This window comes from Streptomyces sp. NPDC060232, from assembly GCF_042726555.1.
Taxonomy (GTDB): domain Bacteria; phylum Actinomycetota; class Actinomycetes; order Streptomycetales; family Streptomycetaceae; genus Streptomyces.
On record NZ_JBHXAG010000011.1, the window covers coordinates 1 to 54,634 of the forward strand.

A 54,634-nucleotide genomic window follows, 5' to 3' on the forward strand; every position below is an offset into this window, starting at 1 on the left:
GAAGTCCCCCACGCCACCAACCGGCCCGGGGCACCCACGGGCAGGATGAAAGCAACCTCCATACCGTCCTGGCACAGTATGCCCTCCAGCATGAGGCTACTCCCGACCGGCAGAACGAGAGGGACGTACCGGCCCATCGCCGACCCGGGCCGCACCCCGAGACCCACCCCCACCCCACTTTCGGTGACATGCACCAGGGTTCCCTGCCACCACCCCCGCGCAGGAACGGGAAGGCAGCCGCAGACGGCCTGTGACCCCGCCCACCCCCCCTTGACCAGACAAAGAAGGGCTACCTAACTTCGAAGGCATGCCCCCCCACACCCCCACCCCCGACGACAACACCAACACCAGCACCGGTGCCAGCACCGGTGCCGGTGCGTCCGCGTTGGTCGACTTCGCCGTCGACCTCACCCCGCAGGAAGTACTCCGGCGCGCCCAGGTCATGGAAGCCCTCGGCCCCGACTGGAACCCCCTGGAAGTCCTCCAAGGCGAGGAAGCCGCATACGACCTGCTCTACTCCGGACTCGACACCCAGCAGCAGCACCTCTACAACAACCTCGTCACCACCGGCGTCCTCCCCCCACGCCGAGACTGACCACCATGCTGCCCCTAGACCCCCAAGCCGACCCCGGCCGCCGCGCCTGGATCCCCTGCCCCCACTGCCCCAACACCCCCAACTGCCAACCCTGCCAACAAGGACGCACCTGCCCCACCCACTGGCACTACCTCCTCACCAACACCGGCAGCCTCCTCCACCTCCAATGCCCCACCTGCACACACATCTGGACACACGAAACCAACTTCGGCAACACCCGCTCCCTCTGGAACCGCATCACAGACACCCTGCCCGGCCACTGAACACCCCGACCCCGCAAAACACCCCGCACCCCAACCCACACACCCTGCCCAGGGCAAGGGCGGGATCCAGGCAGCCGGAACTCCCGAACCGGACTTCAGACGACGGACCCACACAGGCCAACCCCCAGCAGGCCGGGATTCAGGGAACGGGGCTGAAGGCAGTGGCACGCACGGCGGTGCCGCACACCGCGAAGGACCCGCCGTCATCAGGCGCCAGCTGCAGACGGCCGCCCGCGACACCGATCACCATCGACGGCGCGGCGAACGGCTCAACACCCGAAGCGCAGTAGCCGCCGGCCTCACCCAGGACCGGAATGAACACGATACGGGTCTGCGCCGCCGCACCAACCACCAGCTCCACCGGACGCGCCGAACCCTGCCGCACCACCGTGAGAGCCCTGGCACGCGAAGGCGCACCCTGCCCGGCCAGGGCAACCGTGGGATGGCCCCACAACACACACGGACCAGGACCCTCGTTCACCACGGTGACCCGCACCGCGTCCACCCCCAACCGCTCGACACCCCCCGGCACGAGATGGCCGCTACGGCACGCGGGCGCCGGCGCGGCGGCGGGGGCTTCGGCGGAGGCTGGGACGGCCGCGGCCAGCAGAGCCGCAGCCACGGAGACCGCACCCAGAGCCGTACCGGCACGACGGCGGGCAGCGACCCCCTTCACGATGCACGCCATGACGCTCCTCTCCCACCCCAGGCACCAGCACCCCGCAGGGCCGGTTACGGCAGCTCCACTCCCAGCGTGACACCACCCGCCCGCACCCACACTCCGGACAGGATCGGCACAGGCGCGCGGCGCCGGGCGCAGGAGACGGGCAGGTCAGCCGCGGCGGGTGAGAGCATCCGGAGCGCCGGCTGACTGGGCTCCCAGCGACTCGAGGGTCACCCGGTCGGCCTGTGTCATGGTGAGCACGTAGAGGTTGCCCCGGGGACATGCGAAGGTGGCCGTGCGGTCGGTGGGGTGGCTGGTCACCGCCGCGAAGACCGCGGAATCCTGACGGACCTGCCGCAGCTCCAGCGCCTCGGTACAACCCAGGTTCCGCCCGGTGGAGAGCTCCTTGACATCACTGACCTGCCGGCCCACCAGCTCTCCCACCGCCCCGGCGTTCAGTGGGACCGTGACGGAGAGCGCGCCTGCCAGGGCCCGGGTGATGCCGTCCGCCTCCGGTGTCCCAGGCCCGGTGCCCGACCAGGTCCCCACCCACGCGGCGGGCAGGACGGCCTGCCCCGACACCGGCCCCGAAGCGAATGGGTCGGCGTCGGAGGCGGGGGTGGCCTTGCCGCCGCTCCCCTCACTTCACATTCGCGGCCGCCGTCGATGAGGAGCCGCAGGGGGAAACACGGCCAGCACGGTCACCACGACGGCCGCGCCAGCCGCGGCGATCAGCCGGCCCCGGCCGGACGCCCGCCCGCCGACGCCAGCAGGGGAAGCCGTGGGACCCGGCGGCACGGACGGAGGGCCTGTCGGTACTGCCGGCACTGTCGGCACTGCCGGCACCCCGACGGCAGTGCAGGAACGGGCCGAGGCGGGGGCGGCGGGGCGAGGAGGTCGCTCTCGCGACGATCGATGTCGGCCGCCAGAGCCTGCGGCATCACGGCATCCCGCTCCCCCACCCCCCGTTCCCTCCCCGACAGCAGCGGCAACGTCAGTGAGACGCTGGTGGAGTTCTCGGGCGGTGGGCCGCTGAGACGGATCCTTGGCCAGTCAGTCGCCCACCAGCGGGATCAGTTCCTCCGGAACACCGACCAGGCGGGGCTGGTCGTGGACGATCCGATACAGCAGCGCCGGCAGCTGCGACTCCTCCCCAGCGGCGAGGAACGGACCGCATCCGGTGGCCGTGTACACGAGTACGGCCGCGAGAGAGAACACATCGGCAGGCAGTACACGGCGGGCCGCGGCAGCGGCCCGTGCCGGTGGATCCAGTCGGCCAGGGACGGCGCGGGAAACGTACTCGGTCGCCAGCCACTGCGACGCGGCCCCCCGGCGGGCTGAACTCAACCACCGACACGGTCCACGCCCCCCGCACACGGTCGCTGGTGCGTATCCCGCAAGAGCCGCGGACAGCCCACGGAGGCACCACCCCCAGCGGCAGTCCCGGTCGGCGAACCCCCACGGGTGGACCGCGTGGGCGGACCCCCATCGGAACCCCCGGCAGGTGTCCGCTGGCGGGTCAGCGGTTGGTGCGGTAGTCGTAGACGGCCAGCGACAGCGCCTTCATCGCGTCATGCGCGCGCCCGGCGTCCACACCCTGGTCGACCGCTTCCAGCGCGGCAGCCGCCGACACCCGCACCGACTGCGGCAGGCCCTCGTGAGCGCACACACGGTAGGCGACACCGCGGCGGGCATCCCGTTCCTCCTCGCTGACCCCGAAAGCGGTCAGCGGGAAGGCCGCCGCCTGATACGTCGCGACACTCACCAGAACCGCGTCGGCGACACCCTCGGCATACCCGCCCACCGGACCAGCAACAGCCACCGGAACCGGAACGGAAGCGGGAACCGGAGCAGGAGCAGGAGCAGGAGCAGGAGCAGGGGCGGGAACCGGAGCAGGAGCAGGGCGGAGGAAGGCGGCCACGTGCCTGCGCGAGAGGAACGAGCCGATCCCCGCCCCCAGCCCAGCCGCCACAGCGGCCAGCACACCCGTCACCCGTCCGCCCAGCAGCCACCCGAAACAACCCCCACCGGCCACACCGCACATCACCAGCACAAAAGTGATCATCAGATGGATGCGGACGGCCGGCGAGTACCTCATGTCCAGCAGTATGCAATGCACACCTACCCCAAGCCGAACCCCAGCTCGGCCGACTGTTCACCCACGCCCTCGCCGCATGACACGCGCAGCCTCCAGGGGCAACCGGACGGCAAACCGCCCGACCCGTTGGGCGATCGATACAAGTCGGGTTTGCATGACGCACTTCGCGCTCCGCGCCCGCTACGAGCGCCGAGCGATCCAGATCCAACCGGGGCATACCGGCACGGCAGCAGTACTGACGGTAGGGCACGGGCCGACACGGGCGACCCCACTCGTAGGATGAGCCTTTGATCATTGCATTCGCAGATTCTTACGGGGGCTCGGATGAGCAGTACTTCTTTCGACGCGGAATGGGCCGGCCTCAAGGAAGGGACGGCCGCCGCGACGCAGATGCGTCTCGCGAGCACCGCGCCCGACGGCGGGGGCGGGAGCGGAGGCGGGGGCAGCGAGGACCTCAAATCCGACCAGGCGGTGTGGAACAGGGCCAGCAACGACGTCGGCCAGCTGGTATCGGGGATCAAGAAGGCCCAGACCGAGTTCGAAGCCGGGCAGAGGGGCGCAGCCGTCACCGGCGTGGACAGCGCAGCCGCACAAGGCGAGCTCTACCAGTCCTGGAAAACCTACCTCGATGGACTGGTCGGCAAGTGCACCGCACTGCAAGGGCCGATGGTGCAGGCAGGCAAGGGCCAGGTCGCCAACGACGAAGCGCTGCGCGCAGACTTCGCGCGCATGAACGACCAGTACAAGGACACCCCCGCCACCGGCGGCAACACCCGGAACCCGTAGAACACAGCAACCGGGGTCAGAGGTTCAGGGCGCCGGAGCGGTACGGGATGCGCAGCGCCTCCAGCCGCCGCTCCGCCAGCCTCAGGTGAGCGGGATCGGCCAGGGGAAGTGCTCGCAGCAGACCCAGCAGCTCCGGCCCGGCCTCCAACGCCCGCGCACGGTCCTTCACCTGCGTCCAGCAGTACAAGGCCCCTGCCGCCGCGTCCCGGACTTCGGCCGCATCCGCTCCCTGCCACTCCAGCCGCGCCCGCCCCGCATCCACCCACAGCCGAGTCGCCAACGCGAAGTCACCGGCCATCCGCGCAAGGTCCGCACGGATCTCGCCACACCGCACCGCCTCCAGCGATGCCCCGCCCCACCGCTCCACCACGCCCCGCTCCCACGCTCTCGCCAGCGCATCCGCCTCGCCATGACGGCCCTCCACCGCCAACGCATGCAGACGCGCCCGCGGGTCCCCCTCGACCAGACCCCCCGCAGACGCCGAGGCAGCCGGCAGGAGTTCGGAATCGGGATCGGAATCGGTCACGTCGTCGGGTCCGGCATCCGGCACAGGCACCGCTCCCGGCCCGGGGGCAGACCCGGCGGCGCAATCAGGTCCGGGGAAGGGGCCGGGTTCCGGGCGTACGTGACCGGGCGCCGGAGCACAGCGCATCTCCAGCTCCCGCGCCGACGGCACCACCAGCGTGCCCGGCGCCAGCCCGGCCGACCCCGCTGCCAGCACATGCACCTCCACGTTGGACGGCCGCACCGGAGCACGCCGGAGCTGATCGATCCACTGACGGGTATACCCGCTGACACCTCCACCCTCCGTCGGCGCGTCGGGCCCGCGCACGACCCCGAACACCTCGACCCCCGCCACCCCCGCACAACCCGGCAGTTCCTCCGACCCGCCCACCAGCGGCCAAGCCGCCTTGTCCGCCACCAGGTCGACCACCACCGTGGCCACACCCCCCGAACGCGAACGCAACTCCCCCACCAGCCACTCCCACGGCAACGAGGTGTAGCGCACACTGCCCGCCGTCGTCCCCGCCAGCGCCACGAACAACCGCCGGCCGCGACGATCCGCCGTCAACCGCCCCGACACGTACACGAACAACGGACCCGCCGCCGCCACGGCCACCCGCAACCGCGCCAACACCGTGTTCGGATCACGCACACCCTCCAGGCACACCATGTCGGCAGGCACCTCGCATGCCAGCAACACATCCGCCGGGACCATCGCCAGCGCGGCGACATTCGCACCAGGGGACAGCAACATCCCGCCGCGCCGCGCCGCGGCATCCGCCGCCAGCAACAGCACATGCCCCCGCGACGCCTGCCCCCGACCACCGCCGCCGCACACACCACCGAAACCCATGGGGCGACGCTATCCACACCGCACCCCCAGCCGCACCAAACCCGGAGAACAGCACACCAACACACGAAACCCAGCCCAACCAACCCAGCAGGCAATTACGGGCAAAAGGTGGTCATTCGGCCGGCGGGGCGAGTACCGGTCCGCCGGGCCGAGACTCCCTGTCGCGCGACGGAGCCAACCGATGGCATGCGGGCCCGGGCTAGGGCCCGGCCCCGGGATCTGGTGCGGGCTCCGGGTTCGGGTTCCTGGTTCGGGCTCCGGCCTCGGGTTCCGGGTTCGGCTCGCGTAGAACGGCGATCACGGTCCGTGCGAAGGGACTTCGTCCGCCTCTCCATGACGGGCACGCCGCGCCCCGTCAACGTCGGCGCGATCAAGCCAGACTTCCGTCACCTGATCGGCTCAGCAGGATCTAGAGTGTGCGCGTGACCGAGCAGAATCCCGCACTCATCGCCGGCCGGTACCAGCTGGTCGAACGCATCGGCCAGGGCGGTATGGGCCGGGTCTGGCGTGGCGTCGACCAGCACCTCTTCGGGCGCGAGGTCGCCGTCAAGGAGATCCTCTTTCCGCCAGGGCTGGAGGACGGCGACCGCGCCGCGCTGCTCCGGCGGTTCATCGGCGAGGCCCGCGCGGCGGTCACCCTCAGCCACCCCGGGATCATCACCATCCATGACGTCGTGGAGCACGACGGCGCCCCCGTCATCGTCATGGAGTTGGTCCGCGGGCAGTCCCTGGCGGCCACCATCCGCAGCCAGGGCCGACTGCCCGTCCAGCGGGTGGCCGAAATCGGCGCCGCACTGCTCGACGCGCTGGCCGAGGCGCACGGAGCGCGCATCGTCCACCGTGACATCAAGCCGGACAACGTGCTCCTGACCAAGGAACGCGTCGTCCTCACCGACTTCGGCATCGCCCACCTCGCGGACGCCACGACCAAGCTGAGCCACAGCGGGACCGTCATCGGCACACCCCAGTACATGTCGCCGGAGCAGCTGGAGGGCAAGCGCCCGACCGCTGCGAACGACCTGTGGGCGCTCGGCGCCACCCTCTACCACGCCGTCGAGGGGCGACCGCCGTTCGACGCGGAGGGTCTGCACGCCCTCGCCGTGGCCGTGTTCACCCGACCGCACCGGCCGCCGGTCCACGCGGGCCCGCTGACACCCCTGCTGGACGCCCTCCTCACCAAGGATCCGGCGCAGCGCGTGGAAGCCGCGGAAGCGGCCGCGATGCTGGCATCGGTGCTGCGGTCCTCCCCCTCCCTGCCCGATGCTGCGCCCACCGGGGAGGAGCCCGAACCGGAGCCGGGTCGCACACCCCCGCCCGACCCGAGGACGCCTTCCGTACCGCAGGCACCGGAGCCGGGGGCGTCGACGACGATTCCGACCCCCACGGTCCTCGACTCCGGGTCCACCACGGGCACGCCTCCGCGTTCCGTGCCGGACCGGCCGACCGGCCCGCCCGTGCCGGAGATCCCGGCCGAGGGCCCGGTCGTACCCGGGACCAGGCCCGAGACAAGGCAGGTCAAGCAGCCCTCCGCCCGGGGGCGTACCCTCACCCGGCGCTCGGTGGTCCTGGGCGCGGCGCTGGCGACCCTCGCCACGGGCTCTGTCCTGACCTGGACCCTCACCCGTGACGACGACCCCGGCAGCGGCGGCAAAGCGGCCGGCAGCGGGGCGCCCGCTTCCTCCGTCACGGTGGTGATCGGAGTGGACGCACCGCTCAGCGGCGGAATGTCCTCGATGGGCGCCGGCATCAAGAACGCCGCCGACCTCGCGGCCAAGACCGCCAACGAATCCGGGCACGTCCCCGGCGTGAACTTCGAGATCAAGGCCCTGGACGACGGGGCCGATCCCGCCAGGGGCGCCTCCAACGCCGCCCAGTTCGTGTCCGACGAGAAGGTGCTGGGGGTCGTCGGGCCTCTCAACTCCGGCGTCGCCAAGACCCTGGTGGCACCGCTCGCGCAAGCGAACATGGCCGTCGTGTCACCCGGCAACACCGACCCCGTGCTGACACTCGGCCCCGGCTGGGCGGCTGGCAGCACGTCGCGTCCGTACTCCACCTACTTCCGCACCGTCGCCACCGACGTCGACCAGGGGCCGTTCGCCGCCAGGTATCTGCACGGTGAGGCGAAGAAGACCAAGCTGTACGTGGTCGACGACGCGAGCGCCCACGGCACCGCCCTCAGCTCCCGTTTCACGGCCGAGTTCACGAAACTCGGCGGGACCGTCGTCGGTACCGAGCAGGTCGATCCCGCGGAACGCGCCTTCGAGGGCCTCGCCGCGCGGGTGCAGTCGTCAGGAGCCGACGCCGTCTACTTCGGCGGCTACTACGACACCGCTGCGCCGATCTCCCAGCAGCTCAAGCAGGCCGGGGTGAACGTCCCCCTGATGGGCGGCGACGGCATCTTCGACCAGCAGTACCTCACGTCGAACCCGAAGGCCGAGGGCGACCTCGCGACCCACATCGGCGCGCCCGCCGAGGAGTCGGCGGCGGGACAGGACTTCCTCGCCCGGTACCAGAAGGCGGGCTATCCGGAGGTGGCGGGCTGGTACGGCCCTTACGCCTACGACGCGACGTGGTCGTTGATCGAGGCGGTGAAGGCCCTGGTGGCGGCCAACGGCGGCACCCTCCCCGGCAACGCCCGGGCGAAGCTGCCGCAGGCCGTGGCGGGGCTGGCCTTCGACGGCGTCACGGGACGGGTCGCCTTCGACGGCAGCGGTGACACGGTCAACCGCCGCCTGACGGTGTACACGGTGAACGGCGGCAGCTGGGCGGCCGTGCGGAGCGGATCAGCCGCCGCCCGCTGACGTCTCAGGCGGCCCGCGCTGCGCCGCGTCAGCGTGCCCGTCCGGATCCGGCGCTGAGCGGAGCGGCGGAGTCCAGTGGCGTGCCCGCGAAGGTCTGCCGGGTCACGGCGCCCGGCACGGCTCTAGGGTCTGTACCGAGTTGCCCCGGCCGCGACGCCGCGGGGCAACTCGGTACAGGCCCTAGCCGATCCGTTCGGCCAGAGCGACGATGATTCCCGCGGGGCCTCGGAGGTTGCAGAGGCGGTAGGTGTTCTCGTACTGCGCCACCTCGCCGAGGAGTTCGGCCCCGTGGCGGCGCAGGCGGGTGATGGTGTCGTCGATGTCGTCGACGGCGAACATGACACGGTGCAGGCCCAGTGTGTTGGGTGGCGGGTCGAGCGGTCCGGTGGTGATCGCCCCAGGTGTGTGGAACTTCGTCAGCTCCAGCCTGCTGTGGCCGTCCGGGGTGCGCATCATCGCGATGGCGCTGCGGACCCCGTCGAGGCCGACTGTCCGGTCGGCCCAGATTCCCTCGATCTGCGCCTCGCCTTCCAGCTCCATGCCGAGCTCGGTGAAGAAGGCGACGGCAGCCTCCAGGTCGTCGACGACGACGGCTACGTTGTCCATCCGCTGGATCGCCACGGTGTGCTCCTTGTGCGTCTCGCGGTCCGGTTCCGGCCATTGGTACCCCTGGGACGGCGCCGGGGCCGCGTTCTCGACAGCCTGGAGTGTCGGATTCTGGGTACGTCACCGGCGGCCTACGGCTCGCGCTCGCCCGGGTCCGGGTCAAGGTCCAGGTCGCGGAGGGCGTTGGAGACCGCCTCGGTCGGTGCGGGGTGGATCCACAGGGGAGAACGGGCGAGGTCGAAGGCCTTGATGTCGAGGCTCATGGCGATCACCAGCGGCTGGATCAGGCTCGCGGCCTGCGGGCCCAGGATGTGGGCGCCCAGCAGCAGTCCCGTGCGGCGGTCCGCCAGTACCTTGCAGAAGCCGGTGGTGTCCTCCACCGCCCAGCCGTAGGCGGTGTCGGCGAAGCGGCGTACGGAGACGGCGTAGTGGAGTCCATCCTGCCGGCACTGCTGCTCGGTCCTGCCGACCTGCGCGATCTGGGGGCGGGTGAACACCCCTGCGGGCACGGCCTCGTGGGAGGTGCGGACCGGGGCGTCGGGGTGGAGCAGGTTGTGCGCGACGACCTGGGCCTCCCGGTTCGCCACGTGCTTGAGCGGGAAGGGCGTGCACACGTCTCCGAGGGCGAACACCTCCGCCGCGCTGGTTCGCTGGAAGGCGTCCACGACGATCCGGCCGTCGTCGTGCAGGTCGATCCCGGCCCGGCCGGCGTCGATCCGGTCGCTGTTCGGGGTACGTCCCGCCGCCACGAGCAGGGTGTCCGCCTCGACGGCCGGGCCGTCGTCCAGCACCAGGCGCAGTCGTCCCGGCTCTCCCTCGACGCGGGTCAGCGCCGTGCCCGTACGCACGTCGTAGCGCTCGGAGGCGATGGCGGTGTAGGCGGCCGCGATCGACTCGTCCTGGGCGGAGAGCAGTGTGTCCTCCTGCTCGACGACCGTGATGCGGCTGCCCGCCGCGTGGAAGACGTGCGCGAGTTCGGCGGCGATGTAGCCGCCGCCCAGCACCGCGAGGTGCCGTGGCGGGCGGTCCAGGCGCATCACCGTGTCGGAGGTTTCGTACGGCAGTCCGCCGTCCCGGACCGGCGGGGGGACAGCCGGGCGGCTGCCCACGGCCACGACGATCCGCTCTCCGCGCACCGTGACGGTGTCGGCGCCCGTCCCGACGGTCAGCGTCCGGTCGCCGGTGAAGCGGGCGTGTCCTTTGAGGACGTCGACGTTCGGAGAGCTGCGCCGCCCCTGCTCCCCCTCGGCGGCTTCCCGGTCCAGTCGGCCGAAGACCCGTTCGCGGACGGCGGGCCAGTCCACGCGGCCCGGCCGCGTCTGCACGCCGAACCGGCCGGCATCGCGGATCGTGCCGGTGAGGTCCGCGACGTGCACGAGCATCTTGCTGGGGATGCACCCGCGGTTCAGGCAGGTTCCACCGAACGGCCCCTCGTCGATGACGGCCACGTCCAGCTGCGAGAAGCGCTCGTCCACGACGGCGTTGCCGGAGCCCGCCCCGACGATCACGAGATCATGAGTTCGCATGCGCCGGAACGTACCCCCGCACGGCGGGCATACCCGTACCCGGCACGCGGCGCGCCACCCGGCACGCCCAGGCCGCCCGCCACGCCCGGCCCGCCCGGCCCGCGTGCGTCACGGGGTCTTCGGCGGGGTCCAGGCCGGGTCGCGTCCGCTCAGCCCGACGGCCCGGTCCAGCAGTGGGGCGCCGTCCGGTACGGGCACGAGCGGGCCGAAGATGCCCCCGCCGCGGGTCTCGTCCTCGGCCGCCGCCAGCAGGAAGTCGTACGCGGCGCGTAGCGCGGCGTGGTCGGGTGCGTACTCCTGGCCGGTGGCCCGGGCCAGGTCCCAGCCGTGGATCACCAGTTCGTCGGCGGCCACCGCGCCCGCGATGGCGCCGGGCAGGTCGACGCTGCCGGCGCGGGTCATGCCGGTCCAGGCGGCCGGATCCCGCCAGGCCTCGGCCAGTTCGCCGAGGACCCGGGGCAGTTCCTCGCGCCACTCGGCGGGCAGCGGGGTGGCGGCCGGGTCGGGGGCGGTGTCCGTCGTGGGGCCCAGGTCCTTGCGTGCGGCGTCGCGGAAGGCGACGGCCAGCCCGGTCAGGTGGACCAGCAGGACCCTGACCGGGTACTCGGGGCAGGGCGTCGGGTCGTCCAGCCGCGCGTCCGGGACGCCCGCCGCGAGCCGGGCCACGAGCTGGGTCTGTGCTCCGAGGTCCAAAATCGTCCGGTCGGTCATCTGCCGCTCCTCCTGGGCGATGGGGGGTGGGTCCACGCCCGGCCGGCCGCCGACCCGTTCGGTTGCTCACTCCTCCTGCTGGCCTTGGTCCGTCCGGTCCTGTGCGCGCTTCATGACGACGGCTGCCGCTGCGAGGCCGCTGGCGGCGAAGGCTAGGGCGAGCATCCACCGCTGGTCGAAGGTGTGGCCGGTGGCGTGGTCCAGGGAGTAGCGGCCGGGCCCGGCGAGGCCGATGGCGGCGGCGGTGAACCCGAGGAAGGCCGGGTACTCGAACCCGCCTCCCTGGGCGAAGAAGCCGGCGGGGGCGTGGACGGCGACGGCGCCCGCCATGGCTCCGGCGGCCGCAGCGCCCGCCGCAGGCGTGGCGAGGCCCAGCGCGAGCAGTGCCCCGCCCCCGGTCTCGCCGAGTCCCGCGGCCAGGGCGCTCTGCCGGCCGGGGGTGTAGCCCATGTGCTCCATCGCGGCCGCCGTCTGGTCGAGGCCGGCGCCGCCGAACCATCCGAACAGCTTCTGGGTGCCGTGTGCCATGAGCACCGCTCCGGTTCCGGCCCGTAGCGCCAGCAGCGCGAGGTCGCGTCGGTTGATGCAGGTCATCGGAGTCTCCCTGGGAGCGGCGGTCCGGTCGTGGTGGGAAAGCCGTGCGGCGACGGATCCGTATCCCGCCAGGACCGCGGCGACCCGCACCCGCGCGCAGGTCCGCCGAACGGACGACCGCCCAGCGGAGCAGCGCGGGCCCGCCTCGCGGCATGGCGTGCCGAGTCGCACCGGGCCGCCCCACCACCCCGGGGGCCCGGCTCCTGACGCGCTCGACCGCCGGGGTCCGCTGAGCGTCCGGCCCGAGGTCAGCGTGGGCGGCGGTCTTCGAGGTAGTGGCGGATGTCGGCGGCGAAGGACTCCATCTGCTCACCCGCTTCCAGCTGGGTGTTCACCGTGGCGCTCCAGGCCCCGGCGGCAGGCCGCCACGGGCGCAGTGTCCAGGTCGAGCCGACGTACCCGCCCGGCCGGAAGACTGCGGACACGGTGAGGTCGCCGTCGTTGGTCTTCCCACGCCGCTCGCCGTCCCAGCCGGTGTGGTCCGCGGCCAGCCGCTCCAGGAACGGAGCGAGATCGCGGCCGTCCCCGATCCGTGCCACGGCTTGGTCGAGGCGTGCGCGCAGTCCTGGCGCCCGCACCTCGACCGCGTGGTGCACGCCATGGTCGTCGGGGCTGTGTCGGTCGTGCAAGCTGACCGCCACGGACGAGTTGTCCTGACAGCGGACGGCCACGCACGGCCCGTCACGGAAGCCGTCGTCCTCGGTATCGCCCTGGAGCCACACGTAGCCGACCGGCTGGGCCTCGTTCCAGGTTGCGGCGAGGGCGGGGTCCACGGGGGCGAAGCCGGCCCCCTGGTAGCACCGCAGGGCGGGTGCGTGCGCGCTCCGTCACGGGCGGCGGGGCGACACCCCGCTCCGCAGGGCGCGCGGGGCCCGGCGCGTTCACACTGGCAGGACAACGAGTGCAGTGTTCAGTGTGCAGTGCGGCAAGGAGGCCGGATGAGCTGGGCATCGTGGACCACCTGCGGGATCTTCGCCGGCCGGGATGGAGTCGTGACCGGCGAGTCGGGCCCCGCCCTCACCGGTGAGCTCGACATCCACACCACATGGACCGAGGCCGAAGGCCTGGCCTACGTCACGGTGCAGTACAGCGGGGCGTCGGACTGGCTCCCCCTCGCGGGGAGCCCCGTCCCCTGCCCCAGTGAGGAGGCGAGCCGCGCGCTGCACGAAGCGGTCATCAACTCCGTGCGCGCCGGAGCGCGGCTTCCCCTGAGCACCGGCCTTCCCTGAGGTCCGCCGTCATGCCACCGCGCCCACGGTCTGGCGGGCCGCGAGGGCGCGGCGTTCCTCCGTGGTGAGACCGCCCCACACCCCGTACGCCTCCCCGGTGTCCAGGGCGTGCCGCAGGCATGCGGCTCGCACCGGGCAGCGGGCGCATATCTCCTTGGCCGCCTGGTCGCGGGCAGTGCGCTCCTCACCGCGCTCCCCCGCCGGGTGGAAGAACTTGCGCGACCCCAGGCCCCGGCAGGCCGCTTCCGTCTGCCACGACCAGTGGTGCTCGGCCAGGCCCGGGAGTCGCGACACGTCGGACATTGCTTGCTCCTTCCGTGGGATGGTGATGACGAAGGCTCGCCTGCTCACGATCCGGCGGATGAAACGTCCGTCGCGACGAGGCCGCCGACGGGGTCCGTCGCGGCCTGTCCTCCGGGTCCTCCGGCGGGGTCCGTCGGCCGCAGTGGGGGGTTTGCGGCCGACGGACGTCTCTGGCGCCCCGCCGTCCTGGCTACGCGGCGGGGGCGGTGCTACGCGGCGCCCGTCATGCGGGCGAAGACCACCACGTTGCTGTCGTAGTAGTGCTTCTTCGGGTCGAAGTCTCCGCCGCAGGTCACCAGGCGCAGACCCGCGTGGTCGAGGTTCTTGTAGACCTCCATCGTGGGGAACTCGGCCTTCGGGTACTCGCTGACGCGGTCCACCGTGAAGGTGACCGTCTTGCCGTCCTTACGGGTCACCTTGATGGTGTCACCGCCCTTCATCGTCTTGAGCTTCTCGAACACCGCTGCTGCTCCGTTCCACGTGACGTGTCCTGCGATCACGGCCGGTCCCTGGGAGCCGGGCGTGGGGCCCGGCTCGTACCAGCCCGCGAGCGCGGGGTCCTTCGGGGTCTGCATCGTCCCGTCCGTGTTCTGCCGCAGCGTCTCCAGGGAGCTGGTCACGTTCAGGGAGGGGATCGTGATCTTCTGCGGCTCCGACCGGGCGAGGGCCTGTTCGGCCCGGCCCGCGCCGCCCGTGCCGGCGCCTGCGCCCGTACCGCTCTGTGATCCGTCCGCGGAGGCCGCGGCGTCACCGTCGGCGGGCTTCCCGGCGGGGGCGGCGGCGCCCGGTGCCCCGGCCTGCCCCGGCGGGGCGGGGGGCTTCGCCGCGTCCTGGCCTCCGCATCCCGCCAGGAGCATGGCGGCGAGGGCCGAGGCGGCCAGCGGGCGTACGGTACGGCGTGCGGTACGGCGGCGGGGCCGCTCGGCGGACGGGGTGGTCGTGACGGGTGCGGGGGCCCGCTTCACGCGCCGCCTCCCGTGTTGTTCTGGCGGACGGGGACGGCGGAGGCCCGCTTGCGTGTGAGGGCCACCGCACCGGCCGCCACGGCGAGCACGGTGATCGCCACGCCGTCGCGCATCGTCACCTGCACCGAGGCGTTCTCGAGGGAACCGCCGCCGGTCTCGATGGCTCCGACCGGAATGGATCCCACGGCCGCGCCCTTGACCTCTCCGCAGTTCGTCGGAGCCGTGGCTTCCTGGGGCAGCTTCGGGTCGAGCTCGCTCTTGCCGGCGCCCTCGAAGTCGTACTTGCCGTTCTTGTTGCGGTCGATGCCGTGCTGTACGACGTGGAGGTCCTTGATGTGGTCGACCACGTCCTGGCCGACGGTGATGGTCCGCTTGTAGGAGAGCTTGCCCCTCTTGTCGGCGACGGGCATGCGGTCCACGGCGAGTCCGCTGGCGGGCTTGGTGTCACCCGATGTGGTGAGGGAGATGTTGATGTCGCCGTAGTCGTGTGTGGCCTCGGTGTTGTCGAGGACTCCGTCGCGGTTGGTGTCGTCGGTCGCGTCCGGGCACTTGAAGTCGTGTCCCTTCGTCGAGCCGTGCAGGTGCTGCGCCGACGGCGATCCGGGCACCATGCCTTCGGACTCGATCTGCACGGTCAGCTGGTTTCCCTTGAGGCTCAGCATGACCGTGCCGCGGGAGCCTGATTCGTTCAGCTGCGCCAGGTCGATCTGGTACGCCTTTGCGCCCTCCGCGAGAGCTGGTCCGGAAAGACCGAGGGTCAGGAACACGGCGGCGGGTACGGCGGCGAGAACCACGTGGCGACCGGCGCGCTTGACTATCACATTCGCTCCTGTTCCGTTGATCCCCGGGACGGGAATCGCAGATCGTACGGGGTCGAAACGAGCCCCCGGAGAGGGCCTCGTTCCTTCTTCGGCGCCCCAACGCCTTTGGATTGGTGTCTGTTTGAAGATTTTCCGGCGCCCATTGCGTCCGGCATCCTTCCCCCGGTCATCCAGATGCGTGACATCGCATCGGCCAGGGCGGGGAATCGGGCGGCATCGCAGAGCATCACCGAGAGCACGAGCATTCCGTGCGCGGTGGATCTCTGATCACGGTTCCGGTGCAGCCACATGACCGCGTCGCCCAGAGGGCGGCGCCCCAGGAGGATCCCCGAACTGCGTACGCCCGCAGCCGTCTCCAGGTCGCGGCGCCGGCCGCCGAACGGCAGTTCCTGCGTTCGGCGGATGCCGGGTGGGGGGACCGCGTCCCGCACGTGGCGGACGTAGGCTTCGGGCGGGGCCTGCCCGTTCTCGAAGGTGTTGCGGAACCCGATGATGCGAGGGCCCGCATCGTGCGGGCGGAGCTCGATGTAGAGCTCGATGAACAGACCTCGAAGTTGAATGCGGAGGGGAAGGTGGATTATCCCGCCATCCCCCGGGCCGGCCATGCTGAAAAGACCGTGAGCATCTGCCGCTCTCGACCGGATGGCCGACGTCAGGAACCGATACTCGTCCACCGATGCGTACGCCGAGGAAAACGACACGGGTTTCAGCATGGCCGCCTGCATCAGGTGGAGGAGCCGGAACCCGGACTCCTCGCCAGTAATCTGAACGGAATCGGTTCGACCTCGCTGTACTCACGCACGCGCATCCACCGCCTTCGACATCATTTCCGATCACCGACGGGTGACGTGGTCCCCATCGCCGGTTTCGGTTTCGGTTCGGTCTCGACCTTTGTAGTCCGCCCGGCGGTGAACGGGCCAATACTTGGCCTCTGTTGCTAAGAAATCAGCGCATGGTCCGGGCGGGTGGGATGGGGTCGGTGCGCCAGGGGCGACGGGCCGTGCCCCGGTCCCCCCGGGCGGTCAGGTGCCCGGGCGCACGCCGCCTGTGCCGTCACGGTCACCTTCGCCGTCACCCGGGAGGGTTTCGGCGTGCAGGGCCGCGGCCGCGTGGACGGCGGCTCCGACGGCCATGGCGTCCTCCTCGAAGACCACGCGGTGGGAGTGGATGTCGGGGGCCTGCGCCGGTGGGATGCCGGGCGGGCACGCCCCGAGGAAGGCCATCGCGCCCGGCACCTGTTGCAGGACGTACGAGAAGTCCTCGGCGCCCATGATCGGTTCGGGCAGACGGTGGACCCGGCCGGGACCGAGGAGCGCGGCCGCGGCCTCGTGGAGGGCCGCCGTGCGGGCGGGGTCGTTGACGACGGGCGGGTAGCCCTCGGTCAGGGTGACGTCGGCGTGTGCTCCGTGGGCGGCGGCGACGTGTCGGGCGATACGGGTGATGCCGTCGCGCACGAGCTGCCGGGTGGCGGGGGTGAGCGTGCGGAAGGTGCCGTGGATCTCGGCGGTTTCGGGGATGACGTTGGTCGTGGTGCCGGCGTGGATCGAGGCGACGGTGACCACGGCCGGGTCGAAGACGTCGACGGTCCGCGTGACCATGGTCTGCAGGGCCTGGACGATCTCGCAGGCAACGGGGACGGGGTCGAGGGCCCGGTGCGGGGCTGAGGCGTGTCCGCCGCGGCCTCGTACGGTCACGTGCAGCCCGTCGGATGCGGCGAAGGTGGGTCCGGGCCGCAGGTGGAGGGTGCCGGCGGCGAAGCGGGTGGTGACGTGCAGGGCGAAGGCGGCCGCGACACGTCCGCCTTCGGCGGTCTCCAGCACCCCTTCGTCGATCATGTGCCGGGCGCCGCCGCCGACTTCCTCCGCGGGCTGGAACATGAAGACGACGCTGCCGGCCAGTCGTGAGCGGCGGGCCGCGAGCAGCCGGGCCGCTCCGACGAGCATGGCGGTGTGCGTGTCGTGCCCGCAGGCGTGCATGGCGCCCGGAACCGTGGAGGAGAAGTCGAGACCGGTGTCCTCCTCCATGGGCAGCGCGTCCATGTCGGCACGCAGCAGGACCGTGGGGCCGGGCAGGGCGCCTTCGAGGCGTGCGGTGACGGAACTCAGGTGCGCCCCGGTGGCCAGCTCCAGGTCCAGCCCGTCCAGTGCCTCCAGGACCGCCTGCTGTGTGCGGGGCAGGTGCGCGCCGGTTTCGGGGTGGCGGTGGATGCGGCGGCGCAGTGCCACGATGCCGGGCAGGGCGGCGCGCGCGTCGGCGAGCAGCCCCTCGAAGGCCGCCGGCGTCATCGCAGCGCCGCCCGTAGCGGTGGTGGGAGGGGGTGCGCGGGGTGGATCCGACGGGTGTCCGGCTCGGCGGGACCACCGCCGGCAGGCGAAGCGGCGTACACGGCGCCTCCTCCACGGGAACGGACCTATGGGACGCCTGCCATGGTGCCTCGCGCCCCGCCCGCCGCGCCGAGAAGCCGCATGCGGCGCGCCGCCGTCGCGAACGGGTGGCTCCGCTGCGTGTCCCGCGAGCCTCCGTGGGGCAGCCGGTGGCCGATGCCCGCGCGGCTGCCGGGTGTCAGTCGTGCGGGGCGTCTTCGAGAAAGTTCAGGCGGCGGGCTTCGAGGGCCGTGGCGAGGGCGTAGGCGCCGCCGCCTGCGACGGTGAGGACCCAGTGGAGGCCGGGCGTGTCGAAGGAGAGTGCCGCGGCGGAGGTCAGGGCCAGCCAGATGCCGAGGCCGTAGTGCAGGACGTTGCGGCGTACGGCTCCTTCGGCGAGGTAGAGCAGGCCGACGATGACGCCCGACCCGGCGGGCCACAGGACGGACTGGAGTTCGGGCGCGTCGAGTACGGAGGTCAGGCCGGTGACGGCGAGGGCCAGAGCGGTGAAGGCGGCGATCCAGGCGGCGCCGAGGAGTCTGCCGGAGAGGATCTCCGGTGCGGGGGCTCCGCGTTGGGACCGCAGCGCGGCCGTGGTGGCCAGGACGATGCCGGTCACGAGCCCCGCGCCGAGGAGTGCCGTGGGGAGCCAGCCGGGCAGGCGGAGCATAGGCGTGTCGCCGTGGGAGGCCGCGGCTGCGCCGTGGCCCAGTAGGTAGGCGAGGGCGAAGCCGGCGTACGCCCCACGGTTGTCGACCTCGTACGGTCGACGGTTCGCGGGGGCACCGGTGTCGACCGGCGGGAGGGTGGCGGTACTGGTCACGGTGGAGGTCTCCGGAAGAGGGTGAGAGGACGTGCGGGCAGCGGCGGGTGGGGTGGCCGGCTCCGGTCCTCGTGCCAGGAACCACCCCACCGACGGGGAGAAGGGGTCAGGCGGCGTCGTGGGGGGTGTCGGGGAGCTGCTCGGCGCGGGCCTTGAGGCAGTCGAGCCAGCTCTGGAGGGAGGTCTGGAGGGCTGTGGTGAGTTCGTCGACCGCGGCGTCGACCGGTTCTCCGCTCCAGGACTCCTCGGTGTGGACGACGACGCCTGCGTCGGTCCGTTCGAAGGTCCAGACGTGGATGCCGACAATGCCCTGGACGGTCCCGTCCCAGACGATCCGCTCGCCGGGGACGAGTTCGCGGACGGTGGAGGTGATGCTCATTCCGTGGGTCAGCCAGGTGAAGCTGTTGCCCACCGCCATCGGGCCGTCGAGTCGGGCCTGGTCGACCCCGGTGTTCCAGGCCGGCCAGTCGTCGACGTCGGTGTGCAGCGACCAGACGGTGGCGAGGGGGGCGTCGATCCGCGTGGTGAGGCTGACCACGACGGGGGCGGTGGTGTCGATGGTGCGCATGAGGTGTCCTGTTCGGTTCTCGGGAAACGGGTCGGGCGTCGGGTTCTGGATCAGGGGGCGGGTGCGTGGTGAGGCGCCTGCCGGTACGGGGGCGCGGTCGTGGCTTCGGGTGTGCGGCACGGGAGGAGCGGGCGGCGGGGACGCCGGGGCTGGCGGGTCAGCGGCAGGGCGAGCAGCGCGGAGGCAGCCAGGATCACGGCGGAGACGGCGAACGCGGTCCGGTAGCCGGTGGTGAGGGCTTCCAGGTGGGGCTGGTGGCCGGACGCGTGGGTGGTGACGGAGCCGGCCAGGGTGGCGAGGGCGGCGAGGCCGATCGCGCCGCCGACCTGCCGGGTGGTGTTGACCAGGCCGCCCGCCAGGCCCGTGTCCTGCCGCGGGACGCCGTCCACGGCGAGCGCGGTGAGCTGCACGAAGGCGATGCTCAGACCGAGGCCGACCAGGATGCTCGGACCGAGGACGTCCACGAGGTAGCTCCCGTCGGGGCTCATGCGGGACAGCCACAGCATTCCGGCGGCCTCGGTGAGCAGGGCCGCGACCACGGTGGCGGCGGCCCCGACGCGCCGGGAGATCCGGGGTGCCGCGACGGCTCCGAGCATGTTGGCCACCGCGAGGGGCAGCTGGCCGGCGCCGGTGGCCAACGGGCTCATTCCGAGGACCTGTTGCTGATAGAGCGGCAGGAAGAAGAACAGCGCGATCCATACGGACCCCAGGAGCGCCATGAGGACATTGCCCGCGGCGACCCGGCCGGTGGCGAACAGCCTCGGCGGCATCAGCGCGTCCGGTCTGCGGCGCTCGATCAGGGCGAAGGCCACGCACAGCACGCCTGCGGCGAGGAGGGCGCCGAGTACCGCCGCGTCCGTCCATCCGAGCGCACGTGCGCTGGTCAGTGCCCAGACCAGGCAGGTCAGGGCGAGGGTGACGGTGGCGGTGCCCAGCAGGTCGAAGCTCCCCGTCTGGCGGCCGGTGGCCCGGGGTACGAGGGCCGCCACGGCGGTGAGGACCAGCAGCGCGCCGAGAGCGGCGATGTGGAACACCCAGGGCCAGCCCCATGTCTGGGTGAGTACGCCGCCCAGCAGGACGCCGACCGCGCCGCCCGCGCCGGACACCGCTCCCCACACCCCCAGTGCCCGGCCGCGCTCCGGGCCGGGTGGGAACAGGTCCATGGCCAGGGCGAGAGCGGCCGGGGCGATGACGGCGGCGCCGAGTCCCTGCACCGCGCGGGCGGTGATCATCACGCCCGGGGCGGCGGCCAGTCCCGCTGCCAGCGAGGCCCCCGCGAACACGGCCAGGCCGGCCATCAGCACCCGGCGGCGGCCGAGGAGGTCGGCTGCCCGGCCGCCGGCGAGGAGCAGCGCGCCGAATGCCAGGCCGTAGGCGTTGACCACCCAGGTGGTCCCCCCGTCCGACAACCCCACTCCGGCGCGGATCTGCGGGAGCGCCACGTTCACGATCGAGGTCGCCAGCATCACGGTGAACTGCGCCGCGGCGAGTGCCGCGAGTGCGGGCCCCGTGCGGGGTGGGGCGGCCAGGGCGGCCGTGCCGTCCTTCGTACGTCCAAGGTTCATGGCGCACAGCCTCACGGCGGGCGGTGTCCACTTTCCATGCCTGTCGGAGGCGTTGGCTGTCCAGTCCTGTCCGCGCCTGTTCGCGGCGCGAGGGGCTCAGGACCCGCGCAGGTCCGTGGCGACGCGGCCTCGGGGCGGGGCCTGGGGCATGTGCCCGCCCCCGGGGTCGGCGGGGAGCGGGCGGTGGCTGTGGGCGGTGACTGTGGGCGTGGAACCGGCGCTATGGGGGGACGCGCAGTGCGACGAGCCGTTGTGCGAAGGGGCCCGTCGCGAAGCCGTCCGCCGGGTCCACCGACGTGATCGCCCCGGTCAGCGAGCGGGGGGCGATCACGTCGGCGGTGTCGACGTCGAAGGCGGCGCCCGTGCCGGTGGCCCGTGCGGCGTCGGGGGCGGCGGCCGCCGTGAAGCGCGCCGGCTCCCCGCCCGCGCGGGCGATCGGCGAATGGGGATATGGCGGCCGGCCCGGCGGACGGTCCGGGCAGCGGCGATCAGCGGGCGGCGCCGGTCAGGCGGGAGCGTTCCAGGCGGTGGTGAGCCCGTCCAGCCACGCGGGCGGCAGCTCCACGGCGTCCCACTCCTCCCGCAGCTCCCGCGGTGCGGCGGCGAGCCGCTCCAGCACCGCGATGCTCGTGGCGGAGTGCAGGAGCGAATAGCGGCCGTGCATCGTGATGGCGCTGTCCGGCCCGTACCCGGCGAACATCCGCTCCAGCCGGGCCCGGTGGTCCGCGGCGAACTCCGTCAGCCGTCCGGCGTATCCGGCCCGCTGCCGGGGGCTCATGGTGCCGAGGACAGCGGCGAGGACCTCGTCCGTCACCTCCGGGTCCAGCTCCGAGGCCGTGGTGAACGACAGGTACAGGGGCGTGACCGCCACCCGCGCCCGCTCCACCTCCATGCGCCTGGGCCGGGGCAGCTCCCCCGCCGGGCCCTGCTCGCCCTCCACACCGACGGCCCGTACCAGAATCCGCTCGGCGACGGCGCCGAGTTCCTCCAGGACGTCCCGGGCGCCGTCGAGCCGGCCCGACTCGTAGGCCTCGTCCTTGTCCCCCGGCACGGGGCGGGTACGGCCGGTGTCACCGCTCAGCTCCTCGTGCGCGAGCGCCAGTGCGCCCGCTTCCAGGAGCCCGATCAGTTGCCGTGCGTCATCGGACGGGACCCCCGCCCGCGCAAGGAGCTGCAGCAGCGTCGCCCTCGCGTTCTCGACGCTGACCTCGTCCGGCCACTGCCGCCCCCCGTCGGCCACGCTCATCAGATCCTCCTCATCACAGCGATCAAGGGCACCGTAGGCCTTGATCCTTCCAGACCGCCGCCGGCACTGCCGACCCGTGTGCGGGCGGCCCGGCGGGGCGCGGGCAGGCTCGGGCCGTCAGGGCCGCAGGCCGGCTCGTCTGAGTGCGATCTCGGACAGGGCGGAGATGGCCTGCGGGTCGCCGCGGCGCCAGGCGTCCGCGAGGCCGCCGGGCGGGGCGGGGATCGCGGAGAGGTCACCCGGGGGCCCGGTGAGGGCGCGCAGAGCGAGCAGGTCGGCGCCGCCGGGGGCGGTCAGCAGGCTCCGGATGGTGGCGCTGCGACGGATCCAGCGCAGGCGGAGGGGCAGCCACAGCAGGAGCACGCAGGCCACGGGGACGACGATCAGCGCGAGCGCGGCCAGGAAGGCCACCTGGCCGACGACGTCCTGGAGAGACTGTCCGGCGTCGGCGATCCCGGTGCCGGCCTCGGCGGCGGAACGGAAGGGCGTTTTCAGGAGGTCGCCGACGAGCGGTACCCGTGAGGCGGTCTCCCCGGCGTCGTCGAGGGCGGCTGCCAGGCTGTCGCCGGAGTCCTCCACCTTCCGTCCGGGCTCGGCCAGCAGCATGATCGCGTCGTGGACGGCCAGGGCGAACGTCACCGCGGCGGCGATCAGGAGCACCGCGATCAGGTCAGCGAGCATCTGGCGGTTCCGCCGCGCGGGGGTCTGGGCGTAGAGAAGCAACGGCTGCTCCCGTTCCGGTCAGGGCATCGAGACGACCCGGCCCGGCCGGCGACGGGGCCCGGCCGGTCGCTCGACCGTACGCCGGACCCGGTCCTGACCCGGCCGTCCCCGGGCCCGGGTCCGCGAGACGATGCCGGGTCGGCGCAACGGTCCGCCTCCGGCCACGGAGTCTGCGGCATGGCTCGGCCGGGAGCCGGGCCCTCCCCCGGGCGGGGAGGGCCCTCGGTGTTACCGGAGCCAGGGCTTCCAGACGGGCTCGTTGCGTTCCACCCACTTCTTCGCCGCCTGCTGCGGGGACAGTTTCTGCTCGGCGATCATGAGGGAGACCTCGTTCTGCTGCGCCTTCGTCCAGTTGAACTTCTTCAGGAATTCGGCGGCCTCTCCGCCCGACTCGGCGAAGCGCGTGTTGAGGTACTTCTGCAGGGGGGTGTGCGGGTACGCGCAGGCCACCTTCTCCGGGTCGTCCGCACAGCCCTCGGTGTACTCCGGCAGCTTCACCTCGGTCATCGGGACGCGCTCGAAGAGCCACTGCGGCTCGTACCAGTACGTCAGGAACGGCTTGTTCTCCTTGGCGAACTGCTTGATCTGGGTGATCTGGGCGGCCTCGGAGCCGGCGAAGACCACTTCGTAGTCCAGGCCCAGGTTCTTCACCAGCGCCTTGTCGTTGGTGATGTAGGACGGGGAGCCGTCCATCAGCTGGCCCTTGCCGCGGCTCTCCGGTGTGCGCAGCTGGTCGGCGTACTTGTCGAGGTTCTTCCAGTCGGTGACGTCGGGATGCGCCTGCGCGAAGTACGTGGGGACGAACCAGCCGATGTGGCCGGTCACCCCCAGGTCCCCGCCACGGGTGATGGTCTTCTTGCCCTCGACGTACCGCTTCTCCTGTTCGGGGTGGCCCCAGTCCTCCAGGATCGCGTCGACGCGGCCCTGGCTGAGGGCGTCCCAGGCGGGCACCTCGTCGACCTGGACGGTGTCCACGCGGTAGCCCAGCTCGTGTTCGAGGAGGTAGGAGGCGACGGCGGTGTTCGCCTGGGCGCCGACCCACGACTGGACGGAGAGGGTGACGGTCTTCGCGCCCTCGGCGGCGGCGTACGGGGAGGACTGGCGGGTCATGTCGGCGGCCCCGCAGCCGGTGAGGACGGCGAGTCCGGTGGTGGCGGCGAGGACGGCCGCGCCGCGGCGGTGGCGCAGGGGGCGCCGGTGGTGGGTGTCGCGCATGTCAGGCCTCCTTCGCGGGCTGGGTGACACGGTCGAGGAGCAGGCCGAGGCAGACGATCGCCGCGCCGGCCACCAGGCCGGTGGCGAGGTCGCCCTGCGCGAGGCCGAGGACGACGTCGTAGCCGAGTGCGCCGCCGCCGACGAGGCCGCCGATGATGACGACGGCGAGAACCAGAACCACGGCCTGGTTGACGGCGAGCAGCAGCGCGGGCCGGGCGAGCGGCAGCTGTACCTGGCGCAGCAGCTGTGCGCGGGTCGCGCCGAGCGAGCGGGCGGACTCCACGACGGTCGGGTCCACCTCGCGCAGCCCCTGGACGGTGATCCGGACGACGGCGGGCAGCGCGTACACGACCGCGGCCGCGGCGGCCGGGGCGCGGCCGACGCCGAACAGCGCGACGACGGGGATGAGGTAGACGAACTGCGGCAGGGTCTGGCAGATGTCGAGGACCGGCCGCAGCATCCGCTCGGCCCGGGCGCTGCGGGCGGCGCCCACGGCGATCACGAAGCCGAGTACGAGCGTGACGGCCACGGCGGCCAGGACCTGGGACAGGGTGTCCAGGGAGGCTTCCCACACGCCGAGCACCCCGACGGCGCCGAGGGCGAGGACCGCGGTGACGGCGGTGCGCCAGGTGCCGGCGCGCAGGGCGAGCGCGCAGGCCACGAGGAGGAGCAGCCACCAGGGGGCGGCCTGGAGTCCGCTGCGCAGCGGGTCGAGGATCCAGCCGGTGAAGCGGGCGGCCCAGTCGGCGGTGCCGCCGACGACGGGTACGCCGGAGTACAGGTGGTCGGTCATCCAGGCGACGGCGGAGTTCACCGGATCGGCCACGGAGACGGTCCAGGACTCGGGCCATACGGGTGTGCCGGCCATCCGGCCGACGACGGCGGCGGCCACCGCCGCGAGGAAGGTGAGCAGGCGGCCGTACCAGCCGGAGAACACCCGCCGCAGCAGGTGCTGTGCACCGAGGGGTACGGGGTCGGCGCCGAGCCGGCGGCCCGCGGCGTCGGCGATGCGGTCCAGCACCACGGCGAGCAGCACGATGGGGATGCCGGCGGCGAGGGCGGCGCCTACGTCCACGGAGGCCAGGGCCTGGTAGACGCGGTCGCCGAGGCCGCCCGCGCCGATGACGGAGGCGATGACGGCCATGGACAGGCCGGTCATGATGGCCTGGTTGACGCCGAGCAGGAGTTGGCGGCGCGCGAGCGGGAGCCGGGCGGTGAGCAGCCGCTGGCGGCCGGTGGCGCCGAGCGAGGCGGCGGCTTCCATGACGCCCGCGTCGGCCTCGCGCAGGCCGAGGGCGGTGAGGCGGGCCATGGGCGGGGCGGCGTAGACCACGGTGGCGAGGACGGCGGCGGGCACGCCGATGCCGAAGACGAGCACCATCGGCAGCAGGTACGCGAAGGCCGGCAGGATCTGCATGGTGTCGAGGACGGGGCGCAGTAGGCGGTCGGCGCGCGGGGACAGCCCCGCGGCGAGGCCCAGCAGGGCGCCGAGTACGACGGACGCGGCGACGGCGACGACCATCAGCGCGAGGGTCTGCATGGTCGGCACCCACATGCCGAGCAGTCCGCAGGCCGCGAAGGCGGCGGCGCAGGTCGCGGCGAGCCGGATACCGGCCAGGCGCCAGGCGACCAGGGCGGCCAGGGCGGTGACCCCGGTCCAGCCGGCGGCCAGGAGGAGCAGGTACACGGCGCGTACGGACACCACGGCGGCGTTGCTGACGTGGCCGAAGAAGTAGAGGAACAGCGGGTGGCTGTCGCGGTGGTCGATGATCCAGTCGCCGGCGCGGCCGAGTGGGCCGGAGAGGTCCACGGCCAGTGCCGCGGGCCAGCTGCCGGCGCTCGGGAAGGCCAGGGCGAGAGGGATCAGCAGGGCGACGGCGACGCCCATCGGGAGGAGGAACGCGCGGCCCGCGGCCAGGCCGCGCCGGCCTCTGCGGGGGCGGTCCGGCGCAGCGGCCGCGGTGTGGGAGGTCGCCGGGCCGTGGGGCCGTTCGGCAGGCGGCGCGGCTGCGGAGGGGGCGGCGGCGCGGGAGCCGGGTATGCGGGCCTCGGTGGGGGCTGTTGTGTGGGCCGGGGTCGCGGTCATGCGCACCACCTCCGTGTGTCGGGGACGGGGACCGCGGGACGGGCGGGGCCGGTCACGCCGCCACCTCCCGTCCGGTCGGGGCCGGGAGCCCGGCCACCACGGCGAGCAGCCCGGCGTCGTCGACGACGCCCAGGCAGCGGCCGCCGTCGACGACGCGGGCCGGTCCGCCGCTGACGGCGACGGCCTGGATGGCATCGACGACGGTGGTGGCGGGGTCCAGCGCGGGACCTTGTTCGGCCTCGCCGCCGGTGGCCGGGCGCATGGCGGTGCGGACAGTGAGTACCTGTTCGCGCGGGACGTCGCGGACGAAGTCCCGTACGTAGTCGTCGGCCGGCGAGCCGACGATCTCCTCGGGTGTGCCGAGCTGGACGATCCGGCCGTCGCGCATCAGCGCGATCCGGTCCCCCAGACGCAGGGCCTCGGCGAGGTCGTGGGTGATGAAGACCATGGTGCGGCCCTCCTCGTGGTGGAGCCGGGCGACCTCCTCCTGCATCTCGCGCCGGATGAGGGGGTCGAGGGCGCTGAACGGCTCGTCGAACAGGAGCACTTCGGGGTCGGCGGCGAGGGCGCGGGCCAGTCCGACGCGCTGCTGCTGGCCGCCCGAGAGCTGCCCGGGGCGCCGGTGCTCCAGTCCGTCCAGGCCGACCTTGGCGATGAGTTCGGCGGCCTTGTCGCGGCGGTCGCCGCGGCCGACGCCCTGGATCTCCAGTCCGTACGCCACGTTGTCGATGACGGTGCGGTGCGGGAGCAGCCCGAAGTGCTGGAAGACCATGGCGGCGCGGTGGCGGCGCAGGGCTCGCAGTCGGGTGGCGTCCATGGCCAGGACGTCCTCGCCGTCGATGGCCAGGCTTCCGGCGGTCGGCTCGATCAGCCGGGTGAGGCAGCGTACGAGGGTGGACTTGCCGGATCCCGACAGGCCCATGACGACGAAGACCTCGCCCTTGCGGACGTCGAAGGTGACGTCGCGGACGGCCGCGGTGCAGCCGGTGCGCTCGCGCAGTTCGGCGGCGGACAGGTCGGCGTCGGCGGAGCCGGGGACCTTCGCGGCGGCCTTGTCGGGGCCGAAGACCTTCCAGAGGCCGTCCACGGAGAAGACGGACGGCGCGGCGAAGTCGGCGGCACCGGCGGGCGCCGGGGCGGCGGGGGTGGCGGGGGTGGTGTTCACCGGGTACCACCGTCCCCGGCGAGGAGTTCGGCTGCCTTTTCGCCGACCATGAGCACTCCGATCATCGGGTTGACCGCGGGCATCGTCGGGAAGACGGATGCGTCCGCGATGCGGATGCCTTCGAGTCCGCGGACCTTCAGGTCCGGGCCCACGACGGCCCCGGGGTCGTCGGCGGCGCCCATCCGGCAGGTACCGGCCGGGTGGTAGACGGTGTGCGCGACGGAACGGGCGTAGGCGCTCAGCTCCTCGTCGCCGGTGATCTCCGGCCCGGGGCACACCTCACGCCCGAGCCAGCCGGCGAGCGGCTCGGTCGCGGCGATCTTGCGGGCGAGCCTGATGCCGTCGACCAGGGTCCGGCCGTCGTAGTCGTCCTCGTCCGTGAAGTAGCGGAAGTCCAGGGCAGGCTTGACCTCGGGGTCCGCACTGGTCAGGTAGAGGCGGCCGCGGCTGCACGGCTTGGGGATGTTGGGGGTCATCGACACTCCGTGCGCGGGGCGTTCGTAGCCGAGGCGCTCGGGGTTGTCGGTGAAGGGGACCTGGTAGAAGTGGAACATCAGGTCGGGCCCCGCGGATTCGGGGTCGCGCCGGACGAAGAGGCCCGCGTCGCTGTCCATCGCGGAGTTCTCCGGTATCGGGCCGTCGGTCTCCCAGACGATCACCGACTCGGGGTGGTCGAGGAGGTTCTCCCCGACCCCGGGCAGGTCGTGCACCAGCGGGATGCCGAGGGCTTCCAGGTCCGCTCGCGGGCCGATGCCCGAGTGCAGCAGGAGTCGCGGGGTGTCCACGGCGCCGGCGCACACGATCACCTCGCGGCGTGCGGTGATGACGGACTCCGTACCGTCCGCGGCGCGTACGCGGACTCCGCGCGCCCGGGTGCCGTCGAGTTCGAGGCGGCAGGCCCAGGTCTCCAGGAGGATCCGGAGGTTGGGGCGTTCGTCCATGACGGGGTGGAGGTAGGCCACCGACGCGGACGAGCGCTTGTTGTCCTCGGGGTGGTAGGCGAGGTCGAAGAAGCCGACGCCCTCGTGGAAGGGCTTGCGGTTGAAGCCCTCGACGCGCGGGACGCCCAGGGCGTTCTGCGCGGAGTCGACGAAGTCGCGCGCGATGGCGTTGCGGTCCTTCTCGGCCACCGGGACGATGTTGTTGAGCAGCTTGTCGAAGTAGGGGTCCATGGCGGACGCGTGCCAGCCCTCGGCCCCCGCCTCCTCCCACTCGTCCCAGTCCGACGGCAGCGGCTTGAAGGAGATCAGGGTGTTGTGCGAGGAGCAGCCGCCGAGAACGCGGGCGCGGCTGTGGCGGATGTGCGAGTTGCCGCGGGGCTGCTCGGTGGTGGGGTAGTCGTAGTCGAGTTCGCCGCCGAGCAGGCCCATCCAGCGGCGCAGGGTGAGCACGTCGGGGCGGTCGACGTCGCTGGGGCCGCCCTCGATGACGGCGACCGTGACGTCCGGGTCCTCGGTCAGGCGGGAGGCGATCACCGAGCCGGCGGTGCCGCCGCCGACCACGACGTAGTCGTACCGGTACTCGTGAGCGGACCCGTGCTGGTGCGCGGACTCGTGCTCGTGCGCGGACTCGTGCTTGTCCGCGGGCGTGGGGGTGTGTGTGGGGGTGGTCATGCTCTGCTCCTCCTTCAGCCCGCGAACCAGCGCACGGGGCGCGGGGCGAGGTTCTGGTACACGTGCTTGGTCTCGCGGTACTCGGCCAGGCCCGACGGGCCCAGCTCGCGCCCGATGCCGGACTTGCCGAAGCCGCCCCACTCCGCTTGCGGGAGGTACGGGTGGAAGTCGTTGATCCAGACGGTGCCGTGGCGCAGCCGGCCCGCCACGCGGCGGCCGCGTCCGGCGTCGGAGGTCCACACGGCGCCGGCCAGGCCGTACTCGGTGTCGTTGGCGAGCGCGACGGCCTCGGCCTCGGTGCGGAAGGTCTCGACGGTCAGGACGGGCCCGAAGACCTCTTCCCGGACGACGCGCATCTCCCGGTGGCAGCGGTCCAGCACGGTCGGACGGTAGAAGTAGCCCGGCTCGTCGGGCCGTACGCCGCCGGAGCGGAGTACGGCTCCCTCTGCGAGGGCGGAGGCCACGTACTCCTCGGTGCGTTCGCGCTGGGCGGCGGACACCAGTGGTCCGCACTCCACGCCCGGGTCGGTGCCGCGGCCGAGGCGGATCCGGTCGGCCCGGCGGGCGAGTTCGGCGACGAAGCGCTCGGCGACGCTCTCCTCGACGATGAGGCGGGAGCCCGCGGAGCAGACCTGGCCGCTGTGCATGAAGGCGGCGTTGAGCGCCTGGTCGACGGCGGTGTCGAAGCCTGCCTGGGTGGTGCAGGCGTCGGCGAAGACGACGTTGGGGTTCTTGCCGCCGAGTTCGAGGGCGACCTTCTTGACGGAGTCGGCGGCCGCGCGCATCACCTTCGTACCGCTGGTGAGACCTCCGGTGAAGGAGACGAGGTCGACGTCGGGGTGGGCGGCGAGGCGCGCGCCGACGGGGTCGCCGGCGCCGGTGACCAGGTTCGCCACGCCGGCCGGCAGGCCGGCCTCCACCAGCAGGCCGATGAGGGCGGCCGTGGACAGCGGGGTGATCTCGCTGGGCTTGATCACGAAGGTGTTGCCGGCGGCGAGGGCGGGGGCGATCTTCCAGGAGGCCTGGAGGAGGGGGTAGTTCCAGGGGGTGATCAGGGCGCAGACCCCGACGGGTTCGTGGACGACGACGCTGTGGACGTCGGGGTTGCCGGCATCGACCACGCGGCCCGCGTTCTCGCCGGAGACGAGGTCGGCGAAGTAGAGGAAGGCGTCGGCGACGCAGTCCACGTCCACGCGGCCCTCTTCCAGCGTCTTGCCCGCGTCGCGGCTTTCCAGCAGCGCGAGGCGTTCGCGGTCGCGGTGCAGCAGGACGGCGGCGCGGCGCAGCAGTGCCGCCCGCTCCAGGACGGGCGTCTGGGGCCACTGTCCGCCGTCGAAGGCCGCGCGGGCGGCGCTGACGGCCGCGTCGGTGTCCGCGGTGCCGCCCTCGGCGACGACGGCGAGGACCGTGGCGTCCGCCGGGTCGAGGACCTCTCGGGTGGCTCCTGATATCGCGGAACGCCAGGTCCCGGCGATGTGGATGGTCGGCTGCTCGGACACGACGCGCTGTACCTCCGATTCGGGCACCGCGGCCTACCCGCGGTGAGGGTCATCGGGCGCGCATGCCCCGGTCTGCGGAAGACATGTCCCATCCATCACTGAAAGTGATGGGAGTCACTATCCGTCGCCCCGTGGGGACTTACGACATATACACACATAACAGACATCGCGGGGGCTCGGGAACGGCGCGTCAGGGCCTGCCGACGGGGGAGGTGTTGTCCGGGGCGTCGTCCGCGCCGACGCCGTCGAGGCCCCTGCCGTTCAGGATCCCGAAGAGTCGCAGGCGGGTGAGGCCGAGGACGCGGGCGAGGGCGGCCGGCGTCCTGGGCGTGCGGTCGGGGGAACGCATCTGCGGGTAGACCGCCTTCGCGTTGCGGAGAGCCACGTCCGCTGAGCGATGGGGGCAGAGGTGCGGCCCTGACCGCCGGGGCAGCCCAGGCCAATGCAGTTGCTTTTGAGCTGTGGAGGTCGCCGCCTCGCGCGTGATGGGGTGGGGCGCGGGCCAGCGGGTGCGGATTGGGGTGTCGACGAAGGTGTTCACCGCCGAGCTGGTGGACGCGGCATCGGCCGAGCACGACCGGGCCGAGCGGCGCCGCGGACTTCTGTCGGCTCGGCTGGTCGTCCACTTCGCCCCGGCCCTCTGTCTGTGCGCCCGGGAGTCGTACGAGGAGGTGCTGCGGGTGCTGACCAGCGGCATCCCAGGCAGCCGGGCTGTCGCGCGGGGGAACCGGTCGTCGTTGTCCCGGGCTCGCGCCCGCCCAGGTTTGAGACCTCACAAAAAGGTGAAAAATGGGGCGTTTAGCCTGCCAGAACCCATGCCCTGTTCTGCCGTACTTCTGCCTGCCGACACGCCCCCGAGCTGGGCAGTCGGTCCATCCTGCGGCGTTCGGGGCGCTCGTGGAGGTGAAGTGATGACGACGGCCACCATGCGTGCGGTGCGTTTCTCCCGTGCCAGCCGCCGGCTCGGCGTGGAGGAGGTGCCGGTGCCGCAGCCGGGACCGGCGGAAGTGCTGGTCCGTATCGAAGCCTGCGGGATCTGCCTGTCGGACGTACACATGCTCGACGGCACGATCACCTGCCCCCTGGAGGAAGTCACCCCAGGCCACGAGCCGGCGGGCACCATCGCCCGGGTGGGCGCCGACGTGCCGTACTGGCAGCCGGGCCAGCGCGTGGTGATCGCACCGGGAAGAGCTTGCGGCTCCTGCCGCCACTGCGGGGACGCCCTGGCCTGCCTCGCCCCCCAGACGATGGGGCAGAACTGGGACGGCGCCTGGGCAGAGTACGTCGTCACGCCCTTCCAGACGCTGGTGGAGGTGCCTGACGGGGTGCCGATCGAGCAAGCGGCGATCTGCGCCGACGCGGTGGCCACGCCGTTCTCGGGCCTGGTCGAGCGCGGTGGGCTTCGGCCCGGCGAGACCGTCGGGGTGTGGGGGATCGGCGGTCTCGGCGTGCACGCCGTTCAGATCGCCCGTCTGGCCGGGGCCAGCCTGATCATTGCCGTCGACACCCTCGACGCCGCCCGCCGGCGCGCCCTGGAGGCGGGAGCCGACCACGCCCTGGACCCGGGTACGGCCGACATCGCCGCGGAGGTGCGCCGGCTCACCGACGGAGAAGGGCTGGACCTGACGGCCGAGTTCTCCGGCGTCAACAACGCGCTCGACGAGGCGGTCTCCTGTCTCGGCCGGTACGGACGGGCCGTCATGGTCGGTATGTCGCCGGAACCGATCCGTCTCGCCGAGAACACGATCCTCTTCGGGTACTACAACCACTCGGTCCTCGGCCACGACGGCTACACCCGCCGTCACCTCACGCACCTCATGCGCCTCCTGGCCTCCGGCCGCCTCGACCTGTCACGCTCGGTCTCCGACGTACTGCCCCTGGAAGAGACCCCCCGGGCAGTGGAGCGGCTGCGGACAAAGGAAGGCAATCCGGTCCGTATCGTGGTCAAACCGTAGCCGGGCCGGAACAGCGACCTGCGACCTGCGACCTGCGACCTGCGACCTGCGACCTGCGACCAATGGAGCGCTCACATGCCGGTGACCTCGTACATTCGCAAGCAGGGGACGATCGCAGGCATCATCAATGTGGTGATCAACTCGCTGATCACGTGGCTCGGCCACCGCCGGACGGGCTTCGTGCCACTCGGCGGCCTCGTCGTCGATGTCGCCGTCACGTCGATCCTGCTGTCGTTGCTGGTCTCGCTGTTCGCCTCCGCTGGAGTGCGGCACGATTTCGAGGCGGGACGTGTCAGGGCGACGGGCGAACCGCCCGAAGCCGGACGTGCACTGTCGCGGCTGCCCGCACGATGGTGGGCTCTGGGCCTTCTGATCGGGCTGGGGGTGGCCGTCACCGCCACCGTCGTACTGCGGCTGCTGGGGGCACTGGGGTTGTCCGGTCTTCCCCTGGCGGGATTCGTGGCGTTCATGGCCGTGTACACCGGCCTGCTCGGGTACGCCGTGACCCGCTGGGTGATCCTTCGGCAGCTGGCGGAGCGGCAGGCCGGTACGGCAGGCACAGGCGGCTGAGGCCGCCAGAAGTTCTGTCCAGTTGCCGTCGATCAGGACCCGGGAATGATGGAACCAGGGGTTTCCGGGTCCGGCAGGCGACTGGCAGACGGTAGGAGGCGCTGTGAGAGGACGAAGCGCGAGCACGACGGTAGTGGGGGTCGCTGCGATTCTCATGACACTCGGTGCGTGTTCCGACGACTCGAACCCCACGCCGACACCACCCAGTCAGTCCTCCTCGCCTTCGGCAACACAGTCCAAGACCTCTTCAGGACCGATACCCACGTACCCCGGCGCAACGGTGACCAGCCAAGTCGGCGGGTCCACGCTGCTGCGTTCCGACGACTCGGTCAGCAAGGTGGGCGCGTTCTATGTGGATGCCCTGGCCCGAGAGGGTTGGACGACGGTTTCCAAGTACCAGGGTGAATACAGCGTCAACATCGTTGCCAAGCGGGGCAACGAAGGAGTCACCGTCCAGGTCAGCCCTACCGGATCGGGTACGTCTGTCTCCATCACGACGTACCCGGTATGACACGGGAAACACGTGGGTGTCCGCGTGGCCGACCGCCGCGGCTCCCACCCACGCGACACGGAGTGCGCGGTGGGAGGACTTCCGCGGGGACGGCCTCGTCCCGCGCCCCGTACGCGTCGGCAACGACGGGCGCCGGCCTGTGTGGACCTACCCGCCCGGCAGCGACCAATAGCTCGTCCGGCTCCTGCGTTGGCGCGAGCACCCGATCGATGTGGACGTGCTGCGCGTCGTGCTCTGGATCGAGGGCTTCTCCCTTGCCTTGGACGCTGTCCGAGCCTCGGCGACCGCCGTGCTGGACGCACCGGTGCACGAGTGGGAACGGGGCCTTCAGGCAAACGGGGCCTTCAGGCAGAGGCATCCCGGCAGGGCCTCGACCCCGTCGCCGAGCGGGACGCGGTAGCGAGCGCTGTCGCGACGACCATGGCCGCGAAGCGTGGCAAGAACGCTGTGCCCCGCCCGATCCGCGTCCCCCGGCGTACGCGCAACCGCCGTAGCGCATCTGCTGCAGATCTTCGCCTCCGCAAGCAGCCGGACATGACAGAGGCGGATGCTGAGGCGATCGAGAAGGTCCGCGGGGCTATCCCGGGCAGGCGGCAGCGTGGAAGACGCCGCCCCCTGGCTGACCGGCCCGGCGAGTGCCCTCGTGGGCACCGCCGACTTCGTCTCCCTCCCGAGAATGGCCGATGCGCTCGCTGACACCACCGATTCCGACGGGGAGGAAGCGCGCTCGCCGGCCGCGGCCCGCTTCCTCCGGCTCCCCGTTCTCACCCGCGCCATCGCAGCCATGACCGGCAAGGAAGACTTCGCAGGTATGGGCGGGCACGCCGCTCTGGACAGCGAGCCCCCTCGTGGCCGTCTTCCTGATCGCCTTTGTCCTGGGAGCGCGCCGGTCCGACTGGTTCGGCAACGTGGAGGACCTGACTGCCTCACTGGCGTGCTGGAGCGAGCCGGTAGATCTTCGGCCGTCTGCGAGGGCGTTCTCGCCATGTTCTGCGTAGGTGTCGACGTTCCGTGCATGCCGCCGCAACACTGCCACCGACATGACCAACAAACCCCTGCGAACGGAGATCGTCATCAACCGCGCTATCGGCTCCTTGGCTTCTGTCGCGTCCGCCCTCGTCCTGAGCGTGGCTGCGGCCCCTCTCGCGCAGGCAGCGCCGACCGCTACACCCATGAAGAATGTCGCGACGGGGAAGTGCCTGGACGGGAGTCTTTCCCAAGGCGTCCGGCTGATCACCTGCAACGGCAGCAGCTACCAGAGCTGGAGTTACAACGGCTACAGCCTTGTCCATGCCGCGTCGGGGAGGTGCCTGGACGGCAGTCTTTCCCAGGGCGTCCGGCTGGTCACCTGCAACGGCAGCGGCTACCAGAACTGGATCTGGGACACCTACGACTACATCACCCACGGGGGCACACAGAAGTGTCTGGACGGGAGTCTTTCCCAGGGCGTCCGGCTGAACGCGTGCAACTACACCGACTATCAGCGGTGGTCCTGACCATGTTGGCCACGGTCGTGGTCCTGGGCCGCTGACCGCACCGAGCAGGCCAACGCCCCCTCCCGCTTCCCCCACAGCCACTCGATCTCGCTCACGGAGCGCTACATGTCCGCCTGGAGTAGCGACGAGCGCACCCCTGAGTAGTGGAGGCGCCCGCAGGTACGCCAGTCCGTCACGCGCAGCAGCCCTAAGGCAACTGCATCGGCCGCCCAGGCCTCGGGGGTCGCAGGCCTCGGCGGAGGGAACGGAACGGACGGGAGTGGCGCGCGGTCAGGACTGCGTGCGGGACGGGCGCGCGGGTGAGGGCGCACCCGCGCGGCGGTGCTGAGGTTGACAGCCGTGGCCGTGGCCGTGGCCGTGGCCACGGCCACGGCCACGGGGTTCAGGAAACTCAGCGGACCGATCAGGCGGGATCCGAACAGGTGCATGTGCCGCGCCAGTGATGCGTCACGCGCAGCCGCCGAGAACATCAGCCGCTCCATGGGGTTGAAGGGGCGGGCCTTGGCGAAGTCGGCTGCCAGGTACTGGTGTCCGCGCAGCGCGCGCCGGCGTCTGCGTTCATACGCCCTGAGGGATCCGTGGCCCGTCGCGGCCGCGGCGACGGCCTCTGCCAGCCATTGCGCGGACTCCAGGGCCCAGCCGCATCCCACACCCCACAGGGGGTCGCCGGTCAGGGCGGCATCGCCTATGAGCGCGACGCCGGGGGCCGAGGGCTTGCGGCTGTGCAGCGGGTAGTTGACGGCGCCGGTGATCTTCGTGATGCGCTGGGCGGAGTCGATGGGCGGCGCCTCGGGCAGGGCACGGACGAACGCGAAGAAGCTGCCCTCCAGGTCTTCACGTGAGGCAGGCAGCCACTTCTTGCCGGGGAGCACCGCGATGACCGTCACGCCGTCCTCGTTGGGAAACCCGTACGCCATGTCGGGATCGAGGAACCATGTGTGGCCGAGTCCTCCCTGCAGCGGGAGGTCGCGGAAGTGAGCGAAAGTAGCCGAACCGCCCGTTCTCGTACTGCCGGCCGGGCACCCCGGCGAACCTCGCCACGGCCGAGTCCTTGCGTCGGCGCCGACGACCAGACGGGCGCGGATCTCGCGCTCACCCTGCGGCGTCGACGCGCACGCCCACCGTCCGCCCGGCTTCGCGAACCGGCCCGGTCACCTGGTGGCCGAAGAGAAGATCGACGCCCGGTGTCCGGTCGGCAAGCTCCCCATAAGGTATTGCCGTTCGCGGGAGTGCGCAGCGCCATACTTTGTCAGGCGCATGACGCATCATGCAGAGCGCTCGGGGTCTCCGATGTCGAGGTGGACGCTGCCGTCCGTGGAGCGCACGTGGCGCCCGCCGCCGTGCCCCGCCGTCTCTGGTGCGTCGCCCTGAGGGAGTGTCAGTGGGGGCTTCTATCCTGGTAGGACAGGGTGTGGGGAAGCTGACGTGGGGGTCGTCATGCCTGAATGGCCGCTTGCTGTGCTGAATCCCGCCGGTCTGTTGGGGGGTGGGCACGTGCGTGTTCCTGATCTGGGCGAGGCTCGGGACGGACCGGCCGGTGGAACACCACTCGTCGATGCCCAGCAAATGCAAGGGCCCCGAGGGCGGGGGGCGCAGGTGGTCCGGAGCGAGCGAGGCCGCCATCACGTACCGCCCGGGGGCGAGCAGTGACAGCAGCGGGCGCAGGCACTGCGGATCCGGCGGTTCGGCCTGACCGGTCCGCGGATCGGGCACGAGGCCGGGGGCGCCGAGCCACTCGGTGAGGTACTTGACCTCCGACAGCCCGGGCGCGCCCGGTCCTGCGCGGGCCGCCAGCCAACCCAGTGTGCCGCAGCCGTCGTTGGCCTCCAGGACCGCCGGATCGCCCGCGAGCAGGAGCAGGCTGCCGCGCTCGTCGCCGAGGATTTCGATGACGCCGTGCCCGTCGGGCACGTCGAAACACACGGAGCGGGGAGGCGGAGGCGGCCGTCTGATCACCTGTCGATCGTACGGTGGGGGCCCGGCAGCGGCGTTCGTCATGCCCCCTGGCTGTTGACCAGCAGGAGGTGGCGCTCGTCCGGGGTGAGGCCACCGCGCACACCGTGCAGGACCCGGTCGGCGAGGGCGTGGCGGCGGCACGGGAGGCGGACCGGGCAGCGGTGGCAGACGGCCTTGGCGGCCTCTTCGCGCTGGCGAGCGGCCTCGGCCGGCTCGTTCGCGCCCCGCTCGAAAACCTCCCGCTCCCCGGAGCGGCACGGTCCGTCGAGCAGCGCGTCGTGTCGGGGGTCGAGGAGTACGTCCGTACGGGGGTTGTCGGTCACGCCCGGGTTCCTTCCGGCAGGGGCGGCCCGTGGTGACCGCCTGTGCCGCTCGTATCACCGGAACCGGCGGGTTCATGCACGGGTGGCACTGCGCAGTACGTGCGGATCCCGCCCGGCGTAGCCGGTCGCAGCCGTGCGGGGCGGTCCTCCTTGACCGAAGGAATCCCCTCCCCCGCCCCCGCATCACCTCATCCGTCGCTGACGGCGACGGGCAGCAGCCGACAACCGGGCCGAGCAGGCCGGGGACCTGCGGTTTCCCGGTGGACGGGTGGGTGCTCGCTGCCGTAGTTTCCCTCTGCGCGCTCATCCCCGGGCGTATGCTCACCGTACCCGTGGGGGGGTTCACAACGTCATGTCCTCGTCCCATCCGAACGTTCTCCGCCCTCGCCCGCCGCTGGCCCATCCGGCCCCCAGTCCCGGACGTGCCTTGCTCGGGGTGCTGCACGCCGTGCTCACGGCGGCCGCGGCAGGCGACGCCCTCTCCCTCTACGCCGGTTTCCGGGCGCACCTCGCGGTGGAGGGGGACGGCGAGTTCGCCTATATCCCCGAGGAGCGGTGGGCGGCGTTGAACACGATGTTCGCCAGGGTCGAGCAGTTCCAGGTGCTGACCGTGCTGGTGTGCGCGGCCGTCTTCATCATGTGGTTCCACCGCGTCCGGCTGCGGGCCGGCATGCTGGCGCCCACCGCGTTCCGTCGGGGTCCGGGCTGGGCGATCGGGGGCTGGTTCATTCCGGTGGCCTGCCTCTGGCTGCCGTACCGGATCGCCAACGAGGCCTGGACGGTCGGCCTTCGGGGTGCCAAGGGCCCCTTCTGGCCGCTGAACCTCTGGTGGGCGTCGTTCGCCGGCTCGCTCGTGCTGGGCCGGTACGCGAGCGTGAGCTACCGGCGGGCCGAAGACGTGGGTCCCTTCCTCGACGCGGTGACCGTGGGCATGGCGGCCGACGCCCTGAGCATCGTCGCGGCGGCCGCGGCCGTGCTCTTCGCGGCACGCCTGACCCTCATGCTGGACGACGAGGGGGACCCGGCCGCCCGCCGGTGAGCCGACGGCTTCCGGTGTTCAGCGGGTCACGGTAGCCGCCGGTACGTCCCCGCACGGGAATCGACGTGCCCGGCCTGCAGCCACACCACTTCGGTGTCCCGGTCCTCGGCGAGCGGTCCGCCGTCGCGGCTGGTGCCGCGATACGACCAGGCGCCGCGCTCGGGTACCGGGACGCCGCGGGCCACGCCCATCCGCTCAGGCGCGGTCATCGACGCTCAAGTCATCGGCGGGCAGGGCACCGGTGGGCCGGTACCGGCTGCGGTACGCGCCCGGCGGCATGCCCTCCCACCGGGTGAAGGCACGGACGAGGGCCGTCGCCCCGCTCAGGCCGACGAGCGGGGCGATCCGGTCCAGGGGCAGGTCCGTGGTTTCCAGCAGCCGCCTGGCCCGGCCGTGGCGGGCGGTGTCGAGGAGCGCGCGCCACGTCGTGCCCTCCGCGTGGAGGGCCCTGCGCAGGGTCCGGACGCTGAGGTTGAGCTGCCGGGCAGGGCCCTCGGGCCCCGCGTCCGCGAGCGCGGCGTGCTCCAGCCACTGCCGGACGCGCTCCGCGGCGGTCGGGGCCGCCGCAAACAGCTGGTGCAGGAGGCGGTCGGCGTAGGCCCGGTGCAGGCCGTTGAGCACCGGGGCGTAGAGGGGGCGGCGCCGGTCGAGGTCCTCGCCGGTGACCGTGATCGCGTTCTCCGGGGTGTCGAAGGTGACGGGGCAGCCGAGGACGCGGGCGTACGGTTCGGCCGCGCCCGCCCGGGGGTGGGCGAACGACACGGCCACGGGCGTCCAGTCGTCGCCCGCGATCCAGCGGGCAGCCCGCACCATGCTGCTGACGACCGCTTCCACCTGCTGGGGGTGCATGGCGGGCGGGCCGACGGTCGGCCGGTAGCAGATGCGGCCGAGGCCGCCCAGGCGGCGCAGGGTCACCGTGCCCGCCTGGCTCACCAGGGGGTGGTAGCGCTCGGCCGCCCGCGCGGCGTCCGCGAGGCTGGCGCAGGTGAGGATCAGGTGGCCGAGGATGTGCAGGCCGTCTGGCCGGATGCGGTCGCCCACGAGGAGTCCGGTGTGCGGGCCGGCGTCACGGGCTGCCAGCACCTCGTCCCACAGGGCGCGCATCTCGCCGTACTCCAGCCGGTCCGTGGGCATGGCCCAGGAGTCGGACCCGCCGTGGCCGGCCTCGGCCGTCGCGCTCAGGACGGCGAGGGCGTAGGAGGCGTTGACGGAGGGGCCGGTGAGTGAGGGGGCTCGGGGGTGGACACGGCCGTCAGTCAATGCGGGCGCATAACCCCCGTCAATAGGGTCGGACGCTTCGTGAAAGGGATGGGGATGAATCGACGAAGAGCCTTGGGACGGAGCCGGTACCGGTACCTCCTGATCGGCCTGGTCCTCGCACTGGTGACGCCGGCCCTCGGCCCCGCGGCCGCCGGCGCGCCGGCCGCGCCGGCCGGGCCGGCCGGGCCGCAGTGGTGGGAGCCCGTGGCGCGCCCGGCCCCGGACTCGCAGGTCAACGTCACCGGGGCGCCGTTCACCGGGGCCGACGCCCAGGGCCGCGTCCGCGGATACGTGGACGCCCATGTCCACCTGATGTCCGACGAGGGCTTCGGAGGGCGGCTGGTCTGCGGAAAGGCCTTCTCCGCCGCAGGGGTGGCCGACGCGCTGAAGGACTGCCCCGCGCCGGTCGCGGGGGGCCGTTCGGGGGCGGCCGTTCGGGGGATCCGGGGACCTGACGGGCCCTTCTGCGGCCGTCGGCGGGCACCTCTTCGACACAACGAAAGAGGTGCACGATGCCGCTTTACCTGTCGAGGTTCAGCTACACCCCGGAGACGTGGGCACGGCTGATGAGCCACCCCGAGGACCGTGCGACGGCCGCCAGGTCCTACATCGAGTCCGTCGGCGGGAAGCTCCACGGCTTCTGGTACGCCTTCGGCACCCACGACGGTTACAACCTGTGGGAGGCCCCTGACAACGTTTCCATGGCCTCGGTCGCGCTGGCGATCAGCGGGGGCGGGGCACTCAGCTCGTTCGAGACGACCGTGCTGCTCACCATCGACGAAACGCTGGACGCGCTGCGCAATGCCGAGCAGATCCGGTACCGGCCTCCCGGCCAGCAGCAGTGAGAGCTACCGGCCCCGGCGCCGGCGGCGCTCAGCCGATCGGCTGCCGGGACTCGGCGCGCACCTTGAGGGTGGCCTCGGCGAACGTGGCGAGGTCGACGGAAGCGGGCTTCTGCTGCGCCGTCTCCGGGGTGACGAATCCGACCGAGGCGCCGGTGTTCGCATCCGCCCAGGCGCACATCGGCAGGGAGCCCTCGGCCCCGCCCTGCTGCACGGTCAGCACCTGACAGGACAGGGTGATGTCGGAACCGACGGGCGTGATGTCCCTCGCGGGGACCGCCACCGTCGCGCCCTCGGAGTCTTCGGCTCCCTCAAGCATCTTCTTGCGCGCGCTCGCGGGATCCTTGAACCGGCCGTACATGCCCGAGATGACGAGGGCGCCCGTTCCCTGCGGGGACTTGGAGGTGTACTGGCCGACGACCGGCTTCGGGTCGCGGATCCTGGAGTCGTACGTGCCCTTCAGGGCTTCCTCACCGGCGGTGGCCGAAAGGTCCTGGTCCAGCTGGTACTCGCCGTCCAGGAGGGTCTTGGGAACGGTGAGGCGGTGGGTGGCCTCGGGGAAGCCGCCGGCGGCTCCGGTCAGCAGGTTCACCGCGAACCCGAGGACGCCGAGCACCACCAGCGAGCCCACGGCGATCCCGATCACCATGCCCGTCCGGTTCCTGCGCTGCGGCGGACCCATCGGGGGCTGCCCCCATGCGCCTTGGCCGGAGTACGACTGCGGCGGGTACGGCTGGCTCGGGTAGGACTGACCCGGGTACGGCTGGCCCGGATACGGCTGGCCCGGGTAGGGCTGTTGGGGGGCGGGCCGCGGGGACCCGTACGGGCCGGGGTGCTGCTGGGGCGGGGGCGTACTCATGCCCGAACGCTACGTCAGCCCGGCCACCCGCAGCCGGCGAGGGGTCAGCTCTCGCTCTGCACCAGGCTGAAGAGGACCCGCTTGTTCTTGTCGGCGAAGGCAGGGTCGGCCCGTTCGAGCTTGACCCGCACGCTCGCGCCGAGCTTGAGGTCGGCGGCGGCGGACGTGACGCTGCCCAGCACGGCGGGCTCCGCCAGCTGAACCTGCCCCTCCCGCGGGTTCGGTCGGGTCTCTTCCGCGTCCGTGTCGACGACCACGGCGTCGAAGGCTGCTCCCACCCGATCCATGAGCAGCGCCGCCTCCACCAGGTCCACGGACTGCCGGTCCGCCGCACCCCCCTTCGCCTTCGCCATCGTGTCCGGCAGGCCGTCCAGGGCAGCGAGCACCCACTCCGGCGCCTCTTGGTCCGCGCCGGCGGCCACGCACACTTCGCCGGCGTACCGGTCGACCAGGCGCCTCAGCGGCGCCGTGCAGTGCGTGTACGGTGCCGCGATCGCCGCGTGGACCGTCTGCGCGGGGATGTGGTCGTGGTCGGGGAAGTACCGGTAGACCGATTTCAGCAACAGGGCCCCGGCCGCCTCGTGGAGGAAGGCCGCGTGCTGGTGGTCGTGCGGATTCAGCGAGCGGATCAGCTCGGCGTACGACACGTGGTGCGGCCAGTCGATGCCGAGGCCCTGGGCGATCCGGCGCAGGCGCGCGACCTCGTGCGTCGGGGCCTGCTCCTGGGTCCGCAGGATGCCAGGACCGCCGGTCAGCATCATGGTGGCCGCGGCCATGCCGGTCAGGAGGGAGATCTGCTCGTTCCAGCCGTCCACGGGCAGTGCGGCCCGGTAGTTCAGCCGGAACGATCCGTCCTCGAACGTGACCTCCTGGTCCGGCAGGCTGAGCGAAATGCCGCCGCGCTCGGCCTCGACGGCCTCACGCAGGGTGCCGATGTCGCGCAGCAGGGCGACGGACTCCTCGGCGGTGCCGGAGTCGATGGCCTGCTGGACGCCCGCGTAGTCGAGTCTGGCCTTGCTGCGGACCAGGGCGCGGCTCACGGACGACCTGGTCACCTCGCCGTGGGCGTCGAGGTCGTGCTCCCACAACAGGGCGGGGACCTTCTGGTTCGGCAGCAGGCTGGCCGCGCCCTCGGAAAGGACGGGCGGGTGCAGCGGCACTTTGCCGTCGGGGAAGTACAGCGTCACGATCCGCTTGTGGGCCTCGGCGTCCAGCGCGTCGCCGGCGGTGACGAAGGCGGCCACGTCGGCGATGGCGTAGTGCACGCGGAATCCTCCGCCGGGCCGCCGCTCAAGGTACATGGCCTGGTCGAGGTCCTTGGACCCGGGCGGGTCGATCGTGAAGAGCGGCAGGTCGGTGGCGTCTTTGTCGGGCAGCCGGGGCGCGCGGGCGGCTGCCTCGGCCGCCGCGAGCACGGGATCGGGGAAGACCGTGCGGGCCTGCAGATCGGTCCGGAGCTTGTTCAAGGCGGTGGCGAGCGCGGCCTTGGCCGCTTCGGACATGCGCATCGGGCGGCGTGGCATGCCCCGAGCGTAGGGCGGCGGTCGCGCCCCGGCACGGCGGGCGATCCGTCCGGGTGGAGCCGGGCCCCGGTGGAAGCCGGGCGCGCCGCCGCCGGTCGGCGCGCGGGGGTGTGCCCGGCCCGTGGTGGGCCGGTCAGGCGCCCACGCCGAGGACGGTACGGATCAGTGTGCGCTGGGCGTCGGACAGACAGGGGTCCTGGAGGTCGAGTACCTCGTCGTCGACGGTGATCCGGTAGCGGTAGCCGTCCGCGACGGGCGTGACGGCCCGCTTGGCGAGCTCCTCGAGGGCCGCGGCGTCCGTGCGGCCGGACGTGTCGAGTGCGCTGAGCTTCTCCTGGCCGGCGAAGCCTCCGGAGCGGGTGACCGTTATCAGCATGGCCGTTCCTTCCTGTTCGCTGGGGTGGCACACGGTCTGCGCGTCGGCAGCCACTGCCGCGCATGCCCCGAAGCGCGGCCCGCTGTCACCCGGCAGGGCCCGTTCCCCACAAACGTCCGGAAAACGCCGCTGCCCGGCCGTAGTTGCCGGAACCGACCGGATCAGGGAGGTGTCGTGCAGGCGTGCAGGCGGCACACGGACCCGGCCGGTCAGAGGGAGCGCTCGACGCGGGCGAGCCAGTCCGCGAGGAGGGCGCGCAGGAGTTCCGGTTGCTCGTGCGGCAGGGCGTGTCCCGCGTCGTCGACCACGGCGAGCGAGGCGTGCGGGTAGTGGTGGACGAGGTCGACGGCTGCGGCGTAGCCGACCGTCGAGTCCAGCCGCCCGGCCACGACCGCCGTCGGGCCCGGGTACGCGGGCGCGCGGCCGGGTGTCAGAGCCCAGCGTTCGCCGATGCGCCTGAGCGCCGCCTCGTCGACGAGCGCCGCGGCCGGCTCGACGTGGCGTCGGTACCGTTCGAGCATCTCCGGTGTCTGGATCACGAAGTAACTCCGGAAGACGTCGTCGCCGATCTCGCCCGATCCGGCGACCACCCGGTGGTCCGGGACGTCGCGCACGCCGGGCAGCAACGGGCATACGAGCGCCAGGCCGGCCACCCGCGCCGGCCGCCGGGCGGCCATCGCCTGTGCGAAGTACGCGCCGGCCGAGTGGCCGACGAGGAGGTACGCGGTCCCGCCCGTGACCGCGTCGGCGAAGCGGAGCAGCGTGTCGACGACGTCGTCCGCGCTGCGCAGCGTCGCGGGGGCGGCCGTGCGGCCCATTCCGGGAAGGTCGGGGTAGACGCGCCGCAGCCCCGCGACACCGTCGAGAACCGGCTCGAAGCAGGCTTCGGCCTCCCGGTGGTCGACTCCGGCGCCGTGGAGCACCAGCACGGGCCGGCCGGTTCCGTGCTCCACGCAGTGGACCACCACCTGACCTGCTCGGGTCTCCATCCCCTCATGCTAGTGCCTGTATCGAGTTGCCCCGCGGGGCAACTCGATACAGGCCCTAGTGCCGGGTCCGCAAGGTTTGCCCGGGCCGCGGCGTTCGGTGGCATGGCATCGCGAGGCGGAGGACCACGGGTCGTACTGGACGTGCGCGAGTGGACTTTCGCGGTCCCGGCACTGGCCACGCAGGACCGGTCGTCCCGAGAGCGGATCGGGCCGGGCCTTGCCCACGGTCCTCCCAGAACGTCTGGTTTTCGATCTCCACCGGGGAACACCGCTCGCCGTCCCGTCAGTTCAAGGGGTGGAACCGGGGGCGAGCCCGCACGGCCCGTCCCCGACCGGCACACCATGGGCAAGGAGAAGCAGTGCGCATACTCTTCACCGGCCCGGCCTCGGCCGGGCACCTCTTTCCGATGATCCCGACGGCGCAGGCCTTACGCGCCTCCGGCCACGAAGTGTTGTTCGCCGGCTCGCAGCCGCTGCACCAGTTGCGCCAGGCGGGTTTCCCGCTCGTCGAGATAGGCGACGGCCGCAGTATCCGGGACGTGTTCGAAGCGTCCACGGACGAGGAGGTGCGTTACGTCGCGCATGACCTGACCCCTGACCAGATCCTCGACCGGGCGGCGCACGGCTTCGCGCTCGTCTCCCGTTCCACCGTGGGCGGTCTGCTCGAAGCCGCCGAAAGCTGGCGCGCCGACCTGCTGGTCTACGACTCCTTCCAGGCCTCTGCCCCACTGGTCGCGGCCAAGCTCAAGATCCCGTCGGTGATCCAGAACTTCGGCGTCACCTCCGGCCACGACATGGTCGGCCGACTCGCGGCCAACTTCACCGAGGCGTACGAGACGTACGGGGTGGACGGCCCCGCGGAGTCCACCGCGCTGAACATCGTCCCCGCCTCCCTTGGCGGCGACCCGGGCGGCCTGCGGATGCGCTACGTTCCGTACAACGGGGGCGGCATCGTTCCCCTCGAACTGCTCCGCCGCGGTACCCGCCCGCGCGTGGCCGTCACCCTGGGCACGGTGTTCTCGGAGCTGGACGGCGTCCGCGCCATCGTCCGCCTGGTCGAGGCGGCGGCGTCGGTGGACGCCGAGTTCCTGCTCGCGGTGGGCAATGCCGACCTCGCGCCGCTGGGTACCCTTCCGGACAACGTCCGCCCGCTGCCGTGGGTCCCGCTGGCCGAGCTGCTGACCGCCTCCGACGCGCTGATCCACCACGGCGGCTCGGGAACCCTGCTCACCGCTCTCCAGGCCGGCCTGCCCCAGCTCCTGCTCCCCCAGGGTGCCGACCACTTCACCAACGCCGATGCCCTCACCGCGACGGGCGCCGCCCTGCGTTCCACCTCCGACGAGGTGGATCCCGCGCTCCTCACACGGCTCATCGCCGACCCGGCCCTGCACGAGGCCGCCGAACGCCTCCGTGCGGAGAACGCCGCACTGCCGAGCCCGGCCGAAACGGTCCCCGCCCTGGAGGCCCTGGCCGCCGCCTGAGCCTCGCCACACGATCGGCGAGGCCCGAAGGAGCCCGGACGGGGAACTCCGTCCGGGCGCCGCGGGCGGTCCGCCCCTGATCGGCGAAACACTCCGTAAGATCCGCTGGTGCTGTGGCCGGTACACCGCGGCGTGGCTGGCTGTCCCGGATGGACGGGGCGGCGCTGGAGAGGGCCGTGGGCACGCCGAGCACGGGCATCCCGGCCGGAACACGCTTCACCCGGCTGCGGTCAGGAAGAGGTGGTCGACGCCGTGAGCGCGGCGAGTCCCCCGAGGACCTGGGCCGCCGGGGCCGGGTCGACCAGCCACTTCAGGTGGCTGCCCGCCAGGGTGTGGACCTCGTACGGGTTGTCCGGCGTCAGGGCGTCGCCCTCGCGGATCAGCCGGTCCTGCAGGGCGAGCGGCAGACTCGCGTCGTCGGCCAGGCGTACGAAGGTCTTCGGGATCGTGCCCCAGGTCGCCGCCTGCGCCCGGTCGGCCGGAGTGCCGACGTCGAGGTTCTCGTCGGGCTGGAAGGTGTTGAGGAAGGTCAGGAACTCCTCGTCGGTGCCGTCGGCGAGGAAGGCCGCCTTGAACGCGGTGAGGGCCGCGGGATCCGCCGTGCGGAAGTTGACGCGCAGCAGGCCGAGTTCCGCGGGGTTCCCGGCCAGCGCCAGACTCAGGGAGGCCGCGTCGACCGTGGCCATCTCCGGTTCGGCGTAGTAGTCGCCGACCTCCAGGTCGACCGGGGCCCAGGCGGCGACGTAGACGATGCGGTCGATCAGGTCCGGCCTTGCGTTGGCGGCGGCGGTGGCCGTGATTCCGCCGCGGCTGTGCGCAACGAGGATCACCGGGCCGTTCTGCTTGGCCCGTTCCAGGATGCCGATCAGGTGCTTGGCGTTGTCGGCGAGCGTGACGCCCCGGATCGATCCGGGCGCCGCGGCGAGGCCTTCGAGGTCCTGCGGCGCCTGATAGGCGCGCTGGTAGCTCGCCGCGAAGCCGTGGCCTGGGAGGTCGACGGCTACGGAACGGTGGCCGAGAAGGCCGAGTTCGGCCTGGAGCGGGGCGAAGGAGAAGGAGTTCGCGAAGGCGCCGTGAACCAGCACGAACGTCGGGGTCGGCTGCATCTGTCTGATCGCTCACTCTCTATCGGCTACGAGGAATCGCCGGGAGACCGGTGGGCATCGGGTGGCAGCGAGCTCCTGCCGGAGTCCCCTCGGGACAGTACGCAGGGAATGATCGTCAGACCAATCGGTACGGAGCCGTCCGCTTCCGGGCATCTCGTCGGGGGTCAGGGCATCTCGTCGGGGTCGCAGCTGGCCCGGCGGAGCCCGATCGTGCGCAGAGCCCGCATCAGGGCCTCGAAGTCCCCTTCGCGCACGACGTGGACGGCTCCCTCGACCTCAAGGCCCGACACCGCACGGGGCACACGCGCCGAGGGTGTCCGCAGGACCACCCCGCTCGGCGGGTCCAGGCCCCGCACGCCGCGGAACACGCGGAGGACCTCACGGTCCGAGTCGATGCTGTCGACACCGGCAGGCAGGGACAGGACGGTGATGTCGGGCAGCAGGACCCGGGCGTGCGCGAGCGCGATGTCGGAGTCGTCGGCGTGCGACACGACCTGGAAGTGCGGGTTGCGCTGGATGCCGGAGCGGAGCAGTTCCAGTTGCTCGCCCTCCGGCACGCCGACCACCAGCACGGTCATCACCCTTCCCATCGTGCTTTCAGGCGCGGCGCGGGGCGACCCGAGAGGAATGGAGCGAGGTGGGCAGGTGTGGGCGCGGTGGCTGCCTCAGACCGCCGCCGCCTCCGCCTCGTCGACCGGCTTCGTGCGCGGGGCCCCGAGGTGCGAGGCCGCCTCGGCGGCGGTGTACGAGGAGGCGAAGGTGAACGCGCGCGGCGACGGTCCGTGCGCTCGCAGGTCGCCCAGGCGCTCCAGCGCCTCGCCGACGGTCGGCAGGTGCCCGGCCGGCACCCACCAGAGCACCAGGTGCGCCTGGACGTGCCGCTCGAACCATTCGCGACGGCGCCGCACCACCTCCAGGTGCCCGCTGCGGTAGGCGAAGTCCCACAGCGCCTCCCGGGTCTCCCACACCGACAGGTTGACGATGACGTCCTCGCCCGCCGGGCGCAGTCCGGTGGCGTCGGCCTCGCCCTCTCCCACGAGCCGCCACACGAAGCCGGGCGCTCCGTCCGCGGCGGAGTTGACCGGATCGAGCAGCTCGACGAAGGGCGCGATGCGCGGGTCGTCGAGGGGGTGGAGGAGCGTGGAGACGTTGAGCTGGGCGAGGTGGAAGGCATGCGCGGGTGTGGTCATGGCCTCATCCCAGCACGCACCCCATTTCTATGTCAATGCTCATTGTTTTTAGAAGCTTCGACCACGACGCAGCACTCCCCCGGCCGGGCGTCCATGCGGGCACGGACCGGACCGTCGACGCCGAGGAGCCCCTCCAGCAGGGCGAGGTTCATGCCACAGACGAGCGGGGGAAAGCGTTCGGCGACGGCATGGAAGGGGCAGTTGCGCATACGCACGACGCGCCCCCGGCCGCCCCTTCCCTCCTCGCGACCGTCGCCACCGTCGCCGACTTCGCCGCCTTCGCCGCCTTCCAGGTGCGGTTCGTAGCCGCGGGAGGCCAGCACCTCCATGGCCTCTTCGAGTCCACCGCAGGGCTCCGTCGCCCCGCGGAGGGACTCGCCCCGACGGCGCGCGGCCGCGCAGAGCCCGGCATCCAGCCCGGCCTCCTCGGCGGCCTCGGCGAGCAGCTCGGCGGCGGTGCGGTAGTCGCGGGCGGGCAGCGAGACCGACCGCTCGACGCGCGCCCGCGTGTACACCTTGGCCGGGCGGCCCGCCCCCGGACCCGAGCGTCCGGTCAGGCGACGGCTGCCGCTCTCCAGCAGCCCCGCCTCGGCCAGCCGGTCCAGATGGTGCGCGGCGAGCGTCCGCGCCACCCCGGCCGCCTCGGCCGCCTCATTGCGCCCGACCTCGCGCCCCTGGGCGGCCACGTACTCGTACAGTCGGCGGCGCACCGGGTCCTGCAGCACCGCGATCACATCGATGTCCTCCACCCTGCCATTCTAGAAACAACACGGGTTGGAGATAGAAGGCAGACGCGACCCGCTCCGCGGGTTCGGCGACCAGGGTCGAGAACCTGCTGGAGTCGGGGCCGAGTCGCTCCGCGAGAACGGTGTTCCCACCGGCACGACACCGCCGACTCCACGCCGACGGCCTCCGGCCTACGGTGCGGGGGGCGTCTGTTCCTGCGGGGCGGCCGGCAGGCGGCAGGAGGGCGCGGCGTCGTCTTCCTCCGTGCGTGGCCAGTGCCGCCCTTCGAGGGCCTCGGCGCTGCGGTTGAGCCGGACGAGGGCGTCCGCCAGCTCCCGCACGTCCTCGGGGGACCAGTCGGCGACCACCCGCGCCAGACAGGAGCGGTTGACCTCACGGTCCCCTTCGAGCCGGCGCCCGCCTTCGGCGGTGATGCGCAGCTTGCGGGCCATGCCGCCGTCCGGATCCGCGACGCGCTCGGCCAGTCCGCAGCGCAGCAGCGCGGCCGTCTGGCGGTTCACGGTCGAGGTGTCGAGGCCGAAGGCCTCCGCCAACTGTCCGATGGACATGGGGCCTTGGGTGTCGATCCGGCTGAGCAGCAGGTACGCGGACCGCTCCAGGCGCTCGGCGTCGCGCTCGCGCCGAGCCAGCACCTGGTGCCGCGAGAGCAGCATCAGCTCCCGCTCCAGTTTTTCCAGCACTGCGCCTCCCGCTCCCTTCCGGCGCTCCATTATCGCGGACCGGCGGGCCGGTGGACCTCCCCGGTCCGGGCCCCGTAGCAATATGCATGATACATAGCGTGTGTACTATGCACTCCTCGTTGTCGCCCGACGAACCCCTGCCTCACACCGGAGGACCCTCATGTCCGTCACCACGTCCACCGCCTCCCGCGCGGCCGAGATCCTCTCCCGGCCCGTCACGCTGAACGGTCTGACCGTCCCCAACCGCATCGCGATGGCGCCGATGACGCGGATGTTCTCCCCCGGCGGCGTGCCCGGCGAGGACGTGCAGGCGTACTACGCCAGCCGGGCCGCCGCAGGCGTGGGCCTGATCGTCACCGAGGGCACCTACGTCGGTCACGACTCCGCCGGGCAGAGCGACCGGGTGCCGCGGTTCCACGGCGAGGAGCAGCTGGCGGGGTGGGCGAAGGTCGCCGCGGCCGTGCACGAGGCCGGCGGCACGATCGTTCCGCAGCTGTGGCACATCGGCATGGTGCGCAAGCAGGGCGAGGCCCCGTACGCCGACGCGCCCGCCGTCGGCCCCTCCGGCATCCGCGTCGACGGCACCGAGGGGACCGGCAAGGCGATGACCCGCACCGACCTCGACGATGTCATCGGCGCGTTCGCCGACGCCGCCGCGGCCGCCGAGCGGATCGGCTTCGACGGCGTCGAACTGCACGGCGCCCACGGCTACCTGCTCGACCAGTTCCTGTGGGAGCGGACCAACCGCCGCACCGACGCGTACGGCGGCGACGCGGTGGCCCGTACGAAGTTCGCCGCGGAGATCGTGGCAGCGGTGCGCGACCGCGTCTCGGCCGGCTTCCCGGTGATCTTCCGCTACTCGCAGTGGAAGCAGGAGGCCTACGACGCCCGGCTCGCGCAGACCCCGCAGGAGCTGGAGGCGATCCTGACCCCGCTGGCCGCGGCGGGCGCCGACGCGTTCCACGCCTCCACCCGGCGCTACTGGATCCCGGAGTTCGAGGGCTCGGACCTGAACCTGGCGGGCTGGACCAAGAAGCTCACCGGTCGGCCGACCATCACGGTCGGCTCGGTCGGCCTCGACGGCGACTTCATCCGCGCTTTCGCCGGCGAGGGTGCGGCGCTCGGCGACATCGACAACCTCCTGGACCGCATGGAGCGCGACGAATTCGACATGGTCGCCGTCGGCCGGGCGCTGCTCCAGGACCCGCAGTGGGCGGCGAAGGTCCTCGGCAACCGCTTCGACGAGCTGAAGCCGTACGACGCGGCAGCCCTCCGTTCGCTCAGCCGCTAGCGGCAAGCCGCCTGGCTGCCCATACCCCGGGACGCCGGTTCCACCGACGCCCCGGGGCGCTTCGGCTCAGACGTGGCGCTTGCTGCGCGACAGCCCTTCCCGCATCGCGCGCTTCGATGCGGTACGCGCCGACGCGCGGCGGGCCGGTCGCCGTCCGGCTCCTCGCGGGCCGGGGCGCAAGCGGCACGCCAGCGCCCTCGCAAATCCCGCGGAGCCCGGCATGCCGTATGCGTGTTCGGTTAGGCTAACCTCGTTTGACGCGTCTGTGTACCGGGCCAGGGCCGGGTGCCGCAGGAGGCAACCCAGACGGCGGAACGCGCAGAGGCAGGGCGCAGGTGAGAGGTGGTGACCGGGCTTGTGCGCGTCGTACGCCCGCCGGGGCGGGCCGGCCATGCCGGTGATGGGCATGCCGGGGTGCGGTCCGGAGTTCGGGACGATGCCCCGTGGATAAGATCGCGCTCACGGCCGGCGCCCTGTATGTCATCGTCCTGCTCCGCGCCGGAGGGACGTTCGCCGTCGGGTGGCTCGCCGGCGCCGGCGCCCGGCGCAGCCGGCTCGCCGGGCGGATCTCCACGCCGAAGTTCCAGCGCGCCGAGCGGGCGATCCAGCGGTGGGGCGCGCCGGTGGTGGCCGTCTCCTTCCTGACCATCGGCTTCCAGACCGCCGCCAACTTCCTCGCGGGCAGCATGCGCATGCCCCTGCCGCGCTACCTCCCCGCCCTGTTCGTGGGCGGAGCCGCCTGGGCTCTGATCTACGCGACGGCGGGGCTCGGCGTCCTCGAAGTACTGGGAAGGCTCTTCTCCCAGCGGCCGGCCCTGGGCGCGTCCGCCGTGGCCGTCCTCCTCCTCGCGGCGTGCGGGGTGGTGGTGTACCGCAGAAGAAGGGCGGCGCCGTCCTGCGGTGACACCGCGGCCGACGAGACGTAAGCCCGGCCGACGCGGCTGGGCCGAGGGGAGGAAGGCGGAAGCCTCCGGGGATGCCCGGCCCCTCTGGCGGACCGTGCCGAGGACGGTGTCCGGGCGGTGGAGCCGACCCCGCCGCTCTCGACACCTCAACCGGGCGCGGTGTTCGCGCAGCGAATCGAACATGTGTTGCAATGACGGGGTGGCGGCACCACTCCGGTTCCCCGACGATCTCGTCGCGCTACAGGCGGCGTGGCAGCGTACCTACGCCGAGCTCGCGCAGGTGCCCGTCGGAAGCGGGACGGCCCTGTTGCGGCGGCGGCTGATCGCGCTGTCCGGCCGTTTGTGCGCCCATCCGCACTGGGCCGCTCCCGCCGGCTGGCGGTACGGGGGCGTCGAGCTGCGGCGCGTCGCCCGCGAGGCCTCCGACGACTCCGTTCGGGCGAACAATCCAGCGAGCCCCTGCCCCTCGGGCCCGACACGGGCCATGGTCTGTTCCGAGAGAGCGGACTCGACGGACTCGGCGAAGGGCATGGAGCGTTGCATCTGAGGCGCATCAAAGCGATCGTGGCCGCGGCAGCACTGACCGTCCTGGCGGTCCCGGCCACCGCGGACGCCGCGGCGGTCGCCTGCGGCGGCGGAACGTCAACCGGCCGGGTGGCCGTCAACGGGTGCATCAGCGCCCAGCGGGGATCCGCCGGCCGGTTCCCCACGCGCGAGATCACGGCGTACATCAAGGCGCGCAACACCGGGAGCAAGGGAGTCAACGTCGCCTACGAGGCCTTCTTCCGCGTCGTCGACGGCGGTCACTGGGAGAAGCTGGGCAGTGGCCGCACCTACGTGCGCGCCGGGGAGTCCGTCGGCCCTCTCGAAGTGGGAAGCAGCACCCGGGTGTGCGGCCCCGTGAAGGTCGAGATCCGCGTTCACGCCCGGGCCGACGGCGCCGCCTGGAGCGGCTGGTCCCCCGCCGCGACGAAGCAGTGTCAGACCTGAGTCTCAGGCGGCGTTCCGGTCGTCCGCGCGAGCGGGTTCGCGCCGCATCGGCCACAAGGTCGGGCCGCCGCCCGGGAGTCGGATCTCGCCGGTGACGCGGAAGCCCAGCCCTTCGCAGAAGGGGATGTTGGTGATGTTGCTGGACTCCAGGTAGGCGGGTTGTCCGAGCCGGTCGCACTGGGCCAGCTGCTGGCGCAGCTGCGCCGAGCCGACGCCCAGCCACCGTACGGCGACGGCGCGGGCACGGGTCCACAGGACCGAACCGTCAGCGGCCCGGCACTCCACCGCCACGTCCCGGCGGGTGACGAGCACCCGGCCGTCACCGAGCCCCGCCACGTCCCGGACCGCGTCCTGGTCGTTGAGGGTGGTGGGCGGGGCGAGCCGGTCAGCCATGGTGCTCCGACATGTGGGCGAACGTCAGCCGGGCGAGGGTGTCGAGGGTTTCCGGTGTCGCGGCCGGTGCCAGGGTCCGCAATGACCGGGCGAAGGCGTCGGAGTGCGTGCCGAGCGTCCGCGCCTCCAGCGCCTGGGTCAGACGGGGGATCAGTTCGTAGTGGCAGTAGGGGTGCTCGGCTCCGATGAAGGCCAGCAGGCTTTCCTCGTATGAGCCGTGTTCGCCGTCGTACGCCCACGCGTCCAGGTCGAGCAGGAGCGGGAAGCGGGCCCGCACCTCCCAGGCGGCCAGCGGAACCTCGTCGTATCCGGCGGTCCCTTCGCGGTCGGAGAGCCGCAGCAGCATCGCGAGCGCGGTCATGAACTCGGGCACGGGTCTGGTTCCGGCGGCCGCGGTCCATGCCCGCCGCGCGTCCTGCGGGCACGTCGCGAAGAACTCCTCGCTGAACGTCGCGGCCATATGGTCGAGCTGGGAGGCGTGGGTCTGGACGGTGCCCCGCCAGGTCGCGTCCCAGTGGTTGGCCTGGGTGATCCGCGCGAGCCGCAGCACCTCCCACTCCAGCGCATCGGGTCCGCCGGCCGCGAGCCCGACGAGGTGTGCGATCGGTCCGCTGGCGTAGACGCCCTCAGGATGCAGTGCCACTCTTCCCCCTTCGTAGTCCGCGAACCATCCAACCGCCCCGCGGCGAGCGCCGTCGCGGCCGGGGGGGGAGGTCGGTCGCGCGCGTCGGCGCCACGGCCGGTCGGGGAGCATCCGGTTGCCGCTCGGTGTGTCTGCGCGACCGGTGCGGCCGGGCTCCCTTGAATGGGCAGCCTCCTACGGAAACGGGCACCGTATGACCCTCCGCGCACCGCACCATCCGCCGGCACCCGCTACGGGCCGGTACTCCCGCCGGTCAGTCCTCACGGGGGCGTTCGCCCTGGCCACCGCGGCGGCACTGCCCGCCGCGGCCGGGCGCGCGTACGCGGCCGCCGGCCCGGACATCATCGCCTGCGCCACCTGGGGTGCGCGGGCCGCGTCCGAGCCCGTCGTGGTCCTCGCCAACCGCCCGGAGCGGATCGTCGTCCACCACACGGCGACGGCGAACGTGACGGACTATACGAAACAGCGGGCCTTCGCGCTGGCCCGGGCGATCCAGACGTACCACATGGACGCTCAGGGCTGGATCGACACCGGTCAGCACTTCACCATCAGCCGTGGGGCGTTCGTGATGGAGGGCCGCCACAACAGCCTCGCGGAGCTGCGCACCGGCACACGCCAGGTGCGCGCGGCGCACTGCGTCGGGCAGAACACGGTGTCGATCGGCATCGAGAACGAGGGCACCTACACCTCACAGGCCCCGCCCGCCGCGCAGTACGCGGCGCTGGCCGACCTGTGCGCGCACATCTGCGACCAGTACGGCCTGCCCGCGTCCGAGATCTACGGGCACCGCGACTTCAACGCCACGTCCTGCCCGGGCGACCGCCTGTACGCCCTGCTGCCGAACCTCCGCAAGGACGTCGCCACCCGCCTCGGCACGACCCTGTCGGACCCGGAGGAGGACCCGGTGTGGGACCTGGTCCGCCAGGCCACCGGCCGGCCGGCCCCGACGCTCGGGGAGTACCTGCCGGCGGGCCTGCTGTCCTGACCGACTGTCCGCCAAACGAACACCCGCATGCTTTCGCCTGAGGAGCTGTGCGCGCCCGCCCGCCCGGATAGCGTCGGGGCGGGCGGCCGCTGCCGAGGCCCGTCCGCGCACCCGAAGGCAGGACCGAGATGAACCCTTTGGCCGCCCGCGGCCCGCACAGCGTCACGCTCGCCACCCGCGCCGACTGCAGCGTCATCATCCTCACCGGCGACATGGACCTCGACCACGTCGGCCCCTTGCGCACGGCGCTCCAGGAGGCGTGTACCGCTCCCACCGCTCCGGAGCGGGTCGTCGTCGACCTCTCGCGGCTCGACTTCTGCGACTCCGCCGGACTCAACG

The 54,634-nt window shown here is 72.4% G+C and carries 58 protein-coding genes and 1 pseudogene (1 of these 59 cut by a window edge); 18 read left to right on the top strand and 41 right to left on the bottom strand.

What is annotated here, in order from left to right:
- Positions 1–307: 307 nt before the first annotated feature.
- Positions 308–595, top strand: a complete 288-nt coding sequence (locus tag ACFWFZ_RS17480; protein ID WP_387123189.1) for a DUF6400 family protein — start codon at positions 308–310, stop codon at positions 593–595.
- Positions 596–997: 402 nt separating this feature from the next.
- Here the strand turns inward: ACFWFZ_RS17480 and ACFWFZ_RS17485 are convergent, their stop codons facing one another.
- The 4 genes from ACFWFZ_RS17485 to ACFWFZ_RS17500 form a co-directional block, all read right to left on the bottom strand.
- On the bottom strand, positions 998–1,546 hold the full coding sequence (locus tag ACFWFZ_RS17485; protein WP_387123191.1) for a DUF4232 domain-containing protein: 549 nt from the start codon (positions 1,544–1,546) through the stop codon (positions 998–1,000).
- Positions 1,547–1,690: 144 nt separating this feature from the next.
- Positions 1,691–2,104 (bottom strand): hypothetical protein, encoded by a 414-nt coding sequence (locus tag ACFWFZ_RS17490; RefSeq protein WP_387123193.1) that lies wholly within the window; start codon positions 2,102–2,104, stop codon positions 1,691–1,693.
- Between the two features lie 471 nt (positions 2,105–2,575).
- Positions 2,576–2,740, bottom strand: coding sequence for a hypothetical protein (locus ACFWFZ_RS17495; RefSeq protein ID WP_387123195.1), 165 nt, complete (start codon positions 2,738–2,740; stop codon positions 2,576–2,578).
- 301 nt (positions 2,741–3,041) lie between these two features.
- A complete protein-coding gene (locus tag ACFWFZ_RS17500; RefSeq protein WP_387123197.1) occupies positions 3,042–3,326 on the bottom strand; it encodes a hypothetical protein in 285 nt (94 codons plus the stop codon).
- Between the two features lie 618 nt (positions 3,327–3,944).
- Between ACFWFZ_RS17500 and ACFWFZ_RS17505 the strand changes: the two genes are divergently transcribed.
- Positions 3,945–4,406, top strand: coding sequence for a hypothetical protein (locus tag ACFWFZ_RS17505; protein WP_387123199.1), 462 nt, complete (start codon positions 3,945–3,947; stop codon positions 4,404–4,406).
- A gap of 16 nt (positions 4,407–4,422) precedes the next feature.
- Here the strand turns inward: ACFWFZ_RS17505 and ACFWFZ_RS17510 are convergent, their stop codons facing one another.
- On the bottom strand, positions 4,423–5,763 hold the full coding sequence (locus ACFWFZ_RS17510; protein ID WP_387123201.1) for a hypothetical protein: 1,341 nt from the start codon (positions 5,761–5,763) through the stop codon (positions 4,423–4,425).
- A 422-nt stretch (positions 5,764–6,185) separates the two neighbouring features.
- Between ACFWFZ_RS17510 and ACFWFZ_RS17515 the strand changes: the two genes are divergently transcribed.
- Entirely contained in the window at positions 6,186–8,564 is a 2,379-nt protein-coding gene (locus ACFWFZ_RS17515) for an ABC transporter substrate-binding protein (RefSeq protein WP_387123203.1), read from the top strand.
- 180 nt (positions 8,565–8,744) lie between these two features.
- Here ACFWFZ_RS17515 and ACFWFZ_RS17520 read toward each other — a convergent pair whose 3' ends face one another.
- The 5 genes from ACFWFZ_RS17520 to ACFWFZ_RS17540 form a co-directional block, all read right to left on the bottom strand.
- Entirely contained in the window at positions 8,745–9,185 is a 441-nt protein-coding gene (locus ACFWFZ_RS17520; RefSeq protein WP_387123205.1) for a VOC family protein, read from the bottom strand.
- A gap of 116 nt (positions 9,186–9,301) precedes the next feature.
- Complete coding sequence (locus tag ACFWFZ_RS17525) at positions 9,302–10,696, bottom strand: mycothione reductase (RefSeq protein WP_387123207.1); 1,395 nt, start codon at positions 10,694–10,696, stop codon at positions 9,302–9,304.
- Between the two features lie 108 nt (positions 10,697–10,804).
- Entirely contained in the window at positions 10,805–11,407 is a 603-nt protein-coding gene (locus ACFWFZ_RS17530) for a TIGR03086 family metal-binding protein (RefSeq protein ID WP_387123209.1), read from the bottom strand.
- 66 nt (positions 11,408–11,473) lie between these two features.
- Positions 11,474–12,001, bottom strand: coding sequence for a DoxX family protein (locus ACFWFZ_RS17535; protein WP_387123211.1), 528 nt, complete (start codon positions 11,999–12,001; stop codon positions 11,474–11,476).
- 248 nt (positions 12,002–12,249) lie between these two features.
- Positions 12,250–12,774, bottom strand: coding sequence for a DUF6228 family protein (locus ACFWFZ_RS17540; RefSeq protein WP_387123213.1), 525 nt, complete (start codon positions 12,772–12,774; stop codon positions 12,250–12,252).
- Between the two features lie 165 nt (positions 12,775–12,939).
- Between ACFWFZ_RS17540 and ACFWFZ_RS17545 the strand changes: the two genes are divergently transcribed.
- Entirely contained in the window at positions 12,940–13,230 is a 291-nt protein-coding gene (locus ACFWFZ_RS17545) for a hypothetical protein (RefSeq protein WP_387123215.1), read from the top strand.
- A 9-nt stretch (positions 13,231–13,239) separates the two neighbouring features.
- Here the strand turns inward: ACFWFZ_RS17545 and ACFWFZ_RS17550 are convergent, their stop codons facing one another.
- From ACFWFZ_RS17550 to ACFWFZ_RS17625, 16 genes are all read right to left on the bottom strand, one after another.
- Positions 13,240–13,533, bottom strand: coding sequence for a WhiB family transcriptional regulator (locus tag ACFWFZ_RS17550; RefSeq protein ID WP_387123217.1), 294 nt, complete (start codon positions 13,531–13,533; stop codon positions 13,240–13,242).
- Positions 13,534–13,742: 209 nt separating this feature from the next.
- Complete coding sequence (locus ACFWFZ_RS17555; protein WP_387123219.1) at positions 13,743–14,498, bottom strand: class F sortase; 756 nt, start codon at positions 14,496–14,498, stop codon at positions 13,743–13,745.
- Positions 14,495–15,319, bottom strand: coding sequence for a hypothetical protein (locus ACFWFZ_RS17560; RefSeq protein ID WP_387123221.1), 825 nt, complete (start codon positions 15,317–15,319; stop codon positions 14,495–14,497). The genes ACFWFZ_RS17555 and ACFWFZ_RS17560 overlap by 4 nt, the downstream gene beginning before the upstream one ends.
- Positions 15,316–16,044 (bottom strand): ribosome-inactivating family protein, encoded by a 729-nt coding sequence (locus ACFWFZ_RS17565; RefSeq protein WP_387123223.1) that lies wholly within the window; start codon positions 16,042–16,044, stop codon positions 15,316–15,318. Before ACFWFZ_RS17565 ends, ACFWFZ_RS17560 begins: the two co-directional genes overlap by 4 nt.
- Positions 16,045–16,341: 297 nt before the next feature.
- Positions 16,342–17,604 carry a M20 family metallopeptidase gene (locus ACFWFZ_RS17570; RefSeq protein WP_387123225.1) on the bottom strand — a complete coding sequence of 421 codons (1,263 nt, stop codon included), beginning with the start codon at positions 17,602–17,604 and terminating at the stop codon, positions 16,342–16,344.
- Positions 17,605–17,881: 277 nt separating this feature from the next.
- Positions 17,882–18,505 (bottom strand): ABC transporter permease, encoded by a 624-nt coding sequence (locus tag ACFWFZ_RS17575; RefSeq protein WP_387123226.1) that lies wholly within the window; start codon positions 18,503–18,505, stop codon positions 17,882–17,884.
- 106 nt (positions 18,506–18,611) lie between these two features.
- Positions 18,612–19,073 carry an SRPBCC family protein gene (locus ACFWFZ_RS17580; protein ID WP_387123228.1) on the bottom strand — a complete coding sequence of 154 codons (462 nt, stop codon included), beginning with the start codon at positions 19,071–19,073 and terminating at the stop codon, positions 18,612–18,614.
- A gap of 50 nt (positions 19,074–19,123) precedes the next feature.
- Positions 19,124–20,638 (bottom strand): MFS transporter, encoded by a 1,515-nt coding sequence (locus ACFWFZ_RS17585; protein WP_387123230.1) that lies wholly within the window; start codon positions 20,636–20,638, stop codon positions 19,124–19,126.
- Between the two features lie 505 nt (positions 20,639–21,143).
- A complete protein-coding gene (locus tag ACFWFZ_RS17590) occupies positions 21,144–21,884 on the bottom strand; it encodes a hypothetical protein (RefSeq protein WP_387123232.1) in 741 nt (246 codons plus the stop codon).
- 117 nt (positions 21,885–22,001) lie between these two features.
- Complete coding sequence (locus tag ACFWFZ_RS17595; protein ID WP_387123234.1) at positions 22,002–22,565, bottom strand: hypothetical protein; 564 nt, start codon at positions 22,563–22,565, stop codon at positions 22,002–22,004.
- 270 nt (positions 22,566–22,835) lie between these two features.
- Positions 22,836–23,822 carry an ABC transporter substrate-binding protein gene (locus ACFWFZ_RS17600; protein ID WP_387123236.1) on the bottom strand — a complete coding sequence of 329 codons (987 nt, stop codon included), beginning with the start codon at positions 23,820–23,822 and terminating at the stop codon, positions 22,836–22,838.
- Between the two features lies 1 nt (position 23,823).
- Positions 23,824–25,908: an ABC transporter permease subunit gene (locus ACFWFZ_RS17605; protein ID WP_387123239.1), complete on the bottom strand. Its 2,085-nt coding sequence runs from the start codon at positions 25,906–25,908 to the stop codon at positions 23,824–23,826.
- Between the two features lie 52 nt (positions 25,909–25,960).
- On the bottom strand, positions 25,961–27,073 hold the full coding sequence (locus ACFWFZ_RS17610; RefSeq protein WP_387123241.1) for a glycine betaine/L-proline ABC transporter ATP-binding protein: 1,113 nt from the start codon (positions 27,071–27,073) through the stop codon (positions 25,961–25,963).
- Entirely contained in the window at positions 27,070–28,686 is a 1,617-nt protein-coding gene (locus tag ACFWFZ_RS17615; RefSeq protein ID WP_387123243.1) for a GMC family oxidoreductase, read from the bottom strand. Before ACFWFZ_RS17615 ends, ACFWFZ_RS17610 begins: the two co-directional genes overlap by 4 nt.
- A gap of 14 nt (positions 28,687–28,700) precedes the next feature.
- On the bottom strand, positions 28,701–30,185 hold the full coding sequence (locus tag ACFWFZ_RS17620; RefSeq protein ID WP_387123245.1) for an aldehyde dehydrogenase family protein: 1,485 nt from the start codon (positions 30,183–30,185) through the stop codon (positions 28,701–28,703).
- Positions 30,186–30,375: 190 nt separating this feature from the next.
- A complete protein-coding gene (locus ACFWFZ_RS17625) occupies positions 30,376–30,570 on the bottom strand; it encodes a hypothetical protein (protein WP_387123247.1) in 195 nt (64 codons plus the stop codon).
- A 100-nt stretch (positions 30,571–30,670) separates the two neighbouring features.
- On the opposite strand from ACFWFZ_RS17625, the pseudogene ACFWFZ_RS17630 reads away from it, so the two are divergent.
- The 5 genes and pseudogenes from ACFWFZ_RS17630 to ACFWFZ_RS17650 form a co-directional block, all read left to right on the top strand.
- Positions 30,671–30,952: pseudogene (locus tag ACFWFZ_RS17630) on the top strand (transposase domain-containing protein); the annotation flags it as partial.
- Between the two features lie 144 nt (positions 30,953–31,096).
- On the top strand, positions 31,097–32,140 hold the full coding sequence (locus ACFWFZ_RS17635; protein ID WP_387123591.1) for a zinc-binding dehydrogenase: 1,044 nt from the start codon (positions 31,097–31,099) through the stop codon (positions 32,138–32,140).
- A 75-nt stretch (positions 32,141–32,215) separates the two neighbouring features.
- Positions 32,216–32,710 carry a hypothetical protein gene (locus ACFWFZ_RS17640; protein ID WP_387123249.1) on the top strand — a complete coding sequence of 165 codons (495 nt, stop codon included), beginning with the start codon at positions 32,216–32,218 and terminating at the stop codon, positions 32,708–32,710.
- A gap of 280 nt (positions 32,711–32,990) precedes the next feature.
- Positions 32,991–33,221, top strand: a complete 231-nt coding sequence (locus ACFWFZ_RS17645) for a hypothetical protein (protein WP_387123250.1) — start codon at positions 32,991–32,993, stop codon at positions 33,219–33,221.
- 1,172 nt (positions 33,222–34,393) lie between these two features.
- A complete protein-coding gene (locus tag ACFWFZ_RS17650; RefSeq protein ID WP_387123252.1) occupies positions 34,394–34,717 on the top strand; it encodes a ricin-type beta-trefoil lectin domain protein in 324 nt (107 codons plus the stop codon).
- A gap of 101 nt (positions 34,718–34,818) precedes the next feature.
- Here ACFWFZ_RS17650 and ACFWFZ_RS17655 read toward each other — a convergent pair whose 3' ends face one another.
- Both ACFWFZ_RS17655 and ACFWFZ_RS17660 read right to left on the bottom strand, forming a co-directional pair.
- Positions 34,819–35,634, bottom strand: a complete 816-nt coding sequence (locus ACFWFZ_RS17655) for a hypothetical protein (RefSeq protein ID WP_387123254.1) — start codon at positions 35,632–35,634, stop codon at positions 34,819–34,821.
- A 1,077-nt stretch (positions 35,635–36,711) separates the two neighbouring features.
- On the bottom strand, positions 36,712–36,996 hold the full coding sequence (locus ACFWFZ_RS17660; RefSeq protein WP_387123256.1) for a WhiB family transcriptional regulator: 285 nt from the start codon (positions 36,994–36,996) through the stop codon (positions 36,712–36,714).
- Positions 36,997–37,432: 436 nt separating this feature from the next.
- Between ACFWFZ_RS17660 and ACFWFZ_RS17665 the strand changes: the two genes are divergently transcribed.
- Positions 37,433–38,035, top strand: coding sequence for a DUF4328 domain-containing protein (locus ACFWFZ_RS17665; protein WP_387123258.1), 603 nt, complete (start codon positions 37,433–37,435; stop codon positions 38,033–38,035).
- Positions 38,036–38,061: 26 nt separating this feature from the next.
- On the opposite strand, the gene ACFWFZ_RS17670 is transcribed toward ACFWFZ_RS17665, so the two are convergent.
- Together ACFWFZ_RS17670 and ACFWFZ_RS17675 are read right to left on the bottom strand one after the other, a co-directional pair.
- Positions 38,062–38,244: a hypothetical protein gene (locus ACFWFZ_RS17670; protein ID WP_387123260.1), complete on the bottom strand. Its 183-nt coding sequence runs from the start codon at positions 38,242–38,244 to the stop codon at positions 38,062–38,064.
- Complete coding sequence (locus ACFWFZ_RS17675; protein WP_387123262.1) at positions 38,231–39,295, bottom strand: AraC family transcriptional regulator ligand-binding domain-containing protein; 1,065 nt, start codon at positions 39,293–39,295, stop codon at positions 38,231–38,233. Before ACFWFZ_RS17675 ends, ACFWFZ_RS17670 begins: the two co-directional genes overlap by 14 nt.
- A 512-nt stretch (positions 39,296–39,807) precedes the next feature.
- On the opposite strand from ACFWFZ_RS17675, the gene ACFWFZ_RS17680 reads away from it, so the two are divergent.
- Positions 39,808–40,140, top strand: a complete 333-nt coding sequence (locus ACFWFZ_RS17680; protein ID WP_387123264.1) for a GYD domain-containing protein — start codon at positions 39,808–39,810, stop codon at positions 40,138–40,140.
- Positions 40,141–40,168: 28 nt separating this feature from the next.
- Here the strand turns inward: ACFWFZ_RS17680 and ACFWFZ_RS17685 are convergent, their stop codons facing one another.
- From ACFWFZ_RS17685 to ACFWFZ_RS17700, 4 genes are all read right to left on the bottom strand, one after another.
- Positions 40,169–40,996, bottom strand: a complete 828-nt coding sequence (locus ACFWFZ_RS17685) for a hypothetical protein (RefSeq protein WP_387123266.1) — start codon at positions 40,994–40,996, stop codon at positions 40,169–40,171.
- Between the two features lie 44 nt (positions 40,997–41,040).
- Positions 41,041–42,519, bottom strand: a complete 1,479-nt coding sequence (locus ACFWFZ_RS17690; RefSeq protein WP_387123267.1) for an RNB domain-containing ribonuclease — start codon at positions 42,517–42,519, stop codon at positions 41,041–41,043.
- A 133-nt stretch (positions 42,520–42,652) separates the two neighbouring features.
- Positions 42,653–42,895 carry a protealysin inhibitor emfourin gene (locus ACFWFZ_RS17695; RefSeq protein WP_387123269.1) on the bottom strand — a complete coding sequence of 81 codons (243 nt, stop codon included), beginning with the start codon at positions 42,893–42,895 and terminating at the stop codon, positions 42,653–42,655.
- Positions 42,896–43,104: 209 nt separating this feature from the next.
- Positions 43,105–43,884, bottom strand: coding sequence for an alpha/beta fold hydrolase (locus tag ACFWFZ_RS17700; RefSeq protein ID WP_387123271.1), 780 nt, complete (start codon positions 43,882–43,884; stop codon positions 43,105–43,107).
- 359 nt (positions 43,885–44,243) lie between these two features.
- On the opposite strand from ACFWFZ_RS17700, the gene ACFWFZ_RS17705 reads away from it, so the two are divergent.
- Positions 44,244–45,365: a nucleotide disphospho-sugar-binding domain-containing protein gene (locus ACFWFZ_RS17705; protein WP_387123273.1), complete on the top strand. Its 1,122-nt coding sequence runs from the start codon at positions 44,244–44,246 to the stop codon at positions 45,363–45,365.
- 230 nt (positions 45,366–45,595) lie between these two features.
- Here the strand turns inward: ACFWFZ_RS17705 and ACFWFZ_RS17710 are convergent, their stop codons facing one another.
- The 5 genes from ACFWFZ_RS17710 to ACFWFZ_RS17730 all read right to left on the bottom strand — a co-directional run bounded on the left by ACFWFZ_RS17710 (position 45,596) and on the right by ACFWFZ_RS17730 (position 49,118).
- Complete coding sequence (locus tag ACFWFZ_RS17710; protein ID WP_387123275.1) at positions 45,596–46,471, bottom strand: alpha/beta hydrolase; 876 nt, start codon at positions 46,469–46,471, stop codon at positions 45,596–45,598.
- Between the two features lie 164 nt (positions 46,472–46,635).
- Positions 46,636–47,049, bottom strand: coding sequence for a hypothetical protein (locus ACFWFZ_RS17715; RefSeq protein WP_387123277.1), 414 nt, complete (start codon positions 47,047–47,049; stop codon positions 46,636–46,638).
- Between the two features lie 87 nt (positions 47,050–47,136).
- Positions 47,137–47,661, bottom strand: coding sequence for a DUF3291 domain-containing protein (locus tag ACFWFZ_RS17720; RefSeq protein ID WP_387123279.1), 525 nt, complete (start codon positions 47,659–47,661; stop codon positions 47,137–47,139).
- A gap of 32 nt (positions 47,662–47,693) precedes the next feature.
- Positions 47,694–48,410: a helix-turn-helix transcriptional regulator gene (locus tag ACFWFZ_RS17725; protein ID WP_387123281.1), complete on the bottom strand. Its 717-nt coding sequence runs from the start codon at positions 48,408–48,410 to the stop codon at positions 47,694–47,696.
- Between the two features lie 168 nt (positions 48,411–48,578).
- Complete coding sequence (locus tag ACFWFZ_RS17730) at positions 48,579–49,118, bottom strand: MarR family winged helix-turn-helix transcriptional regulator (protein ID WP_387123283.1); 540 nt, start codon at positions 49,116–49,118, stop codon at positions 48,579–48,581.
- A gap of 130 nt (positions 49,119–49,248) precedes the next feature.
- On the opposite strand from ACFWFZ_RS17730, the gene ACFWFZ_RS17735 reads away from it, so the two are divergent.
- The 4 genes from ACFWFZ_RS17735 to ACFWFZ_RS17750 all read left to right on the top strand — a co-directional run bounded on the left by ACFWFZ_RS17735 (position 49,249) and on the right by ACFWFZ_RS17750 (position 52,274).
- The gene (locus tag ACFWFZ_RS17735; protein ID WP_387123285.1) at positions 49,249–50,379 is read left to right on the top strand and encodes an NADH:flavin oxidoreductase; all 1,131 of its coding nucleotides are present in this window, start codon (positions 49,249–49,251) and stop codon (positions 50,377–50,379) included.
- Positions 50,380–50,822: 443 nt separating this feature from the next.
- Positions 50,823–51,305 (top strand): DedA family protein, encoded by a 483-nt coding sequence (locus ACFWFZ_RS17740; RefSeq protein ID WP_387123286.1) that lies wholly within the window; start codon positions 50,823–50,825, stop codon positions 51,303–51,305.
- A 178-nt stretch (positions 51,306–51,483) separates the two neighbouring features.
- Entirely contained in the window at positions 51,484–51,831 is a 348-nt protein-coding gene (locus ACFWFZ_RS17745; RefSeq protein WP_387123288.1) for a hypothetical protein, read from the top strand.
- 17 nt (positions 51,832–51,848) lie between these two features.
- On the top strand, positions 51,849–52,274 hold the full coding sequence (locus ACFWFZ_RS17750) for a hypothetical protein (protein ID WP_387123290.1): 426 nt from the start codon (positions 51,849–51,851) through the stop codon (positions 52,272–52,274).
- A gap of 3 nt (positions 52,275–52,277) precedes the next feature.
- On the opposite strand, the gene ACFWFZ_RS17755 is transcribed toward ACFWFZ_RS17750, so the two are convergent.
- Positions 52,278–52,667 (bottom strand): hypothetical protein, encoded by a 390-nt coding sequence (locus ACFWFZ_RS17755; protein ID WP_387123292.1) that lies wholly within the window; start codon positions 52,665–52,667, stop codon positions 52,278–52,280.
- Positions 52,660–53,310, bottom strand: coding sequence for a hypothetical protein (locus ACFWFZ_RS17760; RefSeq protein ID WP_387123294.1), 651 nt, complete (start codon positions 53,308–53,310; stop codon positions 52,660–52,662). The genes ACFWFZ_RS17755 and ACFWFZ_RS17760 overlap by 8 nt, the downstream gene beginning before the upstream one ends.
- Before the next feature lie 193 nt (positions 53,311–53,503).
- Between ACFWFZ_RS17760 and ACFWFZ_RS17765 the strand changes: the two genes are divergently transcribed.
- Both ACFWFZ_RS17765 and ACFWFZ_RS17770 read left to right on the top strand, forming a co-directional pair.
- Positions 53,504–54,295, top strand: a complete 792-nt coding sequence (locus ACFWFZ_RS17765) for a peptidoglycan recognition family protein (protein ID WP_387123296.1) — start codon at positions 53,504–53,506, stop codon at positions 54,293–54,295.
- 128 nt (positions 54,296–54,423) lie between these two features.
- Positions 54,424–54,634, top strand: the 5' portion of a protein-coding gene (locus ACFWFZ_RS17770; RefSeq protein ID WP_387123298.1) for an STAS domain-containing protein. It continues 164 nt past the right edge of the window; only the first 211 of its 375 coding nucleotides appear in the window; its start codon is at positions 54,424–54,426; its stop codon lies beyond the right edge, outside the window.

What these genes read in the sequence shown, in the direction of transcription:
- ACFWFZ_RS17480 (WP_387123189.1), top strand. Translation starts at nt 308, where the DNA reads ATGCCCCCCCACACCCCCACCCCCGACGACAACACCAACACCAGCACC.
- ACFWFZ_RS17485 (WP_387123191.1), bottom strand. Translation starts at nt 1,546, where the DNA reads ATGGCGTGCATCGTGAAGGGGGTCGCTGCCCGCCGTCGTGCCGGTACG.
- ACFWFZ_RS17505 (WP_387123199.1), top strand. Translation starts at nt 3,945, where the DNA reads ATGAGCAGTACTTCTTTCGACGCGGAATGGGCCGGCCTCAAGGAAGGG.
- ACFWFZ_RS17510 (WP_387123201.1), bottom strand. Translation starts at nt 5,763, where the DNA reads ATGGGTTTCGGTGGTGTGTGCGGCGGCGGTGGTCGGGGGCAGGCGTCG.
- ACFWFZ_RS17525 (WP_387123207.1), bottom strand. Translation starts at nt 10,696, where the DNA reads ATGCGAACTCATGATCTCGTGATCGTCGGGGCGGGCTCCGGCAACGCC.
- ACFWFZ_RS17530 (WP_387123209.1), bottom strand. Translation starts at nt 11,407, where the DNA reads ATGACCGACCGGACGATTTTGGACCTCGGAGCACAGACCCAGCTCGTG.
- ACFWFZ_RS17535 (WP_387123211.1), bottom strand. Translation starts at nt 12,001, where the DNA reads ATGACCTGCATCAACCGACGCGACCTCGCGCTGCTGGCGCTACGGGCC.
- ACFWFZ_RS17545 (WP_387123215.1), top strand. Translation starts at nt 12,940, where the DNA reads ATGAGCTGGGCATCGTGGACCACCTGCGGGATCTTCGCCGGCCGGGAT.
- ACFWFZ_RS17550 (WP_387123217.1), bottom strand. Translation starts at nt 13,533, where the DNA reads ATGTCCGACGTGTCGCGACTCCCGGGCCTGGCCGAGCACCACTGGTCG.
- ACFWFZ_RS17565 (WP_387123223.1), bottom strand. Translation starts at nt 16,044, where the DNA reads ATGCAGGCGGCCATGCTGAAACCCGTGTCGTTTTCCTCGGCGTACGCA.
- ACFWFZ_RS17570 (WP_387123225.1), bottom strand. Translation starts at nt 17,604, where the DNA reads ATGACGCCGGCGGCCTTCGAGGGGCTGCTCGCCGACGCGCGCGCCGCC.
- ACFWFZ_RS17580 (WP_387123228.1), bottom strand. Translation starts at nt 19,073, where the DNA reads ATGCGCACCATCGACACCACCGCCCCCGTCGTGGTCAGCCTCACCACG.
- ACFWFZ_RS17585 (WP_387123230.1), bottom strand. Translation starts at nt 20,638, where the DNA reads ATGAACCTTGGACGTACGAAGGACGGCACGGCCGCCCTGGCCGCCCCA.
- ACFWFZ_RS17590 (WP_387123232.1), bottom strand. Translation starts at nt 21,884, where the DNA reads ATGAGCGTGGCCGACGGGGGGCGGCAGTGGCCGGACGAGGTCAGCGTC.
- ACFWFZ_RS17595 (WP_387123234.1), bottom strand. Translation starts at nt 22,565, where the DNA reads ATGCTCGCTGACCTGATCGCGGTGCTCCTGATCGCCGCCGCGGTGACG.
- ACFWFZ_RS17600 (WP_387123236.1), bottom strand. Translation starts at nt 23,822, where the DNA reads ATGCGCGACACCCACCACCGGCGCCCCCTGCGCCACCGCCGCGGCGCG.
- ACFWFZ_RS17605 (WP_387123239.1), bottom strand. Translation starts at nt 25,908, where the DNA reads ATGACCGCGACCCCGGCCCACACAACAGCCCCCACCGAGGCCCGCATA.
- ACFWFZ_RS17615 (WP_387123243.1), bottom strand. Translation starts at nt 28,686, where the DNA reads ATGACCACCCCCACACACACCCCCACGCCCGCGGACAAGCACGAGTCC.
- ACFWFZ_RS17635 (WP_387123591.1), top strand. Translation starts at nt 31,097, where the DNA reads ATGACGACGGCCACCATGCGTGCGGTGCGTTTCTCCCGTGCCAGCCGC.
- ACFWFZ_RS17640 (WP_387123249.1), top strand. Translation starts at nt 32,216, where the DNA reads ATGCCGGTGACCTCGTACATTCGCAAGCAGGGGACGATCGCAGGCATC.
- ACFWFZ_RS17650 (WP_387123252.1), top strand. Translation starts at nt 34,394, where the DNA reads ATGAAGAATGTCGCGACGGGGAAGTGCCTGGACGGGAGTCTTTCCCAA.
- ACFWFZ_RS17655 (WP_387123254.1), bottom strand. Translation starts at nt 35,634, where the DNA reads ATGGCGTACGGGTTTCCCAACGAGGACGGCGTGACGGTCATCGCGGTG.
- ACFWFZ_RS17670 (WP_387123260.1), bottom strand. Translation starts at nt 38,244, where the DNA reads ATGACCGCGCCTGAGCGGATGGGCGTGGCCCGCGGCGTCCCGGTACCC.
- ACFWFZ_RS17680 (WP_387123264.1), top strand. Translation starts at nt 39,808, where the DNA reads ATGCCGCTTTACCTGTCGAGGTTCAGCTACACCCCGGAGACGTGGGCA.
- ACFWFZ_RS17685 (WP_387123266.1), bottom strand. Translation starts at nt 40,996, where the DNA reads ATGAGTACGCCCCCGCCCCAGCAGCACCCCGGCCCGTACGGGTCCCCG.
- ACFWFZ_RS17690 (WP_387123267.1), bottom strand. Translation starts at nt 42,519, where the DNA reads ATGCCACGCCGCCCGATGCGCATGTCCGAAGCGGCCAAGGCCGCGCTC.
- ACFWFZ_RS17695 (WP_387123269.1), bottom strand. Translation starts at nt 42,895, where the DNA reads ATGCTGATAACGGTCACCCGCTCCGGAGGCTTCGCCGGCCAGGAGAAG.
- ACFWFZ_RS17700 (WP_387123271.1), bottom strand. Translation starts at nt 43,884, where the DNA reads ATGGAGACCCGAGCAGGTCAGGTGGTGGTCCACTGCGTGGAGCACGGA.
- ACFWFZ_RS17710 (WP_387123275.1), bottom strand. Translation starts at nt 46,471, where the DNA reads ATGCAGCCGACCCCGACGTTCGTGCTGGTTCACGGCGCCTTCGCGAAC.
- ACFWFZ_RS17715 (WP_387123277.1), bottom strand. Translation starts at nt 47,049, where the DNA reads ATGACCGTGCTGGTGGTCGGCGTGCCGGAGGGCGAGCAACTGGAACTG.
- ACFWFZ_RS17720 (WP_387123279.1), bottom strand. Translation starts at nt 47,661, where the DNA reads ATGACCACACCCGCGCATGCCTTCCACCTCGCCCAGCTCAACGTCTCC.
- ACFWFZ_RS17730 (WP_387123283.1), bottom strand. Translation starts at nt 49,118, where the DNA reads ATGGAGCGCCGGAAGGGAGCGGGAGGCGCAGTGCTGGAAAAACTGGAG.
- ACFWFZ_RS17735 (WP_387123285.1), top strand. Translation starts at nt 49,249, where the DNA reads ATGTCCGTCACCACGTCCACCGCCTCCCGCGCGGCCGAGATCCTCTCC.
- ACFWFZ_RS17755 (WP_387123292.1), bottom strand. Translation starts at nt 52,667, where the DNA reads ATGGCTGACCGGCTCGCCCCGCCCACCACCCTCAACGACCAGGACGCG.
- ACFWFZ_RS17765 (WP_387123296.1), top strand. Translation starts at nt 53,504, where the DNA reads ATGACCCTCCGCGCACCGCACCATCCGCCGGCACCCGCTACGGGCCGG.